The sequence below is a fragment of the Bradyrhizobium sp. KZN70725 genome (assembly GCF_055264925.1).
Genome location: NZ_JBUYWT010000032.1, coordinates 1 through 56,197, shown reverse-complemented (window position 1 = coordinate 56,197; position 56,197 = coordinate 1). Strand labels below are relative to the sequence as shown.

Genomic DNA, 56,197 nt, shown 5'->3' with positions numbered 1-56,197 from the left:
GATGCTCGCGCAGCCGCCCGGACGTTACGATATGAGCGTCGCGCAGCACCAACGGATCGAGCTTGTGTTCGGAGACGCATCGCACCCACGACTGATGGATGATTGCGTCACGCGCGCTGCTCTGGCCGTCCGCAACGCGAACCAGCTCGTCGATGTGCGCAGCCCGCTCCGTCGTCACGGCTGATGCTCCTGGATGTTTCCCCGCACGTTGTTGCGTCGAGTGTCACTCGGATTGTGCCGCCGATCAAGTTTGTTGCGTGCAACACCTGTTGCATGACGCAACAAGTGAGGCGGCCTGGCGCCGACAGCTAACGCGAGGAAATGCCGAGCGTTTTTCGAGATGCGCCGCAATGGCATGAGGCTTGCTGACATGGTGGTCGAGGCAAGATTCGACCTCGCTAACAAACGCGCCGGACCAACGACGCAAAGGCGATCGACGCCGGCATATGGGAGAATGAAACCATGCTCACGAAGGCCCCGGACGGAAAGACCACCGCGCTGCTCGACGAGTTCAACGTCGCATTGTCGTCGGGTGACATCGAACGCGCGATCGCGCTGTTCCAGACCGATTGCTACTGGCGCGATCTGGTCACCTTCACCTGGAACATCAAAACCATGGAAGGCAAGGATCAGATCCGCGACATGCTTCAAGCGCGGCTTGCGGATAGCAAACCGTCGGGATGGTGCATTGCCGATGGCGAAGCCGCGAGCGAGGCCGGCGGCATCATCGAGAGCTGGATCGAATTCGAGACCGATGTCGCGCGCGGCTATGGTCACCTGCGCATGAAGGATGGACGCATCTGGACCTTGCTCACCACCATGGCCGAGCTCAAGGGACATGAGGAAAAGTCCGGCTCCACCCGTCCGCTCGGCGCCAAGCACGGCCATTGCAAGGACCGTAAGAGCTGGCGCGAGGAACGTGACCAGGAAATCACCGAGCTGGGTCATGCAAAACAACCCTATGCGCTGATCATCGGCGGTGGCCAGGGCGGCATCGCGCTTGGCGCGCGGCTGCGGCAATTGAACGTGCCAACCATCATCATCGAGAAGAACGAACGCGCCGGCGATTCCTGGCGTAAGCGATACAAGTCGCTCTGCCTGCACGATCCGGTCTGGTACGACCATCTGCCCTATATCGACTTCCCGAAAAACTGGCCGGTGTTCGCGCCGAAGGACAAGATCGGCGACTGGCTGGAGATGTACACGAAGGTGATGGAGCTCAACTACTGGAGCTCGACCACGGCGAAGTCGGCCAAGTATGACGAGAAGGCCGGGGAATGGACCGTCGTGGTCGAGCGCGACGGCAAGGAGATCACGCTCAAGCCGAAGCAGCTCGTGCTGGCGACCGGCATGTCGGGCAAGGCGAACTGGCCCACCTACAAGGGGCAGGACATCTTCAAGGGTGAGCAGCAGCATTCCTCGACCCACCCGGGGCCGGAGAAATATCGCGGCAAGAAGGTGGTGGTGATCGGCTCCAACAACTCCGCCCACGATATTTGCGCGGCGCTATGGGAAGGTGGCGCCGACGTCACCATGGTGCAGCGCTCGTCCACGCATATCGTGAAATCCGACACGCTGATGGATATCGGGCTCGGCGCGCTCTATTCGGAGCAGGCGGTGGCGAGCGGGATGACCACGCGCAAGGCCGATTTGATCTTCGCCTCGTTGCCCTACAAGATCATGCACGAATTCCAGATCCCGCTCTACGAGCAGATGCGCGAGCGCGACAAGGATTTCTACGCCGCGCTGGAGAAAGTCGGCTTCATGCATGATTGGGGCGACGACGGCTCCGGCCTGTTCATGAAGTACCTGCGCCGCGGTTCGGGCTATTACATCGACGTCGGCGCCTGCGATCTCGTGATAGACGGTTCGATCAAGCTCAAGAGCGGCAAGGGCGCTGCGGTGCGGGAACTGACCGAAACCGGCGTCAGGTTCGTGGACGGCAGCGAACTCCCCGCCGATCTCGTCGTCTATGCCACCGGCTATGGCTCGATGAACGGTTGGGCCGCCGACCTGATCTCGAAGAACGTCGCCGACAAGGTCGGCAAGGTCTGGGGTCTTGGATCCGATACCACCAAGGACCCCGGCCCGTGGGAGGGCGAGCAGCGCAACATGTGGAAGCCGACCCAGCAGGAGGCACTTTGGTTCCACGGCGGCAATCTGCACCAGTCGCGGCATTACTCCCAGTATCTGGCGCTGCAACTGAAGGCGCGGATGGAAGGCATCCCAACCCCGGTCTACGGCTTGCAGAAGGTTCATCACCTCGGTTGATCGACCGGGCGATAACGAGATGTCGGGCGGATCGTCGTGCGATCCGCCCCTCGACAGATCGGATGGAGATCGAACTGTGCCGATCGCCGTCCAGCTTCGGGCCGATGCCTGCGAGACAGCCGGCACCGGTTGCCTTCCCGGTTGACCACGATACTGGCCGGTCTGCCAGCTTCCCGCAGACCGGCCTCGCCTCAATGATGAGCCGACACGCTCTTCATGCATTGGGACAAGAGATCGGCACCGGCAAAGTGGCCTACATCGCCCAGGCTGATCATGCCAACCATCCGCTTGCTCTTGTTGATCACAGGCAGTCTGCGAATCTTCAGCGTTTCCATGTGATGTATAGCTTTCGTCAGATCGTCGTCTTCCCGGCAGCAGTGGATGCCTTCGGTCATCACATCCCGCGCTGTGGTGCGCGCAGAGTTGAAGTCCTTGCTCGCGAGACCTTTGCAGACGAGGTCGCGATCCGTCACCATCCCGATCAGACGATCGTCTTGCCCGATCGGAATGCAGCCGATGTCGTGCCCTTGCATCAATTTCGCGATTTCGGTGATTGGCGTGTCGGGGCTCACCCAATCGACGCCCTTGTGCATCACGTCCTTGACTTTCATGGAGGACCTCCCGTCCAAGGCAGCACCCCCTCGCTCGCAATTATACAACAGAGCTGGCGCGACTGCATGCGTGCTGCGCCCTAAGGCACGATGAAACCGGGTCGAAGCGTTATCGCGCTCGAGCCCCTTGCTTGAGCATGATCTCCGCGCAAGCGCGTTCCTCCCTTGTCTCGGGGAAGAGCCGCTTCGCACCCCTCCGGATCATGCTCCAGTCGGGGCGCACAGCTAGATGGTCCCGCTGTCACGCCGCCTCAGTCATGCGCACTGAAGCTGCCATGCAGGGAACCGGCGGTCAGGCGTGCGAATTGCGCACGACCGAGATGAAGCAACGTCTCATGATCGCCGGCTTCGATATAGATCTCGGGCTGCATCCGGATGCTGTCATCAACGATAACGTCGAGCCCGTAGCAGCTACCGGCGGCGGGAACCGCCCCGTGCGCACAGTCCGTGAACAGCCGATCGATCTCGCCTTCAGCGGCCATGGCGATATCGTCACCGAATCTCGCCCTGAGATCCGCCAGCCTGAGGTGATGCGATGCCGGCAGCACGGCGAGCAGATACCCGTCGTTGCGGCGCAGCACAATGGCCTTGGCCAAGCGATCGCCCGAGACGTGACAAGCCTGGGCGGTAAGGGCTGACGACATCGTCAGTACGTGCGGGATTTCGTCGTACTCGATGTTTTCTGCAGCGAGATAATTGTGCAGTTTGGGAGAAATGGTCATGACGTCACCTCCGGTGCGACATGCAACCATCCACCGTGGTCCTGCCCGCCGCACGATGAGCGGCTGCGTGGTTCTCAAGACAGAACATAGGTCTTGTCGCAGGACACTGCAATTCGATCCCTAACGGGGGCGCCGCGCCAAGTTCAAGTTCCGGGCCTTGTCCAGATTGCGGGCCTCGGCCAGCGCCGCCGCGCTCGGCAACAGGGCCGACGCAAGGTCGGCCTCGGTGAAATCTGCGCCGGCGACATTGGCGTCGGATAGGTCGGCTCCCGCAAGGTCAGCTCTATGGAGGCTGCAGTTCGCCAAATTGGCATTCTGCAGTTGCGCAAATTCGAGATCGGCGCGCGAGAGATTGGCGCCGCTTAAATCCGCGTTCCGCAGATCGGCGGATTTGAGCACGCCACGCATCAGGCCCATCGATTGGTTGCGCATATCAGCGCTCAGATCGGCGCCCGCAAGCCTGGCCCCGATCAGGCTGGCACCGGAAAGATCGGCGGTTATCCGAGCGCCGCTCAAGTCGGCGCCGCCAAGCTTGGCGCGTTGCATCTGCGTGCCGAGCAGCGATGCCTTGACGAGGGACGCCCCCGTCAAGTCTGCGTCGATCAGCCAAGCCTGGTTCAAGATAGCCCGATCGAAGCGGGCGCCTTTCAGATTGGTCTGGTTGAGCTTTACGAGATGAAGGTTGCCGCCGGAGAAGTCGAGGCCCGAGAGATCGAGGTGCGACAGTCGCTTTCCATCCAAATCTGCACTGCGTCCGTCCCCTTGAGGGATCGATTTGAGGAGCGCATCGACCTCGGCGCGCGTCATCTCCGACGCCGTCATTTCCGGACTGTTGAGGTCGACACTCCGCAGCATGTCCTGCGACACGGCGTCAGTCGAATCAACCAGCAGCGCCGCTATTGACACAAAGGCAAATGCGAGACGAAACGACATCGCCGTCTCTCCGCCGCTCAGAAACCCGGTATTGTCTCTTGTATTCTCCGGGTTGGCCGCGCCGTCAGGTTAGCTGGCCGGCTCCGGCCTATGCCAGAGTATGAAACCGGATATCGATCCTGGCAATGCCAGTGACCGTCTCAGCCGGAGCAGGACGAGGCGAACCAAGCCAGGCGCGGAATATGGTCGGGCACCTTCATGCCGCCGGAGGAATGGCGCCGGCTCAACCCGAGGCCTTGTCCCGATTGACGGGACGTCACCAACACCTCGCGATGCACCACCGAGCCAGTTAACGCAGGATCAGCCGGCCGCGCTCGTCAACAAGCGCCGGAAAACGGGCCGCGAGAGTAGCGGTGAGCGGCGCATTCTGCTCGACCACTTGAAACGTCATTCTGCCGAGCCGGTAGCCCGCCCCGAAGGCGGCGGCGAGATTGTCGGACGAGACCACGACAACGGATTTAGGCTTGCTCGTGTCGGTGAACGTCACCAGCGTCGGATAGTCCTTCGGGCGCAGGACGCCGGATGGCTTGGCTTTGACAGCCGCGCTCATCGTTCTCGCGTTGTCGCCGGACGGAAGTGGCGGCGCCAGCTCGCGATAACCGAGAACCTGGACGACGATATGCGTCATGCTGCTCAGATAGCTGTAATTTCGATCGTAGTTCGTCGCGAACAGAACCTTTCCGTCGCCAAGATCCACAAATGGGGCTTCGCCGTGCACGGTGAAGCCACCACCCCAGTCGGAACCACCAGCGCCCGGCATCGGGATCAGGAATTCCCGCTCAAGGCGCAACTCCATGACTGAAGAGCCGGACCTCATTCCGCCGGGGGTTTCGACCTCGATGGTCATCCGGTAGCGCAAAGATGCCTGCGGCGTACTGCATCGGACCAACAGCCACGCCAATGCAATGGCCATGACGGCAAGAATGACAGGCCGTTTCAAAAGGACACCTTTGCGCAGCCAGCAATCGGATATTGGCCGTCTTTCGCTTCGCTGATCATTCGGCTGCCACCGGCAACCGCCTTTGCGGCGGATCTGTCAATTCGATACATCCACCCGCACATGTCTGAAGTCGTACCGTTCAAGATCGGAGCGGGAGATCGAGACGACGAGGTCGCTGACGTCGCCGCATCTGAAATGCGTGAGATTGTTGCTCGGAAATTGCAGCAGCATGACCGAGTTCGGCTTGTTTTCGATAAAGTCCGCGCACCAGCCGCGCGGGGCGCCGCCGATCTGGAGCGTGGCTTGCTCGGCGTCGAACGCCCAGTCGGTCTCAAGCGGATACCGGGCCGCCGGGATCACTGCATCGGGATCGTCGGCGTAAAGCTGCTTGGCGATTTCGGAGCGCAACACCCTGTACCCCGTCGACCAAAACTCCGGCAGCGCCTGATCGGCCGCACGCTCATCGAGCAGCCGATAGAGCGCGGTCCACTCGTCGGGCACGAACGCGGCCTCGCTCTGGCGATTGCGGATCCTGCGCATGACCGCTTCCAGCTCTGCGACGAGCGCCTCGGCCTTCTGCTGCCTGCTCCGTGCGATGGCGGGCCTCTGGCCCTCGCTTGCCTCGGCCGTTCCGAACCTGCGCAATTGCTCATGCGCCCAGTCGCGCTCGCTCTCCGCGCGCCCGCGGGCGTCTGCCCAGCTTTCGGGCGGCGGCAGCCCGCGACCATGCGCCATCGTCGTCTCGAGCGCCGCGGCGTTGTCGATCCAGAACGCGTAGTACAGTTTGCGAATCCCGCGAACCCGCGCCGCATAGGCTTCCCAGTCCTGCGGAAACTTCTCCCTGTATTCCAGCCAGCCGGCGAGATCGGCTGAAACGCCCCTGTCGGGCGACGGCATCCGTACGTCGGCCTGAATATCTCGTTCAAGGTCCTGAATGAGCCGAACCAGCCCGGCATATCTGCGCCCTTGCTCGGTATCGGGCGGAAACAGAGGCGCTTTCGATTTCACCCAGATCGGCGCCAGAAAACCCTCGCCATTGGCGAGCTCGATTTCCGACTTGTCGAGCGCCGCAACGAAGCTGCCGCCACGCTGCAAGGTGATCTCGTCGTGCAGCTCCTTGATGCGCAGGACTAGTTCGGCGTGGGACAGCCAGCTTTGCAACGAGAATGGCTGCTCCGCTTCGGAACGTGCCAACGCCTCGCGCAGCCATTCCGCTGTTTCAGCGAGTTGCTCGAACGCAGTCACCAGCTCCTTGCGCGGCGGCTTGAGCCGCGCTTCCTGCTGCCGCGCCGCGTCGGTCAGACGCGCCGCCCACGCCCTCGATTGGGCAAGCGCCTCCTGCACGAGCAGTTCGAGCGTTCTCCAATCGATCGGCTGAAGCTCCCACGATGCGATGGCGAAAACTGCATCGGCAGAAGGATTGCGCCGCAGCCGGTTTGGAGCGCAGCTTTCGCCGTCGATGGGATGCACGAAGTCGAGCGGCCATCTGGGCGGCGGTGCCAGCAGCCCGTCATACTTGTCATCGACCCAATACAGACCCGTGGCGCTCTTCTGCCAGGCGCGTTCGTTGCCGCGTTGCGGTCCGAGCGTCGGTTGATGGATCACCTTCACGTCGATACGGCCGACGGACACGGCTGCGAAAAATGCCAGCCACCCCGCCCTCGGACCGACGCCGCCCCACAGGCTGGGCGGCAAGGATGCGCAATTGATCTGGCAAAGAAACTGATACGGCTGGCCGTCCCTGCCGGGCCATTGGAAGGGATCGGGAAGCTTTGGATTGCCGCCGATCCAACCGATCTCGGCTGCCGCCGGACGAGCCGGAATCGCAGCGCGCAGCCATACTGCATTCCGGTCATGCGCGGCCGGGTCCTCATCCGAGGCCTTGGCAAGCATCTCCAGATTGTACGTTAGGAACTTGGCAATAAAGTCCTTCATCGCGCGCCGCTCCTCAACCTGGGCCAGAATATCGGCGTCGATTCAGGATTGCGCCATCCAAATTCCGTATCTTGGAAAGCGAGTTCTTAATTCCCGCGGACGGGCGCGCTTGATCAGGTAAAGGCCAGGACTGTGCTACGCGCCATTTCGCCGCACGTTGGGCGGCGCGGCGCGACCGCAGCGGCGCCGCTCACATCGACGATCGCACGAACGTCCGTCCAAAGTCGCCGAACGCGCCATCGACCGCTGACCTCTCGAGCCGATCGTCGCTCCAGCCGAGCCATTCCGCAAACACCTCGCTTGTGTGTTCGCCGAGCATCGGCGGCGGCGTGGACGGCGCCGGCGGTTCGTCGCCGAACCGCGTCGGCCTCGCGATGAACTTCACATCTCCCGCGGCCGGATGGCTGATGGTCTGGACCATTCCCCGCTGCGTGAGTTGAGGCGTTTCGCAGACCTCGCCGACCGACTTGATCGCGCCGCACGGAATGCCCGCCGCGCCGAGCGCCTGCAGCCAGTCGGCGCGACTTCGCCGGGCAAAAATCGGCGAAAGGATCGCGACGAGCTCGTTGCGGCTCGCCGCTCGCTTCGGAGCGGTTGCGAAGCGGATGTCCTCGCGCAGCTCCGGACGGCCGACGACGCCGCAAAACGCCGCCCAGAACTTGTCGTTCGCGACTCCGACATTGATCCAGCCGTCACTCGCCTCGAACGGTTCACACGGGCTGATGGTCGGATGGACATTGCCGCGGCGCTTCGGGCTTTGTCCCGAGGCGAAGTACATGCCGGCGTTGAACGTCAGCAGCGATGCCATGGCGTCGAGCATGGAGACGTCGACCCGGCCGCCCTCGCCGATGCGGCTCTTGCGCATCAGCGCGGCCAACACCGAATGCGACGCATAAAGGCCCGTGACGAGGTCCGCGATCGACGTGCCGACCTTGGTCGGCGGTCCGTCCGGATCGCCGGTGATGTCCATCACGCCGGATTCGCCCTGTAGGATCAGATCGTAGCCGGGGCGCGCGGCGTCGGCGCCGGTGCGACCGAATCCCGAGATGCTGCACAGGATGATGTCGGCCTTGCGGCCGCGCAACGCGTCGAAGCCGAGCCCCCATTTGTCCAGGGTACCGGGGCGAAAGTTCTCGATGACGACGTCTGCGACGGATGCAAGATCGAGCACCGTGTCGCGCCCGGCCGGCGACTTCAGATCGATGGCGCAACTTCGCTTGTTGCGGTTCACCGACAGGAAGTACGCACTCTCGCCGCCGATGAAGGGGGGTCCGTAACGGCGGCTTTCGTCGCCTTGACGCGGATCCTCGATCTTGACGATGTCGGCACCGAGATCGCCGAGCTGCATCGTGGCAAACGGGCCGGAGACCACCCGGCAGAGGTCGAGGACCCTGATGCCCGACAGCGGCTCGCGATCAGACGATCGCATCGGCGAGGTCCTTCATCGACGGCACCAGGATATCAGGCTGATGCGGCGTGATGCCAAACGGGCGGCTGCGCCGATCGATGAAGGCCGTCCGCATGCCGGCGGACTTGGCGCCGATGCAGTCGAAGGCATGATTGGCCACGAACAGCACCTGCGCCGGCTTCACGCCCATGATCTCGGCCGCTTTGGTGTAGGTCGCGACATGCGGCTTGAACGAATTGGCCTCCGCCACCGAGATCACGCGATCGAACGGGACCTTGTGGTATTGCTTCGCGGTCTCGAGCATGTCCGGATCGCCGTTCGAGAGCACGATGAGCTTGTACTTGCGTTGCAGCCGCGCGAGCGCGTCCGGCACCTCCGGAAACGGCACCAGCTTCTCGATCTCGCCCACGAGGTAACGCACATCGTCCATCGTGTAGTCGATCTTCGCGCGATCCATGACGTGGGCAACCGCGCGGTGCCCGATCTCGCGATAAGGCGTGTGCTCGCGATGCAGCAACGCATCGATCATCGAGTTCTCGAAATGCGTGCGACGCCACCACGTGACGAAGGAATCCGGATCGCCCCTCCAGCCCTTCTTCTCGAGGAACGGCGTCGCGATCCTGGTCAGGCCGCCCTGCATGTCGACGACCGTGCCGTACTGGTCGAACATGCAGATCTTCACGTCGCGCTTGATCGTCTCAAAGCTCATTGATGCCCTCCTTGGTCCTGATCGATTGATACGCCCTGCGCCATCATGGATGAAATGGATTTGTTATCTTTCGTCATTCACGATATGAATGATGGATGAACCTTCGATCCATCGACCTCAATCTGCTCGTCGCGCTGGACGCATTGCTGACCGAGCGTCACGTCACCAAGGCGGCGGATCGCGTCGGCCTCAGTCAACCGGCGATGAGCAATGCGCTCAACCGGTTGCGCGCGATGTTCAAGGACGAACTCCTGGTGCGGACCACGACCGGGATGAAGCCGACGCCCCGCGCCACCGAACTGGCGGAGCCGCTGCGCCAGGTCCTGCGCCAGGTCGAGCGCGTGATGGCGAGCGACGCCGGCTTCGATCCAGACCGGACCGAACGCACCTTCACGATCAGGATGTCGGACATTCTCGCGTGCCTGCTGCTGCCGCGACTCGCCGCAGCGCGGCCGCCGGAGGGGCGGATCTCCTACAACACGATCCATCTGCCGCCCGCCCTGACGATCGATGCGCTCGAGCGGGACGAGATCGACGTCGCGGTGAGCATGGGGCTCGAGCATTCCGCATCGATCCGTTCGGAAACGCTGCTGCGCGACCGCATGGTCTGCCTGATGCGACGCGGACACCAGATCAAGCGCGCACGGCTGACCTTCGACCACTTCATCGCGCAGGAGCACATGAAGGTCTCGATGAGCCCGACCGACCTTCGCTTCGTCGACGACGTGCTCGCCGAACGCGGCCATCGAAGACGCATCGCCCTGAACGTGCCGCACTGGCTGGTCGTGCCCCATGTCTTGAAGAAGACCGATCTGCTCGCGGTGATGCCGAGGCACCTCGCGACCGTGCTGATGGACGATGATCTGAGGATGGAGGAACTGCCGTTCGAATCCGCGCCGTTTGACTGGATGTTGTACTGGCACCGCAGATACGATCAGAGCAACGCGAACGGCTGGCTCCGCGACCGGATCAGGGCGGCCTGCTTCGACCTGAACTAGGCGCCGAGGTCCGCCGGCCTCCGCGCCATGGGCGATTGACGTGCTGCCTCGGCGTCCGTGACGGCCGATGCGTCCTCTAAAGAGCGCCCCTTGGTCTCGAAACCGAACACGAGGAAGACCACGGCCTGGAAGACGAGGATGCCGGCCAGGGTCGTCAGCACGCCGGTCAGCCCCTGCCAGGCGAAGATCGCAACCACGACGTATTGAACCAGCGCGGTCGCGATGCGTCCGGATGTGGCGCAGATCGCCGTGCCGCGAAGCCGATACCGCGTCGGAAACAGTTCGGGGACGTGCATCGCGAACCCGGTCGCCAGCATCACGTAGATCGCCGTGATCAGCAGGAAGCCCACACCCGCGAGCGCAACACCATCCGGCATGTATGGATAGGCGATACCGAGCGCCGCCGCCGCAATCGACGAACAGACGATCGACAGCCTGCGTCCGAGCCGGTCCGCCAGCACGAGCCCGATCAGCGATCCGACCGGGCCGCCCAGCGCCATCACCGTGGTGTAGCCCAGCGAGGAAACCACGCTGTGGCCGCCCTTGACCATGAAGGTCGGCAGCCAGCCGATGAACCCGTAGAGGCTAAAGCCGACGACGATGTGCAACAGGCTGCCGAGCAGCGTGCGCGCGAGATACGGCGGCTGGAACAGACGCCAGACCGCGCCGGGAGACTCCTGCACCGGCGCGCGGGCAGCGACGGCAGGCAGTGTCGCCTTGCGCGCGGCCTCGACTTCGATCGCCGACAGGATCTTCTCGGCTTCATCGGCGCGTCCGTTGGCGGCGAGCCAGCGCGGCGATTCCGGCATCGACTTGCGCAGAATCCAGACGACCATCGCAAGGCAACCGACAAGGCCGAACATGTAGCGCCATCCAAGCGTCGGGATCACCCACAGGCCGACCATCGACGAGACGAACAGCGAGAAATTGGTGATCACCGCCAGCAGCCCGATCCAGCGCCCACGCGAGGAAGCCGGCACGAATTCCGTCAACGTCGCGTAGCCGACCACGATCTCTGCGCCGAGGCCAATGCCGATGATGAAACGCAGGCCGATCAGGACGATCATGTTCGGCGCGAAGGCCGCGGCGATCGAGGCGAGGCCAAAGATCGCGAGGTTCATCTGATAGGAGAAGCGGCGGCCGAACCGATCGCCGAGGATGCCGGAGCACCACGCGCCGATCGTCATCCCGACGAAGGTCGCGGAGACGAATGCGGCGTTGAGCTCGAGCGTCGACCAGCCTTCCTTGAGCACGGCGCCCAGCACGCCGCCGGCCAGATAGATATCGAACGCGTCGAGGAACATGCCGGCGCCGATCAGGGCCATGATGCGCCAGTGGAATCCGCAGATCGGTAGCCTGTCGAGGCGCGCGCCCGCGTTGATGTCGATGTCGGCGGATCGCGCCATGCCAAACCTCCCTGCCCGGCCTTTGGCAGCCGGATGCTCCGGGCACCGATTGATGACGCGCAGGGGGTCGTCGTCCAATTCAAATCGAAAATTCGACTATTTGGCGCAGTGATGAAGCTGACGCGACCGCACCGTCGCGTTCCATCCTGACACCGAGCTGACTTGCATTCGCCGTCGTTAACGATCGCGCCGTCGCGCGATCTCGAAATCACGGTGTCAGCACAAACATTCACAACGGGTTCATGTCGCCGCCACTATTCGACTCCAACGCTGGGGGACGAAGATTGGAGTATGTGCCATGCGCCGCATCGCCGGACTGCCTTTCGCCCTGGCTCTCAGCCTCTGCTGTCTTTCACCGCCACACGCTGCGCGCGCGCAGCTTGCCATCGGCATCACCGTCAATGCGGCGCCGCCGCCATTGCCGGTTTATGTCCAGCCGCCGATCCCCGCGCCGGGCTACATCTGGACTCCGGGCTATTGGGCATGGAACGACGACACCGGTTACTACTGGGTGCCCGGCACATGGGTGCTTCCGCCTGCGCCCGAATTGCTGTGGACCCCCGGCTATTGGGGCTGGAGCGACGGCGCCTACGCCTTCCACGCCGGATATTGGGGCGCAACCGTCGGCTTCTACGGCGGCATCTCTTATGGCTTCGGCTACACCGGCGTCGGCTATGAGGGCGGCTACTGGCGCGGCGGCAGCTTCTTCTACAACAGCTCCGTCAACAACATCTCGAACGTCTCGGTCACCAACGTCTACAACAAGACCGTCGTCAACAACACGACCAACGTCAGCTACAACGGCGGCACCGGCGGCACCACGGTGAAGCCGACGCCGCAGCAGCTCGCGGCCCAGAGCGGGCACCACATGGCCGCGACCGGCGAGCAGACGCGACACGCGGAAGCGGCGATGAAGAATCCGGCGCTGACGCTCACCAACAACCATGGTCATCCGGCGGTCGCGGCGACCGCGCACGCAGCACGGTTCAGCGGCGCCGGCGTGGTGGCCGCGCGCCCGGGCAAGCCGATCGCGGCGCCGCCGCCCCGACATGCGCAACCCACGGCCGCACACGCCTTGCCAACGGGACATGCTCTCCCGACGGGGAATGCTCCGCCGCCAGGACATGCCCTGCCGACAGCAAATGCTTCGCCGGCCGGACACGCTCTACCGACGGGGAACGCTTTGCCGCCGGGACACGCCTTGCCGACTGCGCATGCTCTCCCCGGTGCCGGCGCACATCCCGCACCCGCGCCGCACGTCGCTCCGCCGGCGTCAAGACCGCAGCTCGTGCAGCATGCACCGCCGCAGCCACGCGCGGTCGCGCATCCACCGGCGCCGCGCGTCGCGCAAGCGGTTGTGCATCGGCCCGCGCCCCCGCATGCGTCACGACCGGCGCCGCGGCCTCATCCCGCTGCGAGGCCGCATCCGGCGGCACGCCAGCACTCATGATCGGGCTCATCGGCGTGCCTGCAAGGGCACGCCGATGTCGTATGAGACCCCATCGCGGGCACCACGGCCCGCGATGCGATCATCATCCCTGACTTTTGGGCGCGAAGCGCGCCGTCAAGCCAGCGCGTCGGCCGCACAGCTGATCCCGTCGTAGATCTCCTCGAGATCCGCCTCGGTGACGCAATAGGGCGGCATGACGTAGATCGTGTTGCCGAGCGGCCGCAGCAGCAGATTGCGGCGTTCGAAGAAGGCCTGAAGCTTTGGGCCGATGCCGGCGAGATAGCCCGCATCGCTCGCCTTCAGATCAAGTGCGGTGACGGTCCCGGTGCGGCGGACGTTCTCGAAGCGCGCGTCGGCACGGAACGCGGCGAGCAGACGCTCCTGCATCGCAGCCACCGCGGAGACGCGCGCGCCTGCACCGTGTTGCCAGAGCTCGAGGTTTGCTTTTGCAGCAGCGCAGGCGACCGGGTTTGCCGTGTAGGAGCTGGAATGGAAGAAGGTGCGCGAACGATCACTGGAATAATGTGCGTCGTAGATCTCGGCCCGGCAGAGCGTCACCGCGAGCGGCAGCGAACCGCCGGTGAGGCCCTTCGAATAGCAGGCGATATCGGGCCTGACGTCCGCCTGCTCGCAGGCGAACAAGGTGCCGGTGCGGCCCCAGCCGGTCATCACCTCGTCGGCGATGAACAACACGCCAGCGGCTGCGCAGATGCGTTTCATTTCCTTCAGCACCCAGGGCGGATACATCAGCATCCCGCCCGCACCCAGGATCAGCGGTTCGACAATGAACACTGCCGCGGATTCCTTCCTGCACGCGGCTTCGAGCGCGTCGAGCGTCGTCTGTTCATAGCCAGGCGCCGGAAACGGGATCGACGCGACGTCGAACAGCAGCGGCTCGTAAGCCCTGTTGAAGACGCCGCGCGCGCCGACCGACATCGTCCCGACCGTGTCGCCATGGTAGGAATTTTCCATCACGATGATCTGCGTGCGCGTCGCGCCGATATTGTGCCAGTAGCCGAGCGCCATCTTCAGCGCCACCTCGACGCTGGTCGAGCCAGAGTCGGAGAAGAACACGTAATCGAGCCCGTCGGGCGCCAGCTTCAACAGCTGCGCGGCGACCTGCTCGGCCGGATCGTGGGTATGGCCCGCGAAGATGATCTGGTTGAGCTGCTCCGCCTGGTCCTGGATCGCGCGCACGATGTGCGGATGGCAATGGCCGTGGGTCACGACCCACCAAGATGCGATCGCATCGATGATGCGGCGATCATCCGCGGTGTAGAGATAGGCGCCCTCCCCACGCACGATCCTCGTCATCTCGCCGTGCAGCGCGTGCTGGGTGAACGGGTGCCAGATCGGCGACTTCCGAGCGGATGTCATGGATTGAAATCTTCCCGCCGGAACGACGCCTTGAACGCTGCCTGCAGCGTGTCTGCCGCAAGCGGAGCAAGCCAGGGCAACCGGCCTAGCCGGCGCACCTGCCCGATCTCGCAGATCGCGCGCTCGCTCTCGGGATTGCTCTCGCCGATGAATGCGATCCCGTGAATGTCGATCCCGCGCGTGCGCAGCGCCTCGACCGACAACAGCGAGTGATTGATGGTGCCGAGCGCGGTGCGGGCGCACAGCACGACCGGAAGGCGCCATCGCGCGAAGATATCGATATAGAGCGTGTTGCCGTCGAGCGGCACCATCAGCCCGCCGGCGCCCTCGATCACCAGCGGACGGTCCCCGGCATCGGGCACGCCGAGCGCGGCAGCGTCGATGCGCACGCCGTCGAGCGCGGCGGACTGATGCGGCGAAGCCGGCGTTCGAAGCCGGTAACGCTCCTGCACGATGCGATCCGCCGGGAGCCCGCCAAGCCGTGCGACCAGTTGCGCATCGGTTTCCTCCTCGAGGCCGGCCTGAACCGGCTTCCAGTAGCGCGCGCCGAGGAGGCCGGCGAGGCCCGCGGAGAACACCGTCTTCCCGATCCCGGTATCGGTGCCGGCGATCACGATCCGGCTCGTCATCGCGACCAGCCTTTGGTCTCGTCGACCAGCGCGTCGAGCAGCGCGCGCACGTCGTCCTCGTCGACATTAAGGGTCAGCGCAATCCGCAACCGGGCAGAGCCTGCCGGCACGGTCGGCGGCCTGATGCCTCTGATATCGAAGCCGCGCGCCTGCAGCGCAGACGCCAGCTGCATCGCACGCGCATTGTCGCCGACGATATAGGGCACGATCTGCGAGCGCGACGGGCTGCGCCAACCGCGCAGGTCGAGCTCGCGATGCGTGAACGCGACCAGTTTTGCCAGGCGCTGCTGATGCACGGGCTCCTGCTGCAGGATCAGCAGCGCCTCGCGCACGGCGACGGCCACAAGTGGCGACGGTGCAGTGGCGAAGATGAACGGGCGGCAGCGATTGACCATGAAGTCGCGCAGCACGGTCGAAGCGGTGACCAGCGCGCCGGCGGCGCCCAGCGCCTTGCCGCAGGTATGAACGATCACGAGGTTCTCGCGCCCCTCATAGGACGCCGTCAGCCCACGCCCCTGCTCGCCATAGACGCCGGTGCCATGCGCCTCGTCCACCATCAGGAACGCGTCGTGCCGGTCCGCGATGCCGACGAGGTCGTCGAGCGGCGCGACGTCGCCATCCATGCTGTAGACGCTTTCGACCACGATCCAGGCCCGGCCCGTGCCGCCCTCGGCACGCCAGCCGCGAATGGTGTCTTCGACCGACTGGGGATCATTGTGCGCGCTGATCCGGAATTCGGCCCGGCCGGCCCGCGCGCCTTCATGGATGCTGGCGTGCACGAGAGAATCGAGCACCAGGAGATCGCCGCGCTGCGGCAGCGTCGTCAGCACGGCGAAATTGGCGACATAGCCGCCGCCGAAGAACAGCGCCGTCTCGGCTCCAAAGAACGCGGCGGCTTCGGCCTCTAGCCGTTCGTGCTCCTCGCAATTGCCGCGCAGCAGCCGCGACCCACCGGCGCCGATCGGTGTGCCGGCCTCGAGCGCGGCCGAGACCGCATTCTTGATGCGCGGCGCGTTCGCGAGCGCCAGATAGTCGTTCGAGACGAAATCGATGCCCGCGCGCGGCTTGAGACCGCGCAGCCGATCGTCCTTGCTCAGGGCGTGCAAGGCCGCGGCGTAATCAGCGACCTTGGCCGCATGGATTGCGCTCATGCTTCTCTCTCAGATTTGTAGTTGGTCGCGCGGCGAATCCCGCCGCGCGCGTGCCGGAGTTGCGCTCAGGCGAGGGCGGAGTTGATGCCGAGCCGGTCCAGCAAATCGGCGTCGCGATCGCGCTGCGGGTTCCTGGTGGTCAGCAGCACATCGCCGATGAAGATCGAATTCGCGCCGGCGAGGAAGCACATCGCCTGCAGCTCGTCGGTCATGTATTGCCGTCCGGCCGACAGCCGCACCACGCTCTTCGGCATCATGATCCGCGCAGTGGCAACCAGACGCACCAGCGCGATCGGATCGGGCCGTTCCGCGGTGTCGTTGACCGGAACGCCATTGACCTCGTTCCACAGATTGATCGGCACGCTCTCCGGATGGCTGGGGAGATTGGCAAGCAGCATCAGCATGCCGAGCCGGTCATCGACCTGTTCACCCATGCCGATAATGCCGCCGCAGCAGACCTTGATGCCGGCGTCGCGCACATGCGCGAGCGTATCGATGCGATCCTGCAGGGTGCGGGTGGTGATGATCTTGTCGTAGAACTCGGGCGAGGTGTCGACGTTGTGGTTGTAGAAATCGAGCCCGGCGTCAGAGAGACGCTCGGCCTGCTTTGGCGTCAGCATGCCGAGCGTGACGCAGGTTTCCATGCCGAGGCCCTTCACCGCGCTGACCATGTCGCAGACCTGATCGAGATCGCGGTCCTTCGGGCTGCGCCAGGCCGCAGCCATGCAGAAGCGGGTTGCGCCGGCGTCCTTGGCGCGTTGCGCGACCGCGACCACTTCGTCCCGCGGCATCAGGCGAGTGGCCTTCAGGCCGGTGTCGTAATGCGCGCTTTGCGAGCAGTAGCCGCAGTCTTCCGGGCAGCCGCCGGTCTTGATGCTGAGCAGGCTCGCGGTTTCGACATGGTTCGGATTGAAGTTGGCGCGATGCACGCCTTGCGCCTGAAACATCAAATCCGCGAACGGCAAATTGTAGAGTGCTTCAGCCTCGGTACGGTCCCAGGTCTTGCGGGGCGCTGCACTGGTGCCGCTGTCGGTCCGTTCGATTTCCACGACATCAACCATATGGCTTGCTTTCTCGTTTGCTGTGGACCATAGATAATCTGGTATATTATCTATGATCTGTGGACTTAGAACGATGCTAGCCGAGCCAGTACGCGCGCGCACCCGTTTTTACGATAGATAATCTATGACGAGCGAAGGCGAGAACACGACCACCGCGGGGCGCATCGCCGAAGCGATCGGCGAGCGCATCATCAACGGCGAATTGCTGCCGGACGCGCCGCTGCGGCAGGATCATATCGCGCGCGAATTCCATTCGAGCCACGTGCCGGTGCGCGAGGCCTTCAGGCAATTGGAGGCGCAGCATCTCGTTGTTGCGGTGCCGCGACGCGGGGTGCGGGTCGCGCCGCTCGACACCAGGTCGGTGAAGGAAATCGCCGAGATGCGCGCCGCGCTCGAGGTGGTCGCGTTGCGCAATGCCGCCCCCAGGCTCACATCGGCCCATCTGGCACGGATCGAACTCGCCATGATCCAAGGCGACAGTGCCGAGACGGTGCAGGATTTCGAGATGGCCAATCGCGCCTTTCACCATGCGCTGGTGGCGCCGTGCGCGATGCCGCGGCTGCTTGCCAGCCTCGACGGCCTGCAGCTTGCGAATTCGCGACTGGTGTTCGCGATGGCGCGCAACGCCGGCTGGCGGCCGCGGCCGAGCCAGGATCATCGCGTGATCCTGCAGGCGCTGCGCGCACGCAACATCGAACAGGCCTGCAGCCTGCTGGCGCGGCATATTCAGACTATCGAGCGGCTTGCCCTGCCGGCAGCGTGATCACTTTGCTCCGAATCGAGCGGCGGACTCCGGTTCACCTCGCCCCGCGTGCGGGGAGAGGTCGGAACGCATCGGCAGATGCGTTCCGGGTGAGAGGGGGGTCTCCGCGAGAGTATCTGTCTCCGCGTGTGCGGAGGCAGCCCCTCACCCCAAACCCTCTCCCCGTAAGAACGGGGCGAGGGGACGCGCCGCCTTTGCGACCGCCATTCAATCTAATCCCATCACTCTCTAAGCGATCGCGACGATCTCCAGCTCCTGATCGCCCGAGCCTGCGACGTCGCCCAGGGCTTTGCCCATCAGCGACCTCGCTACCGGCGAGACAAAGGAAATCGAGCCTGCCTTTGGGTCGGCTTCGTCCTCGCCGACAATGCGATAGGTCTGCACCCGCCCGTCGGCGCGGCTGAAAGTCACCGTGCTGCCGAAGGCAACAGTTTCGGTGGAAGCAGGGTCAGGCACGACCTGCGCGGTGCGGAGCCGCTCTGTGAGATAGCGCGCGTCGCGCAACGGAACCGCCGACTGCCGCCGCCGTTCGTTGACGTCGTCCAGCTGCTGCGCGGCCTCAAGGGCCTCGCGTGCCGCCTGGAGCTCACGCTCCAGCGCCTTGCGTCCTGCTTCGGTCACCAGGTTGGGATGCGGCGAAATGGGGCGGTCCGGCAACAGCGTTTCGGACGCGGTCTCGGCACTTTCTTCCTTGGTGAAGGCAACGCTCAATCCAGAACTCCATCGATGAGGCCAGCAGCATAGACCCGCCCCACGCGCCTCCCTAATGCGCGAAGGGATTAGGCAGGATCTAATGCGAGGCAGGCTGTTCCGCCTTGGTCCGTCTGCCGAAGCGGTTCTTTACACCCTCGCGCCAGCCCTGGAAGGTGACGAACAGCATCGGCACCAGGAAGATGCCGACCGAGCTTGCGGCGAGCATACCGCCGAACACCGCGGTGCCGACCGCACGGCGGCTGATTTCCGCGGCACCGGTCGCGACCACCAGCGGCACCAGGCCGAGGATGAAGGCAATTGATGTCATCATGACGGCGCGGAAGCGCATTTGCGCGCCCATCGTCGCGGCCTCCGCGATCGGCTTGCCGGCCTCGCGCTGCTCCTTGGCGAACTCGACGATCAGGATGCCGTTCTTGGCGGCGAGCGCGATCAGCACCACGAGGCCGATCTGACCGTAGAGATCGAGGTTGAGGCCCGCGAGCTTGATCGCAAGATAGGAACCGAACACGCCGACCGCGACCGATAGCAGCACGGGAATCGGGATCGTCCAGCTCTCATACAGCGCGACCAGGAACAGATAGGCAAACAGCACCGCGAGGCCGAGAATGATGCCGGTCTGGCCGGAGGCCGCCTGCTCCTGATAGGCCGTGCCGGTCCACTCGTAGGAATAGCCGGAAGGCAGCGTCGACTTGGAGAGCTCGGCCATCGTCGCGATCGCGGTGCCCGAGGACACGCCCGCCGCCGGGCTGCCGTTCACGGTGACCGAACGATAATTGTTGTAGCGCGTGATCACCTGCGGTCCGGTCACGATGCGCAGGCTTGCGATCGAACGGATCGGCACCATCTCGCCGCCGCTGTTGCGCACATAGATCTGCCAGATGTCGGGGATGTCGCGGCGGTTGGCCGCGTCGCCCTGTACATTGACCTGCCAGGTGCGGCCAAACAGGTTGAAATTGTTGACGTAGATGCCGCCGAGCGTGGCCTGCAGCGCGGTGAAGACGTCGGCCATGTTGAGGCCGAGCGCCTGCGCCTTGGCGCGATCGATGTCGAGATAGACCGACGGGTTGGTCGCGGTGAAGGTCGAGAACACGCGGGCCAGATTTGGATTGCGGTTCGCAGCACCGATCAGCCCGCCCATCACGCTGCTGAGCGAAGCCGGATCCTGCCCCTCCAGCGCCTCGAGCTGATATTCGAAACCGCCGGAGGTCGAAAGCCCGATGATCGGCGGCAGGTTGAACGGCAGCACCGAAGCCTGGCGAATCTGCGATCCCCCAACGAAGGTCTGCCCGATCGCAGCCTGCACCGAGTCGGTGACGGCCTTGCGATCGGCGAACGCCTTCATGCGTGCCACCATGAATGCCGAATTCGGCTCGCTGGCACCGTCGAGTAGCGAGAAGCCGATGATCGACAGCACATGGTCGATCGCCGGATTCTTCTTCAAGAGTGCCTCGACCTGCTTGGTGACCTCGCTGGTGCGTGCCACCGACGCGCCGTCGGGCAATTGCACCGCGATGAAGAAGGCGCCCTGATCCTCCTCAGGCAGGAAGCCGGTCGGCGTGATCTTCGACACGCCGAACACCGCGCCGGCAAACACCAGCACCGCAACCAGTGACAGCACCGCCACACGAACCAGCCGTTGCACCACGCCGGCGTAGCGGTCACGTACCCAGTCGATGCTGCCGAGCACCCGTCCCATGATGCCGCGGCGCGGCCCGCCATGACGCAGGAACACGGCGCACAGTGCCGGCGACAAGGTCAGCGCATTCAGCGCCGAGATCACCATCGCGGCGCTGATCGTCACCGCGAACTGGCGGAACAGCGTGCCGGAAATGCCCGGGATGAACGCGATCGGCACGAACACCGAGAGCAGCACCAGCGAGATCGCGATGATCGGCGCCGTGATCTGGGCCATCGCCTTCTTGGTGGCGTCGGCCGGCGACAGCTCCGGCTCCTCCTCCATGACGCGCTCGACGTTCTCGACCACGACGATGGCGTCGTCGACCACGATGCCGATCGCCAGCACCATCGCCAGCAGCGAGACCGTATTGGCGGAATAGCCGAGCGCCAGCAGCACCGCGAAGGCGCCGATCAGGCTGACCGGAACCGCGACCGCGGGGATCACCGTGGCGCGCAGATTGCCGAGGAATAGGAACACCACGATCACGACGAGCACGAAGGCCTCGCCGAGCGTCTTCATCACCTCCTTGATCGTATCGGAGACGAATGTGGTGGAATCGTACTGCACGAGATAGGTCAGCCCCGGCGGAAACCGCTCCGACAGCCGCGCAAGCGTGGCCTGCACCGCCTTGGCCGTGGTCACCGCATTGGCGCCGGGCGCGAGATAGATGCCCATCGGCACGCCGGGATTGCCGTCGATCCGCGACTCCGAATCCATGTTCTGCGCGCCGATCTCGACACGAGCAACGTCCCTGATCCGCAGCACCGAGCCATCCGGATTGGCCCGCAGCACGATGTCGCCGAACTGCTTGGATGTCGTCAGGCGGCCCTGCGTCTGCACATTGAACTGGAACTGCTGGTCATTGCTGATCGGACGCGCGCCGATGCGGCCGACCGGCGCCTGCACACTTTGCGCCCTGATCGCGGCGATCACGTCCGACGGCGCCAGGTTGAGGCTGGTCAGGCGCTGGGTGTCGAACCAGATCCGCATCGAGTAGTTCAGCTTCGCGAACAGCGAGGCCTGTCCGACACCAGGCGTGCGCGAGATCGCGTCCAGCACGTTGATGATGGCGTAGTTGGTGATGAACAGCGGATCCTGATCGCCGCTCTTGCTGTACAGCACGATGAATTGCAGCACCGCCGAGGATTTCTTCTGCACGGTCAGGCCCTGCGCCTGCACCTCGGTCGGCAATTGCGCGAGCGCGCTCTGCACGCGGTTGTTGACGTTGACGGTGTTGATATCGGGATCGGTGCCGAGCGCGAACGAGACCGTCAGCGTGTAGCTGCCGTCATTGCCGCTGGTCGACTTCATGTAGAGCATCTTGTCGACACCCACGACCTGCGCTTCCAGCGGCTGGGCGACGCTCGATTCGACCACTTCGGCCGATGCGCCGGGGAATACGGCGGAGACCGTGACCTGCGGCGGCACGATGTCCGGAAACTGCGCGACCGGAATCTGCATCAGCGCCAGCGCGCCCGCGATCGTGATCACGAACGCGATGACGATCGCAAGCCGCGGACGATCGACGAAGACGGCAGAAATCATGGGTTATTGCCCGTCGATTTCGGCGCGCTGCTCGCGCCGCCATCCGCCGAAACCTTCATGCTCGACTGGATCAGCGCGCTGACGGGCCCCGGCGCCACCACCTCGCCCGGCTTGACCTTCTGCAACCCCTCGACGACGACCTTGTCGCCGAGCGAGATGCCACCCGTCACCGCCGCAATCGTTGCGGTCGATTGCCCAAGCTGGATCCGCCTTTGCTCGGCCTTGTTGTCCGCGCCGACGACATAGACATATTCGCCTTGCTGGTCCGACAGCACCGCCGAACGCGGGATCGCGAGCACCTCGACCGGCTGCACGCCTTCGAGGAGAACGGTCACGAACTCATTGTCGGTGAGTTCGCGGAGCGAGCCGCCGGCCGCGACGGAGGTATATGTCGGCGGATTGGGGATGGTGCCGCGCAGGGAGATGGTATCGGTGTTCTGCGCGATCGTGTTGTTGACGAAATTCAGCTCGCCGGTCTTGTCGAAGAGCCGGCCGTCCGGCAACCGCAGGCGGATGACGACGGCCTTGAAGCCGCCGCGCGTCGCATAACGGTCGCGCAGATCGAGCGCCTCGCGCACCGGCACGGGAAAGGTGACATACATCGGGTCCTGGCTGACGATGGTCGTCAGGGTTCCCGAGCTCGGCGTCACGACGTTGCCCGCGGTGACCGCGGTGCGTCCGATCCTGCCGTCGATCGGCGAGTGGATCATGGTGTAGTCGAGATTGATCTGGGACAGGTCGACCTGCGCCTGCGCGGCCTGCACCTGTGCCTCGAGGCTCTGCTGGTTGGCGACCGCCGCATCAACATTGGATTGCTGGCCGGCCGGGCCGCCCATCAGGGCCTTGGCGCGATCGGTGGTCAGCTTGGCGTTGACCAGCGTCGCCTGCAATTGGGCGACCTGTGCCTTCTTCGATGCGAGATCGGCCTCGAACGGTCCGCGCTCGAGTTGATACAAGAGATCACCGGCCTTGACCTCGGAGCCCTCGACAAAGTTCCGCTTGTCCAGGAACGCGGTCACACGCGCCACCACGTTGACGCGGTTGGGGGCTTCGATGCGTCCGAGAAATTCATTGGTTTCGGTGATCGGCCGCTTCACCGCCTCGAACACGCCCACGGCAGGAGGCCCGGGCGGCCCAGCCTGGGCATGGGCCGCCGATACTCCCGCCGCCATTAGTCCCGCCGATACGAGAAACCCTGCCAAGCCACCGAGCATGCGTTCCGTACCACTCATGCAGTCCAACCCTTCGGCTACCAACAGACGCTACGAGACGGATATGACGTCGAGTTCCCTCAGACCCGAAGGTCAGGATGGGCAGGTGCGTTGCAGCAGATCATAACGCGGCCAATCCGACAATGCTGTAAGCTGATCGCGATCGTTGCGCCGATCCCGACGACAGCCAGCTTTGTGAAGCGCTGCGACGCCACCATGACACAGCCATTGCGGCCGCGCGGACCGGCTCAGTGCATGCCGCCGGCGCCGAAAGCTCCCGTCAATGTGATCCCACACGAGCGCACTCTCGGTACTCTCGAGGTCAGGCTGCGCTCACAACGCGATGGCGTTCTTCAAGCGAGAGGTGTCTTGATAGGCTGGCGACGCCAGACGTTCGGATAGCCACGGCCGCGCGCGCTTGCCGCTGACCTCGTGCACACCGTCGAAGATGTCCATGTCGATCAAATGCGAATGGCCTGACGATGCGTAGATCGACTGCATTTGTGAAAACTTTTCATCCCGCCCAAGTTCCAGCGCGTTTGCACCGTCACGGCTCCCGATCTCGACGAACAGCGGACACGGGCAGAGCAAGTACGCCAGCTCCGCGCCGGCGTACTTGGCGCGGCCGGCGCTGAAATGAATGTAAGCCGCAAGTTCGACGCCGAGATTCCTGGTGATCACGGATGACATCAGGAACCTCTTCTCGTCGCGCATATATCCGGACACGACAGTCGGCCGCATCTGCCCCGTCGCGGCTTCCAGATGCAGCGCGAGAAAGGCGCCCCAGGACACCCCGTAGACGCCGGCATTCAAACCCGACACGCCGGTGAGCTTCCTGCAAACGATTTCGCCGGCGTCGAGCGATGCGCATGACACGTTGTGGGCGGAGATGCCGTGAGATGCCAGCATCGCGGCGATGTTGTTCTGGCTCTCCTGATTTCCGATCTGGACGATGTAAGGACACCAGACGACGTAACCGTCCCGACATAGCCGTTTGCCGAGCGCGTTCATGTAGTCCTTGTCGGCATCGTCGAAGCAGCGCTCCGGCGTGCTCGCCATGCCGTGGCCGAGCAGGATCAACCCCTTGAATTCTCCATCGGGAATTCCAAGACATCCGCGCACCGGCACGCCGCATTCCAGATCGAACTCGACCTTCACGACCGAGAAGCCATCCGCCGGCGCGCGCCAGAGAACCCGGATCTCGTCACGCGACGGCCGATAAAGCCGCCGCGCGCGGAAGAGAGATCGCATCTCTCCGCGAATCTCCGAACCGGTTGCCACCGCGCGCAGCCTGCCGCTTGCCGCGATATCGAACAACGACCGGCAGAACTGATCGTAGCCAAGGGTCGGCAAGTCGACATTCGCGCATGATCCCTGGCAATGGCCCAGCACCAGCCTGTCGCTGCCGGCCCGCGACGAGGGGCCGACCAGCGTCATCAACAATCCGGAAAGCGCCCTGCGACTGATCATCGACTCTCCCCGAGCCGACGATGGCTCGTATGAATGTCAGAGGTGGCCGCTCAAAGCGCGATCAGACCCGGTTTGAATCGTCATCGCGCCTTAGGCCGCCCGTTAGGCATGATCCTTTTCGAAAAACCGCTTCGCACTTTTCCGGATCATGCCCTAGCTGGCGCCACGGATTGCGCGGATACAAATTAAAGGATGTTCATGCTCGAACGATCGCGTGCAACGTTGCAAATGTGTGACGCCGGCGGGCTTGGCGCAGCGCCAGTCATGCCAATCCGGTTTCGGGATGCTTCGGAATGTTTCCATCTGTCACGTAGCTTCGATTTTGCCGCGCGCGGCGATGATCGTCAGGCCCTGATTATCGAGTCTTCATCAAGTCTCTATCAAGTCATGGGGCCGCCCCGCCGACCTGGCATCGAGCTTCGCCTTCGTCGTCCGTGCGCCGGCGGCCGCGCGCCGGATCGCAGCCGAGCGAGCGAGACCCCGGCCGCCGCGCGAAAATCGCGAAGAAGAGGCGGCGAAAACGTCGGAATTCCCCCTGATGCGCGTGAACGCGCACCGGAATAACCCGGACTCGTGGCTCGGGCTGAATTGCTTTACGCAATATTTCCGAGGTCGCCGGGTTTATCTATTGGGCAACAACGGTTTTTGGGATGACCGATGGCGAACGACCTGCACGAGCATCTGATTGAACTGGCCTATGAGGCCGCGGTCGTCCCCGAATTGTGGCCGAGTGTCCTGCATCAGGTCGGTGCAATCGCGCGTGCGCGCGGTATCGTGCTGCTGACGGCGGCCCCACACGACGTCCGCTGGGTCGCGTCGCCCGACATGCACGACGACACGGTGGCCTATGTCGAGGGCGGCTGGCACGAGCGCAACGGGCGATTGCCGCGCCTGCTCGCGGCCAACCATGCCGGCTTCCTGCGCGACATCGACGTGTTCGATACGCCCGAGGAGGTGCAGCAGGACTTCCAGATCCGCGAATTCTTCCGCCCGCGCGGGCTCGGATGGGGCGCCGGTACTGCGATCCCGGTGCCGAGCGGCGACGTGCTGATCTACAGCGTCGAGCGTGAATACCAGCACGGACCGATCGAGCGGGAAGCAATCGAGCAGCTCGACGCGCTGCGGCCGCATCTGGCGCGTGCCGCGCTGCTGTCGGCACGGCTTGGGATGGAGCGCGCCAGGGCGGCGACCGAATCGCTGGCGATGCTCGGCCTGCCCGCGGCAGTGCTGCGGCGCGGCGGCCGCCTGATGGCAGCCAACACGCTGTTCGACCGCCTGGTGCCCGACGTGATGCAGGATCGCGGCGAGCGCCTGACGCTGGCGGCGACCACTGCCGATGCGCTGTTCGCACAGGCGCTAGCCGCGCTTGATCAGGGACTGATCAGCGTGGAGGTGCGCTCGGTGCCGATCGCGGCGCAGGAGGATCGGCCGCCGCTGATCGTGCATCTGGTCCCGATCCATGGCGCGGCGCGTGACCTGTTCGACCGCGCGGCGGCGATCGTGATCGTGACGCCGGTGGTGCCGGCCGAGGTGCCGACCGCGGAAGTGCTGCAGGGCCTGTTCGACCTGACGCCGGCGGAGGCGCGCGTTGCGCGCGGCATTGGCGAGGGACGCACCGTCGAGGCAATCGCCGGCGCATTCGGCATCTCCCGCGAAACGGTGCGCAACCAGCTCAAGGCGGTGCTGGCCAAGACCGGACTAGGCCGGCAGGTGGAGCTGGCCAGACTGCTCGCCGGCGCGAAGGTGCCGCCGGGGTCGTCAGGAGACTAGCGCACGCCGCGCAAGCCTCGGTGCAGGGGTCGATGCGATCCTCCGGGAATTCGCAAAACGATCGCATGTTCAAACGGTGCCGGTTACGCTAGGGGTAGCGTCCCTCCCTCCGTGCGCCCGCCCGGCGCATGTCCAGTCAATGAGTGCAACTGAATGGCCGAAGCCGACCTCGACGCCGTCATCCGGCAAACCGCAAAAGCGCAGACCAAGGCCGTGATGGCGGCTGCCAAGAAACGCCAGGCCGCCTGGGTCTCTCGCGCCGCCAAGGCCAAGGACAAGGAGACCAAGGCGCGCTTCCGCTTCCTGGCCAAGAGCACGATTCTGAACGCAACCGCAACCGCCAAGCGGTTGCAGAATTCGGCCGAGAACGCCGCCGACGCCTATGCGCGCGCCATGAAGAAGGCGATGGAAGAGCCGCCGCCGGCCAAGAAGCCCGCGAAGAAGAAAACCGACGGCTAGTCGATGCCGCGTTACGTCGCCCTGCTGCGCGCGGTCAATGTCGGCGGCACCGGCAAGCTACCAATGACCGAGTTGAAGGCAATGTGCGTCGACGAGGGATTTGCCGACGCGCAGACCTATATCGCCAGCGGCAATGTCGTGTTCTCCTCGAAGCTCGGCGCGGCCAAGGTCAAGGCCACGCTGGAGCGGCGGCTGCAGGCCTATGCCGGCAAGCCGGTCGGCGTCGCCGTCCGCAGCGCGGACGAGATCGCCGCGGTGCTGAAGGCCAATCCGTTTCCGAAAGCGCCGCCGAACTATACTGTCGCGATCTTCCTCGACGAGCCGCCGCCCAAGGACGCCTTGAAGGACATCAAGGGCCAGCAGGACGAAGAGGTGCGGCTCGGCAAGCGCGAGATCTATGTCGCCTATGGCAGCGGCATGGGCCGCTCGAAGCTGAAGATCCCCGCCGCCGCCAAGGGCACCGCGCGCAACATCAACACTATCGCGAAGCTCGCCGAGCTGGCGGCGGGGGACAACGAGGGTTAGTTCGCCCATTGAAATCCGTCATCCTGAGGAGCGCGCACTTGCGCGCGTCTCGAAGGATGCACGGCCCGGCTGGTGGCCGATTCATCCTTCGAGGCTCGCTCCGCTCGCGCCTCAGGATGACGGTCAAGCAGTCTGACAGCTAACTCTCCCGCACCGCGAATCCTTCGGCGCTGAGCCTTGCCAGCACCTCCTCCAGATGGGCGCGGTCGCGGGTTTCGATCACGAGCTCGAGCAGCGTCGCCTTCGCCGGAAGATCGGAGAAGGTGCGCTGATGCGAGACCTCGATGATGTTGGCGCCGGCATCGGCAAGCAGGATCGACACCGCCGCGAGCTGTCCGGGCCGGTCGACGATGTCGAGCGCCAGTTGCGTCAGTCGTCCCTCGCGCGCGAGCTCGCGGGTCAGGACCGAGGCAATCAGCCTGGTGTCGATATTGCCGCCGGTCAGCACCAGGCCGACTGAGCTGCCCGCAAAGCGCTCGGGAGCTGCGAGCACCGCCGCGAGACCGGCGGCGCCGGCGCCTTCGACCACCGTCTTTTCGATCGAGATCAGGGTCGCGACCGCGCGCTCGATCTGGTCCTCGCTGACCAGGATGATGTCGTCAACGAGCTCGCGCACGATTTTCGTGGTGATCTGCCCGGGCGCCTTGACCGCAATGCCCTCGGCGAGGGTGTCGCCGCGCATCGGCAGCTGCTCGCCTTTGACCGCATTGTACATTGACGGATAGAGCTGGGCCTGCACGCCGACGACCTGGATCGACGGCTTCAGCGCCTTTGCGGCCGTGGCGATGCCCGAGATCAGCCCGCCGCCGCCGATCGGCACCACCAGGATATCGAGGTCCGGCACCGCCGCGAGCATTTCAAGTCCGATCGTGCCTTGTCCTGCAATGATCAGCGGATCGTCATAGGGGTGGATCAGGATCAGGCCCTTCTGCGCGGCATGCGAGCCGACGAACGCGAAGCATTCTTCCAGCGTCTGCCCGGTGATGATGACCTCGGCGCCGTGCCGCCTGGTGTTCTCGATCTTCACCATTGGCGTGCCGATCGGCATCACGATGGTGGCGGGGATGCCGAGCCGCTTGGCGTGATAGGCCACGCCCTGGGCGTGATTGCCGGCCGACATCGCGATCACGCCGCGCTTCCGTTCCGCGGGCGAAAGCGCCTGCAGACGATTCAGCGCGCCGCGCTCCTTGAAGGTCGCTGTGAATTGCAGGTTCTCGAATTTGAGGAACAGGCGGCAGCCGCAGATCTCGCCCAGCGTGCGGCTCTCGTTGCAGGCCGTGACCATGACCGCATCCCGGATCACATCCGCGGCACGGCGTATGTCGGCAAGGGTGATGGCGGCGGTGTCGGAAGGCTGCGGCATCGGGTTTCGCTTTGGTCCGTTTCGTCGGACGGAACCTAGCGGGTTTCGGCGCCGAACACGACCGCGTTAGCGTGCGGCTAACACCCGTTCCTCCGCCCTCGCCGGCCCGGCCGGCTGAACTTCATCGCATTTCGGGCATACCAGCGCGGTGCGGAAATGCTTGTCGAGCACAATGGTTCGCGTCCTGCCGCACTGGCAGCGCATCGGCTTATCCATGGAAAACCGGCCCGGGTTCGAGATGCAAGGAGAGCGTGCGCCTGGCTACCCCAGTCCGGTTAACCCAATATGACTTGCCGCCGGATAATTTGTCGCGGCTAAAAGAGACCGGCGCTGAGATCGAGGCCGTAGCCTGCCCTGAGCGCCGCGACGAGCAGGACCGCCAAGGCGAACAGCAGGAGATGCCGGACGATGCTGCTCCGAAGCGAATTGGCCGGAAACGCGCGTGCGATCGATTGAGCCAAAGCAGTCATTTGCGACCTCCAGAGCCACGTCCCGAAGGTAGGTCGCGTGCAGCGCAGTGAGGTTCAATGCGGCTCGCGGATCGGCCGGCGGCGCGCCAATGTGCTCTGTTCGGGATCACTCGGTGCCCGCACCCGATTCTTGAAGCGGTGACCGACCACGATCAGCCTGCCCTCGGCGCGGATTACGGTATCGGCCGATGGCGCGGACGGCAGATTGTCTTGCGTGACCGCTTCCAGTGCACGCAGGAACTCGCGACCGGCCGATGTGATCTCCCAGCCTTCGACGTCACGGAGCACATAGCCATGGCTAAAGATGTCGAGTTCGGGGACCCGCGACGCCAGACGTTTGATCCGCGCATGCCAATCGTCGCCGCTCGATGAGAGCACGGCGAGATCGTGCTTAAGTGAATTGATTGTGGCTTTGCCGCGGACGTGACTGGCCAATATTTTTAAGATCGCAACCTGTATGCTCAACTCGACGCCTCGACCGCCACGGTTCTTTTTGTTCTGCGCAGCCGACCTGGAAATTATCGCGCTGATGACTGAGGCGTCCAGTCATCAGCGTCAGATATCCAGAACCCGACAAGACGGTATCGACTTACGCCGCGCGTGATGGGCCGACGCGGCGCTCGGGCCGGTGCGACAACATCGATTCCTCCTCCATATCCTGCGGCGCGCCCCAAAATTCCTGCACGGTGGGCCCGTTCTTTAACCTCTTGTCGCGCAGGAAGCCGAGGATTTCGTGCGGCCAGACCCGGCGGCCCATCTGCGTGTACCAGCGCATCGCGTGACGAAGTCCGGCGTCGCGGTGGAGCAGCACGCGGAGCAGCGCCTTCGGGCGGCACTGCAGCACCATCTCGGTGAACTTGAACCAGAGCAGCACGCGCCATGGCGGCATGTGCCGGGTCGCCAGCACCTGATGCTTGTAGTCCCAGAGCCTGCGATCGGTCTGGATGACGCGCCGCTCCGCCGCGAGACGGAAATACGGCGTCCAGCGATGCGGCGTGACGTAGAGCATCTGGATCTGGTCGGGATCATAGGACAACAGCTGCCTGAGACCACGCCAATGATCGCGATCGGTCTCCTCCTCGAAGCCGACCACCCACGTCGCCATCGACAGGATGCCGTGCTGGCGCATCAAACGGATGGCTTCGCGATCGATCGTGGTGGTCGCGCCCTTGCGGATCAGCTCCAGCGTCTTCTCGTCGGTGTTCTCCATGCCGAGCAGGAAGCGCTGCCACCCCGCTTTCTTGTAGAGATGCAGGATATCGGCGTCGCGCACGATGTCGTCGGCGCGGGTCGAGCCGACCAGGATCAGATCGACATCCTCCGCGATCAGGGCCTCGAGAAAGGCCCGCCACGCCTTCTTCGAGACGGTCGGATTCTCGTCGGCGAAATTGATCACCTTGACGCCGTGCTCGCGATGGAGCCGCGCCAGCTCCTTCGCAAGGCGCACGGGATCGCGGTGCCGCCACCGCGTCCAGAAGCCGCGCTGGCCGCAGTAATTGCACAGATGCGGACAGCCGCGCGAGAACTGCACGACGACGGCGCACAGGCCGCCCCAATAGCTGTAGCGCGCGTGATCGATCAATTCCCAGCCGACGCGATAGGCATCGAGATCACGGATGACAGGCGCAGGCGGCATCACGCGCGGCCCGTAATCGTCGCGAAATGCGATGCCGTTGATGATGCGGAGATCCTCGCCGGCCTCCAGCGCCCGCATCAGACGCCGCGCCGTCTCTTCGCCCTCGCCGCGCACGATCGCGGTGACGTAGCGCTCCTCGCGCAGGATGTCGCGCCAGTGATAGGTCGGAAACACGCCGCCATAGACGATCCGCACACCGGGCACGGCCTTGACGATCGCCTGCGCCACCTCGGCGATGACCGGATGGCCCGACGTCGAGCCGGAATGGCCGAACAGCACCGCATCCGGTGCAAATCTCGATGCCTCCGCCACGATGGCTTGGACCGGCATCGGCCCGAACTCGGCATCGATAAGACCGACGTCGTGGCCGTCATCGATCAGGGGGCCGCCGATCGACAACAGGCCAAGTGGCGGCAGATGGTCGTCGGGGATCCGGCTGCCGATCGCCGGGTGCGGCACGTTGATGAGAAGAATGCGCATGGATGATCGCTCCCGCTTTGGTTGGCGTGATCGTTCGTCCCCGCATCTTGTGAGAGAAAGCCCAACCCCCCGGCCGGGCTTTAGGAAGAGAGCAGTTGGCGCGGCTTGACGCGTTAGAGGTTCGGCACCTCCGCCGGCGCGATCGCGGTCAGTCCGCCGAAGCGGCGCTCGCGGCGATGGAAGGAGCCGAGTGCGTCGGCGAGATCGTCGGCATCGAATTCGGGCCACATCCGCTCGGTGAAATGCAGCTCGGCATAAGCGCCCTCCCAGAGCAGGAAGTCCGACAGCCGCTTCTCGCCCGAGGTGCGGATGATCAGGTCGACGTCGCGCAGCCCGGCCTCGCCGGTAATGAGATCGGAGAACGTCTCGCGGCTGAGCTCGCCGGCGCCGGCCGCGCGCGCGGCGGCGTTCAGGATGGCGTCGCGCGCCGAATAATCGATCGCGATGCGCAGATGCAGCGTGGTGCCGCCGGCGGTCTCGGCCTCGGCGCGCGTGATCGCGGCGGCGATTCCGTCGGGCAGCCGGTCGCGGCGGCCGATCACGGTGAGGCGAACGCCGTTGCGCACGAGCGCAGCGATCTCGTTGGCGAGATAGAAGCGCAGCAGGCCCATCAGTGCCGCGACCTCGGCCTTCGGACGGCGCCAATTATCGCTCGAGAAGGCGTAGAGCGTCAGCGTGCCGACGCCCTGGTCCGGCGCGGCCTCGACGATGCGGCGGATCGCCTCGACGCCGGCCTCGTGTCCGCGCAGCCGTGACAGGCCGCGCCGCGTTGCCCAGCGGCCATTGCCATCCATGATGATGCCGACATGGAGCCTGAAGGCGGCTTCCGGCTTGAGCGCGACGTTACTTTGCATCACAAAGTCTCCGGACAAAATGAGATGGTTCAAACCGGCTGGATACCGAGGCGGCCAGCTGCGCGGTCGTCCTTGCCGGCGGCCTTTTCTGCCGTGCCGGCGGCCCTCTCGGCCGTGCCGGCGGCCTTGGCCGCGTCACGCACCAGCTGCTCGAGCACGGCGAGATAGTCGAGGAAGCGGCGACGACCGCTCTTGGTCAGGCGGCAGGTGGTGTGCGGACGATTGCCTTCATAGCCCTTGATGACGTCGACGAGACCGGCCTCCTGCAGCACCTGGAGGTGCCGGCTGAGGTTGCCGTCGGTCAGGCCGCAGAGCTGCTTGAGATCGGCAAAGGCGAGCCCCTTCGGATGCGCCATCAGCGAGGTCAGCAGGCCGAGCCGCGCCTTCTCGTGGATGACGCGGTCGAGGCCGTCATAGGCGAACGGCGCGGTGGTCAGGTCAGTCTTCGGCATCATGGCCTCCGGAAGCGAAATAGAGCAGCGCTGCGAGCAGCAACTGGCCGATCGCGAATGGCAGTCCCATGGTCCAGGGCGACAGCGCGTGGCTCTGGCTTGCGATCAAGAGCACCGTGAAGCCCGACAGGAAATACCAGGCGCCGCCGAGCGCGATCGTGCGCGGCAGCAGGCGGACCGAAGCGAACACGCCAAGGCTGACCAGCACCTGCCACAGGCCGGGCAGCATCCACAACGTCTCGGGCGCGAACTTCCATTGCAGGATCGCGAGCAGCACGCCGGCGATCGCCGCGGGAACGAACTGCTCGATCGCCTGCTGGACCATCGCGTCCGCAAGGCCGGAATGATGCCGCCGCGAGCGCGCCTGCATCTCGATCCAGATCAGCACGGCGGAGACCAACGCGGCCGCCGCCCAGCCTGCGAGGAACGCGATCGGATGAGCGGTGGGATCGGCGAGCCAGAGATATTGCGCAAGCGCCGTGACCAGCGCGATGCCGCTGGTGGCGGCGACGGTTGCCGGACCGTAGCCGCGGAACGCCGTTCCGGCCGCAATCTGGCTGCGGATGGCGAGGATATCGGCCAACGCCTTGTCGAGGTCACGCATGATTCGCCCGAACTTTGTATTGCAAAGTATACGGGATCACCAAGTAAACGCAAGCGGCATCGCGCGGCTTGCCGAGCGTGATGTTTAACAGCTGGTTACTGCGCGGATTGCGGCGAAACCGTGCCGCGTCAGACCTTCACCAGGCTGGCGAAGCCGCCATAGATCATCCGCTTGCCGTCGAACGGCACGTCACCCATGCTCATCGATGCCAGGCGCGGATCGGCCATCACCTTGGCGTTGATCCGGTCGCGCTGGGCGCGCGACTTGTAGGTGATCCAGGCAAACACGACGGTTTCGCCGGCCTTCAGTTTCACGCTCTGCGGAAACGAGGTCAGCTTGCCCGGCTTGACGTCGTCGGCGACCCATTCGCGATAATCCAACGCGCCATACTCGCGCCAGACCTTGCCGGCCTTCTTCGAGAGTTGCGCATAGGCTTTGAGTTTCTTCTTCGGCACGGCGACGATGAATCCATCGACGTAAGGCATTGGGCGGTTTCCTGCTGTTTGGGCTCCCTGTCATTGCGAGCGCCAGCGAAGCAATCCATCTCTCCAAACGCTGAAGATGGATTGCTTCGTCGCTTCCACGCAAAATTGCCCTGCAATTTTGTCGCGAGCCCCTCGCAATGACGATCAGCTGTGACAGCAGGATGCCTGAACCGGCGCCGGTTGGTACTGGTCACGTAGCCGCACCCAATCCATCGGATAGGGCAATCCTTCCTCGTGGCGGCCGAGTGGCGTCAGGTCGAGATAGTGATAGGCGGCATTCATCATGTCGAGGCCGCGCGCGAAGGTCGAGTAAGTGTGGAACACGCTCCCTGTCTCATCGCGGAAGAACACGCTGATGCCGGGCAGTTCGGGACCATAGAGCGGCGTCGTTCCATAATTGTATTTCGCGTTCCCCGCATCGATCTGCGCTTGCGTGAACGACACGCCGTAATCGTAGTTGAAGTCGCTCTCTCCCGAGGAGACCCAGTCGAAGGTCCAGCCCATCCGCGCCTTGAATGCGTCGAGCTTGACGAGCGGCGCCCGCGAGATCGCGATCATCGTGGTGTCGCGCGCGGCGAGATGCGGAACCATGCGCTCGAAACCGTCGGCCCAGAACGAGCAGTTCTTGCACGCCGCGTCCCACTCCGGCGCGAACATCACATGCTGCACCACGAGTTGCGGCCTGCCCATGAAGAGATCGCCGAGCGTCATTTTGCCGCCCGGCCCGTCGAACACATAGTCCTTGTCGACCTTGACCCAGGGCAGTTCGCGGCGCTGCCGGCTGAGCGCTTCGCGGGCCTGGGTCAGTTCCTTCTCACCGGCCATCAGCGCCTTGCGGGCTGCGATCCATTCTTCACGCGAGACGATCATGTGCTGTTGCATGGGATGCTCCTTTGCAGGTCAGGCGTCGACGAAGCTTTCCAGATTGCCGAGGAATGCGGTCCAGCCGCGCTGGTGGTTGTCGCGGGCGGTCTCATCGACGAACTGCGCGTGATGGAAGGTGAGCAACGTACCGCCGGCATCGGGCTTGATCGATATCGTTACCTCGGATTCGCGTTCGGGCGTCGAATGCCAGGCCCAGCTGAACACCAGCTTCTCGTTCGGCACCACCTCACGATAGACGCCGCCGACCTCGTGATATTCGCCGTTGGTGCCGATGAATCCGATGCGATAGCGTCCGCCGACGCGGACATCGAGCTCCGCACGCGTCGTGGCCGGCTTGACCCCACCCGGTCCGAACCACTGCGCTAGATTTTCCGGCTCGGTCCACGCGGCGTAGACTTTTTCCGGCCGCGCGCGGAGGCGCCGCGTGAGGGTGAGGCTTGGGCGCGCGGCGAGGCCGGCGTCGGCGGCGACTGCGGATTGGTTTGCCATGGTTCTTCCTCCACAAAGGCTGCAAGGCGGTCGAGATTGTCGGACCAGAATTGCGCATAGCGATTGAGCCAGTTCATCGCCTGCTCCATCGGCCGTGCGGTGAGCCGGCACGCCACCGTGCGGCCGGTCTTTTCGCGCGCGACGAGACCCGCATCGGTGAGCACGTCGAGATGCTTCATGATCGCCGGCAGCGACATCGCGAATGGCTGCGCCAGCTCGCTCACCGACAGGCTTTCCTGGTCGCCGAGCCGCGCCAGCAGCGCGCGACGGGTGGGATCGGAAAGCGCCGCAAAGGTGCGGTCCAGCGTCTCATCCTGATACTTAACCATTTGGTTTAGTATAGGCGCAAACGGCGTGACGTCAAGTGCGCGGCTTCACGATCACGTCAGCATGGACCCGACGCGAGGGACGAACGTCAGGAACAGTGGCGACAGACTGCCTTGCGGTGATGCCGCAACGCTAGTCGGGATAAACGGTCCGGTGCCGACGCTGATAGCGGCCCAGTAGTGGCGGCGGCGGTTCGCTGAACAGGAAGCGCGGATTCTCGCCGCAATAGAGATAGCGGCCGGACACGCTCGCGAGGCATTGCTGGTAGGTCCGGTAAGCGCATTCGCCGGGATAACCCAGGCTCGGGCCCTGCGCGCACCATGGGTAGTCATAAGGATCGGCGGAAGCGGGCGTGATACTCGCCGCGCCTGCGAGCGTCATCGTTCCCAGAACAAGCATTGCCAATCCCGATGCGCGCATGATCCGGCTCCTCGGACGCCGCAGTTAGCCAGGTGCGGCATCTTTGATAAGGTTCCTGAAGGTCATTTTATTCCGCGTCAAGGCCGACGAAACCGGCTTCGGCCAGGGACCGGCTGTACCACGCGGGCCACGTTTGTCCCGCGCGATCCAGCATCGCGCCTCTTGCGAGGCCTACTCGACCTTGAGGCCGGCAAACTCGACCACCTTCTTCCACTTGTCGGTCTCGGCCTTGATGTCGTTGCCGAAGGCTTCCGGCGTCTGGATCAGCGGATCGCCGCCGAGCTCGACCAGGCGCTTCTTCATGTCGGGTTCGGCGAGCACGGCGTTGATCTCGGTGTTGAGCCTGGCGATAACTTCCTTCGGCATGTTCTTCGGCGCGCCCATGCCGAACAGCGCACTCGCCTCGTAGCCCTTTACGGTTTCGGCAACCGACGGAACATCGGGCAGTTGCGAGGATCGCTCCGTTGACGTCACAGCCAGCGCGCGCAGCGCGCCGGAGCGGATGTGCTGGATGATCGAGGGCATGTTGTCGAAGATCACCTGCACCTGGCCGCCGAGCATGTCGGTGATCGCGGGCGCGGCGCCGCGATACGGCACATGCTGCATCTTGCAGCCGGTCATCGCCATGAACATCTCGCCGGAGAGATGCACCGAGGTGCCGTTGCCGGAAGAGGCCATGTTCACCTTGCCGGGATTGGCCTTCACATATTCGATGAACTCGGCGACGGTCTTGGCCGGTACGTCCTTGTTGACGGTCATCACGTTCGGCACGCGATTGAAGGAAGCAACCGGCGCGACGTCGCGCACGAAGTTGAACTTCAGATTGGCGTAAAGCGAGGCGTTGATGTAATTGGCCGGATTGACCAGCAGCACGGTGTAGCCGTCCGGCTCGGCATTGATCGCCGCCTCGGTGCCGATATTGTTGCCGGCGCCCGGCTTGTTCTCGATCACGAATTGCTGCCCGAGCCTCTCCGACAGCCGCTGCCCGACCAGGCGCGCGATGATGTCGGTGGCGCCGCCCGGCGGATAACCCACGATCCAGCGCACCGGCCGCGCCGGATAGTCGGCAGCGGAAGCGCGGCCGATCGCGAATGTCGAAATCCCCGACCCGATCAGGCCCAGCGCGGTACGGCGTGAAATCATGAAGTTTCTCCCAATCTAGCAGGGTTTGGCGCCCTGCCCGTTTCTGTTGCGTTGCGTGCGGCGCGGTTTTAACAAACAATGCCTGAAGCGACCAGTGCGACACGTGCGCCGCCGACCGCGACGAAAGACTAAGCTTCGGCTCTGATCGCACCAGAACCGGCGACCACATCGCTCGAAAGCACTCTGGACCGAAGAGGATCGATCATGTCCGTCAAGGTGAATGGGCTCGACCATCTCGTGATCAACGTCACCGATGTCGTGCGCTCGGTTGCCTGGTACAGCAGGATCCTCGGCATGGAGGTGAAGGTGTTCGACCCCGGCAAGGGCAAGACACCGCGCACCTCGCTGGTGTTCGGCAACCAGAAGATCAATGTGCGGCCGCGCGATGCCGACAAGGTGGACTGGTTCACCGCCGATCACGAGGCGGCCGGCAGCGACGATCTCTGCTTCCTCACTTCGAGCACGCCCGAGGAAGTGGTCGCACATCTGAAGGCCAATGGCGTCAGGATCGAGGAAGGCCCGGTGGCGAAGCAGGGCGCGCGCGGCACGCTGCGCTCGGTCTATTGCCGCGACCCCGACGGCAGCCTGATCGAGATCTCGTCGTACGAGAAGAACGCGACCTAGCTTTCGTTCGTCCTTGCGAGCCGGCGCGGCGTGCGAAGGCGCGCCCGATAACGGATGCTGCGAATAAATTGATCTCTTCCGTGCGGCGGAACAGATTGCTTCAGCGCAAAACCGCTTTGCAAATCCCGATTTGCTCTCGGCGCACGCCGATGGCAGAACTGCTCCCAACCAAGACCAAGGGCGGCCGACAAGGCTGCGCGGGAGGACATATGGCCAACTCGAATCCAGCACCAGGCATCGTGGGACCGTTTGCGGGGCTCGACGTACCATGGCTGCTGCGGATGCGCGCCGAGGTGCGCCGCGACCATCCATTCCTGATCTGGGCGCCGTTCGACACGCCGGCACGGCGCTGGAGCTACGGCGAATTCCATGAGCGGGTCGGCGCGCTGGCTGCGGGCCTTGCGAAGCGCGGCATCCGGCAAGGCGACTACGTCCTGATCCATCTCGACAATTGCGTCGAGGCGATCATGTCGTGGTTCGCCTGCGTCGAACTCGGCGCCATCGCGGTCACCACCAACACCCGTTCCGCCGCCGCCGAGATCGAATATTTTGCCGGCCATTGCGGCGCGGTCGCCGCGATCACGCAGCCGGCCTATGCAGAACTGATCGCCGCCAACTGCAGGAGCCTGCGCTGGATCGCGGTGACCTCGCACGACGCCGGGCAAGCGCCGGCACAGTCGCTTGCGCGCGGCGACAGCTTCGACGCGCTGTTTGCCGACAGCGCCGACCGGCCGCGTCGCCCGACCGATCCGCTCGCCCCCTGCAGCGTGCAATATACCTCCGGCACCACGTCGCGGCCGAAGGCGGTGCTGTGGACCCACGCTAACGCGCTGTGGGGCGCCAAGATCAACGCCGCGCATCAGGACCTGCACGCCTTTGACGTGCACCAGACCTATCTGCCGCTGTTTCACACCAACGCGCTGGCCTATTCGATGCTGGCGAGCCTGTGGGTCGGGGGCACCTGCGTGATCCAGCCGCGCTTCTCGGCGAGCCGCTTCTGGCCGGTGGCGATCGAGCATGGCTCGACCTGGACCTCGACGATCCCGTTCTGCATGAAGGCGCTACTGGAGCACGAGGTGCCGAAGGATCACAGGTTCCGGCTCTGGGGCACCGCCGTGAACGAGCCGCCGGCGTTCAGCGTGTTCGGCATCAAGATCATCGGCTGGTGGGGCATGACGGAGACCATCACCCACGGCATCATCGGCGAGGTCGATCAGCCCAACACGCCGATGTCGATCGGCCGCGCCGCTCCCGAATACGAAATCCGCATCGTCAATGACGACGGCGCGCCGACCGGGGTCGGCGAGACCGGCAACCTCCTGATCAAGGGAATCCCCGGCCTGTCGCTGTTCGCCGAATATCTGCACAACGAAAAGGCCACGCGCGAGAGCTTCGACGAGCACGGCTATTTCATCACCGGCGACCGCGTCACGATGCTGGAGCGCGGCTACATCAAGTTCGGCGACCGCTCCAAGGACATGCTGAAGGTCGGCGGCGAGAATGTCGCGGCCTCCGAGATCGAACAGGTGATCGCGGTGGTGCCGGGCGTACGCGAAGCCGCCGTGGTGGCGAAGAAGCATCCGATGCTGGACGAGGTCCCGGTCGTCTTCATCATCCCGCAGGCTGGCGTCGCCAAGCTGCCCGTCGACCTCCACGACAACGTCATGGCCGCTTGCCGTGCAGGCCTCGCCGACTTCAAGCTGCCGCGCGAAATCCGCTTTGTCGAGGAGATGCCGCGCTCGACGCTGGAGAAGGTCGCGAAGGCGGAGCTCAGGAAGATGCTGGAGTGAGGCGGACTTGATCGCGTCATTCCGGGGCGATGCGTTAGCATCGAACCCGGAATCTCGAGATTCCGGGCCTGGTCCTTCGGACCATCCCGGAATGACAAGTACTCAATTCACCTCGAACCGGATCGGCAGCTTCTTCGGGCCATTGACGAAATAGGCTTGGGTCATCTTCACCTCGCCGTCGAGCGACAGCGACTTCAGGTGGGGAAGCAGCTCCTCGAACAGGATGCGCATCTCGAGCTTGGCGAGGTACTGACCGAGACAGAGATGCGCGCCATAGCCGAACGCGACATGGCGGTTGGGCTTGCGGTCGCTGCGGAAGCGATCGGGGTCCTCGAACACCTCCTCGTCGCGATTGCCCGAGGCGTAGCACAGCATCAGCCAGTCGCCCTTGGCGATCTTGCGGCCGCCGAGCTCGGTATCCGCGGTGGCCGAGCGCATGAAATGCTTGACCGGCGTCATCCAGCGGATCGACTCGTCGACCAGGCCCGGAATCAGGTCCGGATTGGCCTTCACCTTGGCGAATTCCGCGGGGTCCCTGGCCAGCGCCCAGATCGCGCCGGCGGTCGAGGATGAGGTGGTGTCGTGGCCCGCCGTCGCGACGATCATGTAATAGCTGGTCTGATCGTGCTCCGGCATGTACTCGCCGCCGATCTTCGCGTTGGCGATGACGGTGGCGAGATCGTCGCGCGGGTGCTGGCGGCGATCCTCGGTGATCTTGCGGAAGTAGGCGGAGAAGTCGGCGATGATCGCCTGCAACATCGCGGAGACCTGCTCCGCGCTCAGCGCGTCGCGGACGCGCGCGGTGTCGGGATCCTGCGGCCCGAACAGTTCCTGGGTCAGCTTGAGCATGCGCGGCTCGTCCGCCTCGGGCACGCCGAGGATCTCCATGATGACGTGCAGCGGATAGCCGAGCGCGACATCCTCGACGAAGTCGCAGGCGCCGCCCCTCGCGAGCATGCGTTGCACCGTGGCGCGCGCGATCTCGCGGACGCGGGCCTCGAACTTGCCGAGATTGGCCGGCATGAACCAGCCTTGCGTCAGCGCGCGATATTTCGGGTGGTCTGGCGCGTCCATCTGCACCAGCGAGCGCACCAAATTGGGCCCGCCGGTGATCTTGCGAACGCGCTCCTCGAGCGCCTGCGTCGTCAGGGTGGTCGGCCGATCGGCGTTGTGGAACAGCTCGTTCTGCCGGCTGATCGCCTGGATATGCGCGTGCTTGGTCACCACCCAGAACGGGTCGAACTTCTCGGGCCGCGCGATGCCGAGCGGGTTGTTGGCGCGCAGCCAGCGATAGCTGTCGTGGATGCGGTCGTCCGCATAGGCGACGGGATCGACGAGGGTTGCCGCGACGTCGGCGGGGATGTCGAAATCCCCGGTCGTTGCCGTATCCATGATCGTCCTCACCCGTCGGAGCATCGGTCTTGCCGATGATCACCGGAATCTAGGCGGAGGTAAGGAGCACGACTTGCGTTGATTGGCTAGAGCCGTCGCCTCAGCCGGCATTGCGACGACGAAGCGACGTAGCAATGACGGGGTTGAGGACTCAATAGTGCCCGAACGCCACCGGGCGGAACGCCTGCAGCAATTGCTGGTCGAGCTTGCCGCCCATCTCCTCCATCATGGAGAACGCCTTGGCGTGGGTGAACTGCAGCCGGTAGGCGCGCTTCTCGACCAAAGCGGCATAGACGTCGACGATCGTGGTGACGCGGACGATGTCGCTGATTTGGTTGCCGCTGAGGCCGTTCGGATAGCCGGTGCCGTCGAGGAATTCGTGGTGATGCAGGATCACGTCGAGCATTTCCGGCGGGAAGCCGCCCTGCGCGGACAGCGCCTCGTAGCCGCGGCGCGGATGCTCGCGCATCTCGGCCATTTCCTCCACCGTCAAGGCGCCGGGCTTGTCGAGCAGCGCGACCGGGACGAAGGCCTTGCCGACGTCGTGCAGCAGCGCGGCGCGGGCGAGCCGGCGCTGATCGTCCTCACGCATGCCGAGGTGCTGCGCGAACGCAACCGCAAAACCGGTCACGAACAGGCAATGGCGATAGGTCTCCTGGTGATGGCAGCCGACCGTGGTCAGCCATTCGCGCAGCGAGTTGTGCTTGATCGCCTTGAGGATCTTATTCTCGGCGGCGACGATGTCCTCGAACTTGAGCGGCTCCCCGGCGCGCATCCGCTCGAACATCTTGACCATCACGCCGTGCGCGGCTTCGACGCCGCGGTTGAGCGCCTTGCCGCGATCGGTCTCGTCATAGCCGCTGTCGTCGGGGAATGCGGCGCGGATGCGCTGCAGGATGCCGCGCGCATCGAACGGCCGCGAGATCGTGTCGGTGGCGCCGAGCGCCCAGGCCTGCATCGAGGCGTGATGCAAGGCGTCCGCCAGCACGAACAGCCGCGGCATCTCGCGATAGGCGTCGGCCTGCAGCTTGGCGCGGACGAGTTGCACGGCTTCGGGCGAGCGCAGATTGATGTCGACGACGATGCCGGAGAGATCGCGGGCCGGCTGCTCGGGAATGTCAGAGGTCGGAACGGTATCGACCTCGCCCACCGAGCGCAGGATGTTGGCGAGCTCATTGCTCTGATCGCTTCGATCTGACGCCAGCAGGAGGCGGCGCTTCGAAGTCTGGTTGTTGGCTAAGGCAGTCATGGCATCCCCGTCGCGGTAACGACCGACGCCGGACGCTACCTGACGATGCGTTCCCTCCGGCTTAATGGGGATGCTGAACGGCGCTTAAGCGCAATGGATACAATTTGAGGGATCGCCGAATCCGCCAGCAAAATCAGGCCGGCCGGAAATCGATGCAGTTGCGCAGATCGGCGGTGAATCATGAATTTCTGCGGCGTCGAAGTTGATGCCGTCACTGCCCGGCCGACGCGCGGAGCAAAGAAAAACGCCGGAGAGCTCGTGCTCTCCGGCGTTCTTGTTCGTTCAGGCCGTTACGCCTTCATCGCAGCCTTGACGGCTTCCGCGGTGATCGGCAGGCCGCGAACGCGGGCACCGACCGCGTTGAAGACGGCGTTGCCGATCGCCGGCGCCACCACCGTCACCGCGGGCTCGCCGACGCCGGTCGCCTTCTCGCCATTGGCGATGACGTTGACCGCGACTTCCGGCAGCTGGCTCATCCGAAGCGGCGTGTAGCTGTCGAAGTTGGTCTGCTCGATGCCGCCGTCCTTCAACGTCGCCTTCTCGAACAGCGCCAGCGACATGCCCCACAGCGCCGCGCCCTCGACCTGGGCGCGGATGCCGTCGGGATTCACCTGCGTACCAACGTCGGTCGCAACCGTCAGCTTCTTCACCGTCACCTCGCCCGACGGGGCGACCGCGACATGGGCGACGCAGGCGGTCCAGCTCGCCGTGGCGCGCTCCTGCGACGACACGCAGGCCACCCCCATGCCTTCGCCCTTGGGCAGCTGCTTGGTGCCGTAGCCGGCAAGGCCCATCGCAGCAAGCAAGGTGTTGCGGAGACGCTGCGCGCCGCCGTCATTCTTGCCCTTGCCGTCGAGCAACGAGATGCGCAGCTGCGCCGGGTCCTTGCCGGTCGCATGCGCAATCTCGTCGATCATGCTTTCGACCGCCCAGAACGTCCAGCCCGGCGCCACCGAGCGGAGCTGACCAGACGGGGTGGCGTTGTGCGCCATCTCGTTCTTGATCGCCCGCACATAGTGGTTGGGCACGGTGTAGAAGAAGTCCGCTCCGTTCACGGTGAAGGAGTCGAGCGGACCCTTCTTGTCGACCGACGGTGTGAGGAAATCGGGGATTCCCCAACGCGCGGTCGGCCAGGCCGAGACCACGTCGTGGCTCATCGCGACGATCTTGCCGTCGCCGTCCATGCCGGCCTTCACCTTCTGGTAGGTCAGCGGACGCGAGAAATCCATCGTCATGTCGTTTTCGCGCGTGTAGATGACCTTGACCGGCTTGCCGACGGCCTTCGCCGCCTGCACCGCGGGCACCATCATGTCGGCGTCGAGACGCCGGCCGAAACCGCCGCCCAGCCACATCTGGTGCATCACCACGAACTTCGGATCGATCCCGGCGGCGCCGGCCGCAATCGCGCCGGAGCGCGTCGCGAACTGGTTGCCGGAATAGATGTGCAGGATGTCGCCCTTGAACTCCGCGGTGGCGTTCATCGGCTCCATCGGCGCGTGGATGTTGATGTTGGTGGTGTATTCCGCCTCCAGCACCTTGGCCGCCGATCCGAAGGCCGCCTTGGGATCACCGTCCTTGACGAAGAACTGGCCGGAATCGTCCAGTCCCTGAAGCCGCTTGGCCTCGGCGAGCAGCGATTCGCTCGACAGCTTCGCGTTCGGACCGCCGTCATAGCTGATCTTCAGCGCCGCCGCGGCCTTCTTCGCCTGCGCATAGGTGTTGGCGACCGCGACGACCCAGCCGGTCGTGGTTGTGGTCTTGTCGTCGAGGGTGACGGCCTTGATGAAGCCGGGCAGCTTCTTGGCCGCGCTATCGTCGACCGACTTCACGGTGGCGCCGTAACGCACCGGTGGGGTAACCAGCGCGCCGTAGACCATGCCCGGCACCATCACGTCGATGCCGTACTTGGCCGTGCCGTTGGTCTTCGACGGGATGTCGAGTTGCGGCACCGAGACGCCGATCATCGTGTACTGGTCGGGCGTCTTGAGCTTGATCGCCTTCAGATCATCCGCCGTGAAGGTCTTGGTCGCCTTGCCGCTCTTCACCACTTCGGCGAACGACATCGACTTCTTCGACTTCGCATGGCTGATCCTGGAGTCACGTACCACCAGCTCGCCGGCCGGCACGCCCATGGAGGCCGCCGCCGCCTCGGTCAATGCAATGCGGCCGGCTGCGCCGGCGCGGCTCATCGCGTCGAAGTTCATCATCGTCGACCAGCTGCCGCCGGTGATCTGCGCGCCCAGCACGGGATCGTTGAACTTCGGATCGTTGGAGGCGAGTTGAACCCGCATGTCCTTCCAGTTCGCGCCGAGCTCTTCGGCCACGATCTGCGCCATGGTCGAGGCGACGTGCTGGCCCATGTCGGCCTTGCCGCAGGTCACGGTGACGAGACCGTCGGGCGCGATCGAATACCAGACGCTCGGCTCGAAGTTGGCGGGCGCGGGTGCCGCGAGCGCCTGATCGATGCCGGACCCGGCGTAGCCGAGCACGAGGCCGGTTGCAGCGGTGCCGACCAGGAAGGAACGGCGGCTGAGATCGGTCGTCTCTGGCGCGAGGTTTTTCACGTGCTTGTTCATGTGGCCCTCCGCTCGGATCCGGTGGCCGATGCGGTGCGCATGTCGGACGCAGCGCGCATGATCGCCTTCTGGATTCGTGAATAGGTCATGCAACGGCAGAGGTTGCCGTCCATATGCGCGACCACTTCTTCCTTGGTCGGGTTGGTGTTCTTCGACAGCAGTGCCGCCGCCTGCATGATCTGGCCGGACTGGCAGTAGCCGCATTGCGGCACCTGCTCGGCGACCCAGGCCTTCTGCAAGGGATGATCGCCCTTGGCGGAGAGGCCTTCGATGGTAGTGATCTTCTTGCCGACGGCGTCGGCGACCGAGGTCTGGCAGGACCGCACCGCTTCGCCGTTGACGTGAACCGTGCAGGCGCCACACAGACCGGCGCCGCAACCGAATTTGGTGCCCGTCATCTGCAATTGCTCGCGGATGACCCAAAGCAGCGGCGTGTCATTGGCCGCCTCGACGGACATATTCCGTCCGTTGATATTGAGATTTGGCATCTCTCTCCCCTTCCGGTGTAGGAAGCCGCTTACGGCGGCAACTCACTGTTGGGTCTTGGCCGGCGCCCACCGGGTAAGCGACAGTTGCCGAAACAATGATCCGGTTCCCGGCTGGAGGCAATCCAATTTGGAATTGCTCGAAAAGAATAAATTTCCGAAGATGCCTGTTGTGCGATGCGGCAACGGCATGACGCTTTTTGGAATGCCAGCGTTCGTGTCTAATCGCCAGGCGCTTGCTCAAAGCGTCGGCAGCAAGCACCGGCAACGCCGTCCGATGACAGCGGCAAGAGAAACACCGAGAAAAACACAAGGAGCCCGTCAATGGCCAAGCTCAACCGCAACGGCGTCGAGATCTACTACGAGGTTCACGGCAATGGCCCGCCGCTGATCCTGACCCACGGCTATTCCTCGACCTCGGCGATGTGGCAGGGCCAGATCGAGGCGCTGTCGCAACGGCACAAGCTGATCCTGTGGGACATGCGCGGGCACGGCCAGTCCGACTATCCCGACGATTCCGATGCCTATAGCGAAGCGCTGACGGTCGGCGACATCGCCGCTCTGCTCGACGCCGCCGGCGCCGACAAGGCGATCGTCGGCGGGCTGTCGCTCGGCGGCTACATGTCGCTCGCCTTTCATCGCGCCCATCCGGAGCGGGTGCGGGCGCTGCTGATCATCGACACCGGTCCGGGCTTCAAGAAGGACGACGCCCGTGAGGTCTGGAACAAGCGCGCCCGCGAGACCGGCGACCGCTTCGACCGCGAAGGGCTCGAGGTGCTTAGATCGTTGAGCGCCGAGCGCGCGTCGGTCACCCATCGCAACGCCAGGGGCCTCGCGCTCGCCGCGCGCGGCATGCTGGCACAGCGCGATGCACGGGTGATCGAATCGCTGCCCGGGATCCAGGTGCCAGCACTGGTTGTGGTCGGCGCCGACGACACGCCGTTCCTGGCGGCGTCCGACTACATGGCGGCAAAAATCCCCGGGGCGCGGAAGGCGGTGATTCCGAACGCCGGCCATGCCGTCAACATCGACCAGCCGCAGGCCTTCATCGCCGCGGTGCTGCCGTTCCTGGATGGCCTTGAAGCCGGCGCGCCGGGAAAGCCCGCGCCATGAAGACAATCGCCGTTGCCTTGTTGCTGACTGCGGCGACGACAGGGGCGAGCGCGCAGAAGCTGCCGTTCGTCACAGCCCCGTCCACTTTCACTGCGACGTTGTCGAACACCACGCCGCTGGTGTTCGGCATGGGCGTTGCGGACGCGCAGCGCGCGCTCGGCACGCCTTTCACCTATGTCAGCGGACGGCCCGGCAACGAGATCTTCCTGACCTTCCGCGACCTCGGCGGCAGCGGGCTGTTTCCGCACCACGACCGCCTCTTCCTGCAATTCCGCAAACACCGGCTGACCGGCTGGAAGGCCGACTGGGGCGAGAACTGGATGTGGCGCTAGAGCATGGTCCGGAAAAGTGCGAAGCGGTTTTCCGAAACGGCCATGTTCAAACGAAGAGCCAAAGCGCGACGACGATGTCATCGCGCCTCATCATCGAGAGCTTCATGCACCCCCCAAACTGACAAGGATGGACCATGGGACAAGACATCAAACTCAAAGCTTCGGACGGATTTGAACTCGGCGCCTACCGCGCCGATCCTGCCGGCGCGCCGAAGGGCGCGGTCGTCGTGATCCAGGAGATTTTTGGCGTCAATCACCACATCCGCTCGGTCTGCGACCGGCTGGCGAAGGAAGGCTATGTCGCGGTTGCACCTTCGATCTTCGACCGCATCACGCCGAACTTCCAGAGCGGCTATTCCCCCGACGAGATCGCCGAGGCGCGGAAGTTCGTCGCCAATCCGGACTGGGCCGCGATGCTGCGCGACAGCCAGGCGGCGATCGACGCGGCGAAGCCGGCCGGTCCGGTCGGCATCATCGGCTTCTGCCTCGGCGGCAGCGTCGCCTATGCTGCCGCCACCAAGCTGGCCGGGCTGTCAGCCGCGGTCGGCTATTACGGCGGCGCCGTCGTGCGCTTCGCCGACGACAAGCCGGCGGTACCGACGCAGCTGCATTTTGGCGAGAAGGATGCCGGCATTCCCTTGGGCGATGTCGAGACCATCAAGTCGAAGCGGCCCGAGGTCGAGGTCTTCATCTATCCCGGCGCGCAGCACGGCTTCCATTGCGACGAGCGCGCCAGCTACGACAAGGCAAGCGCCGACATCGCCTGGCCGCGCAGCATGGAGTTTTTCGCAAAGCATCTGAAGAAGTGACGCTGCAAGCGTCATTCCGGGGCGATGCGCAGTATCGAACCACAGATGCGCAATTGCGCATCGGGGAATCTCGAGGTTCCGGGTCTGGTGCTAACGCACCATCCCGGAATGAAGAAGGACACTATCCTTCTTCAGAACCAGCGCTCGCCGACGAATACCGTATCGCCCGGGCTCATCGGCGTGCCCAGCGGCACCACAAAGCGCCCGGAGCCGGACGCATCGGTGTGGGTCAGCGTCACGCTGTCGCGGCGGGCACGCGGCGAGAAGCCGCCGGCAATCGCGACCGCGCTCTCGACCGTCATGTTCGGCACGTAGGGATATTGGCCGGGGGCCTGGACTTCGCCGAGGATGAAGAACGGACGATAGGACTCGATCTCGACCGCCACCGAAGGCTCGCGGATATAGCCGTTGCGCAGCCGTGCCGAGATTTCGCCGGCAAGCCCGGCCGGCGTGCGGCCGCGCGCCGGCACCGAGCCGATCAGCGGCATGGTGATCGCGCCCGCGGCGTCGATCGCATAGGAATTGGTCAGGCCTTCCTGGCCGTAGACCACCACGCGAAGCTTGTCGCCGGGGCCAAGGTGATAGCCGTTGTCGTAACCGGCGGGGGGTCCACCCGGGGAGGCGGCGGCATAGACGACCGGGGCGGCGGCCGGTGCGGCATAGCCATAACCAGGGGACGTGCTGGCGAAGGCGGAACGCAATGCGCTGATCGCACCGCCGCCGCCTGCATCGGCAACCGGAGCGGGTGCGTAGGCCGGGCCGTAGGTGACGGCATCGACGCCTTGCGGGCCGACGGCGACGGGACCGGACGTGCTCATGCAACCAGACAGCGCGAGCGCAGCCACAACGGCAGTGATCGGCAATCGTAACGCGCGTGCAACCGGCACCGGACCTATCCCTCAACGGCGAGACAGGCCCAGTCTTGCACCACTTATGGTTAACAAAGGGTTTTCGAGGATCGAGCGGGAGGCCGGAACAGCCGGCCTCCCATTGGCTTGGAGCCGTGCCCGGGAAGAGCGCAAACCGGCTTTCCAGAGCGAGCTCTTTCTCAACAAGACGATCAGGCGGTGACGCCGACGCCGATCGGGCAGGACACGCCGGTGCCGCCGAGCCCGCAATAGCCCGCCGGATTCTTGGCGAGGTATTGCTGGTGATAGTCCTCGGCGAAGTAGAATTCACCGGCTGGCGCGACCTCGGTGGTGATGGCGCCGAGGCCCTTGGCGGCAAGCGCCTTCTGATACATCGCCTGCGACTCATCGGCGGCTTTGCGCTGCGCGTCGCTGAACGTGTAGATCGCGGAGCGATATTGCGTGCCGATGTCGTTGCCCTGGCGCATGCCCTGCGTCGGGTTGTGGTTCTCCCAGAACGTCTTCAGCAGCCTCTCGTAGGAGATCTTCTTCGGGTCGAACACGACCAGCACCACTTCGGTGTGGCCGGTGCGCCCCGAGCATACTTCCTCATAGGTCGGGTTCGGCGTGTGGCCGCCGGCATAGCCGACCGCGGTGGTGTAGATCCCCTCGCCGAGTTCCCAGAACTTGCGCTCCGCGCCCCAGAAGCAGCCGAGCCCGAACACCGCCTGCTCGAGGCCTTGCGGATAAGGCGGCTGCAACTTGCTGCCATTGACGAAATGGGTGATCGCGGTCGGGATCGGCGGCGCGCGGCCCGGCAACGCCTCGGCGGCGCTTGGCAACGCAGTGGTCTTGCGCATGAACAACATGGACACCTCCAGGCGGGACATCGGCCGACGCGGCAACGGCCTGCGGGCCGGCTGTCACCTATATATGTCCTTACGCGGATGATGGCAGCCCCGTTACGGGGCGGTGCAGCCAAGGAGGGCTGCCGACAAGTCAGTCGCGCGCGTAGCCGATCAGGGGCTTACGCGGCCGGAACAGGATCATCAGCAGGATGCCGGCAATGCCGAGCACCGCGAATACCGGCTGCTCCAGAAGCAGGCGGATCACGTCATTCCAGAGCCAGGGCGCGAAGCGATCCACCCAGGCATGGAATGCCTGCTGGCTCGACTGGTGGATGTCGTTCCAGAACTGGCCGAATTGGGTGAACCGCAGGCTCTGGTCGGCGACGTAGCGGGCCCCGTCATAGACCATGAAGATGAAGCTGCCGGCCAGCAGCAGAAGGCCGATCAGACGGAAAAAGCCGCGGATCATGCGTCACCCTAACTCCCAGTCGCGCCCACGCGTCGTCAGGCCTTACCGGGCGCCCCCCGGAAATTCAACCTCTTCAGCGGCTTATCCGGCCCCCGCAGGGACGATTTCGGGCCCTTTTGGGGTCCCGAAAGCGTTGACGCTTAAGCCCGCGCCATCTATAAGACCGACCGATGGCGGCGGGCGCAATCCTGCCGCCGCTGTTCTTTGGACAGTGTCGCATGCGGAGGCAGCATTTTGCGCTCTTCGCATGGCCGCCTCAAGGACACCCAAGAAAACCACCTTGGACAAATACATCAGAGTTGAGATTTGAACCGGCCGGTGCGCGCAAGCCCGACCACCGAGCGATCACCGCCGAAGGACAGTTAGAGAACCATGGCCAACACCACCTCCGCCAAGAAGGCGACCCGCAAGATTGCCCGCCGCACCATCGTCAACAAGTCGCGCCGCACGCAGATGCGTGGCGCGGTACGCACCGTCGAGGAAGCGATCAAGAGCGGCGACCGCGAGGCGGCACTGAAGGCGATGAGCCGCGCTGAGCCCGAGCTGATGAAGGCAGCACAGCGCAACATCATTCACAAGAACCTCGCGAGCCGTAAGGTGTCGCGCCTCACGCAGAGCATCGCCAAGCTCGCGAAGTAACGGCTTGCCACCAGAGCTGACTGGAAAACACATTTGTCACGAAGCCCGGCTCGCGCCGGGCTTTTTGTTTTTGTCTCGACTTTTGTCGTGGAAGTTTCATAGCGCGAGAACACTTCGCGTTGCCGCGCAACGAACTGCGTGTCATGTTTCGTCGCGTCCGTAGTTCTACCGGCTCGACATGCTTAACGCGCCGCACTCGCCCACAGATTGTTCTTCGCTAAGCTAGATAGATGGAATAGCGCGCGAGCATTTCGCGGACGAAACTTGCGAAGCGGGGTTACCCTGCAAAAGTAATCGAGAAAAATGACGTCTCGCGAATTACTTATGCACATAGCGCCGAACAGCGATTGGAAAAATGACCGGCGCGAGACCAAATGTAAATTTTCTATGAAAAATTTTTGGTATTGCACCGTCGTTTGTGACACGCGTGAATCTGTGCGCTGATTCAAAAACTTGCTTTCGCAACTCAGCATCGGCAACGCCGCAACAGTCGCGAAGAGTCTCGATCCCCGTCGAATCCACGGATTGTCAGAAAATCAGCTTGGTGTATTTATTTCTTGTTCGCGACGCCCACGGCTCTCCAGATCAGCGCGGTTTGAGACCCAGGGGCGGACGCACAAATCGGCGGCGGTGTGTGCGTTAGCGACGCTTTCCAAGCGAAGCTGAATTGACGGCTCATAGCGATATGAGGACGGTCGACCTGTGTCAAAATTTCTCCGGCGGTGTCCCCGGCAATTTGAGGGATCGAACAAGAGAGACCAGGACGTCAGTCGGAATTTGGCAGCGGGAACGCGGAGCGAGTGAACGGGTTGACGACGACACGGCGGCGGCGAAGCGCCGGGCATTTCGGTGTTCGGTAGCAGCAGTTCGAATTTGAAGACACGAGCAAGCTGACAACTTGCCGCGATACGTCGCGGCGGGAGGGGGAGGTCATATGGCTTACGGTATCATCACTGCAGTCGAACCAACGACAGCCGAAGCGCAAATTTCCAGTGGTGCCGTAATCAACCCCTCGGACGTCAGCTCCCACCCGAAGCGTCCGTCGAGTACGCGCTGACCTCGCGGGGCGCATCTTCTCCAAACAGCTGATCTGTCGGGTGGCGCATGGACGCCACACGGGAGAGCTTTGTCCGGAGCAGACCGCGCTCGCTAGAGGTCGCGCCGCGGCAGGAAACCTGCACGGCGCTTTCGCAACGATTATCTCTCAGACTTGGAAGTACGAAGGCAATGACGAACACGGAACAGGATCGCTGGTCGCGGGTGAAGGGACGTTTGCGGACGAGCGTTGGCGAGGACGTCTACACGAGCTGGTTCGCTCGGATGGATCTGGAGAGCGTGCACGACGAGAGCGTGCACCTGTCGGTTCCGACCCGGTTCCTCAAGAGCTGGATCCAGGCGCACTATGCCGAACGCGTGCTCTCCTGCTGGCAGGCCGAGATGCCCGAAGTGCATCGCATCGACCTCACCGTGCGCTCGGCAATCCGCGCGACGGCTCCGGTGAAGGAAACGGTTGCGCCCGTCGAAGTGCGCCGCATCGAGCGCACTGACGGCCGGCTCGTGCCTGAACTGCGCTCGGTTGCGACCGCGCCGGTGTCCGCGAGCCACGACGCGCTCGGCGGCTCGCCGCTCGATCCGCGCCTGACCTTCGCCAGCTTCGTCGTCGGCAGGTCCAACACGCTGGCTCATGCGGCGGCCCGCCAGGTCGCGGAAGGTCGCCGCGGCGATCCCGTGATGTTCAACCCGCTCTACATTCATGCCGGCGTCGGCCTCGGCAAGACGCATCTGCTGCAGGCGGTGACCTGGGCCGGCAATTCCGGCGGCGAGCGCAAGGTGCTGTATCTCACCGCCGAGAAGTTCATGTACGGCTTCGTCGCGGCGCTGAAGACGCAGACGGCGCTGGCCTTCAAGGAGGCGCTGCGCGGCATCGACGTGCTGGTCATCGACGATCTGCAGTTCCTGCAGGGCAAGTCGACGCAGGCCGAGTTCTGCCACACGCTGAACGCGCTGATCGATGCCGGCCGCCAGGTTGTGATCGCAGCCGACCGTCCGCCGTCGGATCTGGAAAGCCTCGACGACCGCGTGCGCTCGCGGCTCGCCGGTGGCCTCGTGGTCGAGATGGGCTCGCTCGGCGAGGAACTGCGGCTCGGCATCCTGAAGTCGCGCGTCGCCGCCGCCCGCGCCCACCATGCGAGCTTCGATGTACCGGAGGAAGTGCTCGACTATCTGGCGCGCACCATCACCCATAACGGCCGCGACCTTGAAGGCGCGATCAATCGCCTGCTGGCGCACTCCAAGCTCAACAACCAGCCGGTGACGCTGGAGATGGCCGAGCGCGAGGTGCGCGACCTGATCCGCCCACAGGAGCCGAAGCGGATCAAGATCGAGGACATCCAGCGCGTGGTCGCCCGGCAGTACAATGTCAGCCGCTCCGACTTGCTGTCGTCCCGCCGTACCGCCAATGTGGTACGCCCGCGCCAGGTCGCGATGTATCTGGCGAAGACGCTGACCTTGCGCTCGCTGCCGGAGATCGGCCGGCGCTTCGGCGGCCGCGACCACACCACGGTGTTGCACGCCGTGCGCAAGATTGAGGCACTGGTCGCCAAGGACACGGCGCTGTCGGAGGAAGTCGAATCGCTGAAGCGCCAGCTGCAGGAATAGGGCCGCTTCATCCGGCCGAATCGTTCCATAGCCCTCCCCTCGCCAAAGGGGAGGGCTAAACTTTTTTCCGACCCAAAACGTGGGGAACGGGGCTCGTTTCGCGCCCGTATCGCTTGCACCGGCCGCCCATCCGCGCCACCTTGCGGTCCCCCCGTGGGTTTGATCAAATCCGGTATTGATCCGGCTTTTCGGGTTTCCAATGCCGCGGCGCTGCCCTGAACGGCCGCCCGGCTTTTCCATCTGAGGGATCTGGCGGGTATTGCAATGAAGGTCACCGTCGAGCGCGCGCAACTCCTGAAATCGCTGGGTCACGTTCACCGCGTGGTCGAGCGCCGCAACACCATCCCGATCCTCGGCAACGTGTTGATCCGCGCCGAGGGCGCCAAATTGTCGCTGAAGGCGACCGACCTCGACCTCGAGGTGACGGAGACCTTGGCCGCCGAGACCGGAACCGCCGGATCGACCACGGTGCCCGCGCACATGTTCTACGACATCGTCCGCAAGCTGCCCGACGGCTCGCAGATCGTGCTGGAAGCCGACGGCGACCGCTCGGTGCTGGCCGTGCGTGCCGGCCGCTCGCGCTTCACGCTGCAGACGCTGCCCGAGAGCGACTTCCCGGGCCTTGCCGCCGGCGACATGACGCATTCGTTCTCACTGCCGGCGTCCGACATCAAGCGCCTGATCGACCGCACGCAGTTCGCGATCTCGACCGAAGAGACCCGCTACTACCTCAACGGCATCTATCTGCACGCGGCCGGCAGCGCCAAGGCGGCGACCCTGCGCGGCGTTGCGACCGACGGTCACCGGCTGGCGCAGATCGACCTCGCGCTGCCCAAGGGCGCAACCGGCATGCCCGGCGTGATCGTCCCGCGCAAGACGGTCGGCGAGGTGCAGCGGCTGATCGAGGGCGACGACGCCGAGATCTCGATCGAGCTGTCGGACGGCAAGATCCGCTTTACGCTCGGCAATGTGGTGCTGACCTCGAAGCTGATCGACGGCACCTTCCCGGACTACGGCCGCGTCATTCCGCAGAACAACGATAAGGAACTCGTCGTCGACAAGAAGGATTTCGAGGCCGCCGTCGACCGCGTCTCGACGATTTCCAGCGAACGCGGCCGCGCGGTGAAGCTCGCACTGTCCCCGGGCAAGCTGGTGCTCTCGGTCACCAACCCGGATTCCGGCAGCGCCACCGAGGAGCTCGAGGTCGAGTACGCCTCCGACGCGCTCGATATCGGCTTCAACTCGCGCTATCTACTCGACATCGCCGCCCAGATCGAGGGTGAGGTCGCAGTGCTGAAGCTCGCCGATCCCGGCTCGCCGACCCTTGTGCAGGACCGCGACAGCAAGGGCGCGCTCTACGTGCTGATGCCGATGCGGGTGTGATTCCTCCTTCTCGTCATGGCCGGGCTTGACCCGGCCATCCATCGAGCAAGAGATGACCTATTGGGTGTACATCCTCGCCAGCAAGCCCGGTGGAACCCTTTACGTCGGTGTAACCAATAATCTGGTCCAGCGCGTCTACGAGCATCGCGAAGGTCTGGCCGAGGGCTTTACCAAGAAGTACGGCATCAAGACGCTCGTCTATTTTGAGGCACACGAGACGATTGCCGCCGCACTTCAGCGCGAGAAGAATATCAAGCACTGGTCGCGTGAGTGGAAGATCGATCTGATCGTTGCCGGCAATCCCGACTGGAGAGACTTATATGATGAAATTGTCCGCTGACGCGGACGATGGATTGCCGGGTCAAGCCCGGCAATGACAAGGTAACATGACCCCGTCCCGCATTCACCGCCTGTCGCTGACGCATTTCCGCAATTACCGGACGGCGACGCTGCAGGTCGCCGGCGACATGGTGGTGCTGGTGGGGCCGAACGGCGCCGGCAAGACCAATTGCATGGAAGCGGTCTCGTTCCTGTCGCCGGGCCGCGGCCTGCGCCGCGCGACGCTGGAGGACATCGCCGACAACCAGGGCGACGGCTCCTGGGCGGTCTCCGCCGAAGTCGAGGGCGCGCTCGGCCTTGCGACGCTCGGCACCGGTATCGATCCGCCGACCGGCGACGCCGGCAGCGCGAGGCGCTGCCGCATCGACCGCGAACCGGTGGGGTCCGCAACCGCGTTCGGCGATCATCTGCGCATCGTGTGGCTGACGCCGGCGATGGACGGCCTGTTCATGGGCGCCGCCTCGGAACGGCGGCGCTTCTTCGACCGCCTGGTGCTGGCGATCGATTCCGAGCATTCCAGCCGCGTCTCCGCGCTGGAGCGATCGCTGCGCTCGCGCAACCGGCTGCTCGAGGTGCGCAACTATGACGACCATTGGTGTGATGCGATCGAGCGCGAGACCGCCGAGCTTGCGGTCGCGGTCGCCGCATCACGCGGCCAGACCGCCGCCAAGCTCGCCGCGATGCTGCGCGAGCGCGGCGCGGCCTCGGCCTTCCCCTCCGCCGAGATCATGCTCGACGGCTGGATGGAGAATGCGCTGCTGCAGGAGCCTGCAACGGCGGTGGAGGACCGCTACCGCGAGATCCTGCGCGCCAGCCGGCCGCGCGATGCCGCCGCCGGGCGCACGCTCGACGGCCCGCATCTGACCGATCTGCAGGTGGTCTACGCGCCGAAGAACATGCCGGCGCGTGACGCCTCGACCGGCGAGCAGAAGGCGCTCTTGATCGGGCTGGTGCTGGCGCACGCCACGATGGTCGCGGAGATGACCGGCATCGTGCCGCTGCTGCTGCTCGACGAGGTCGTCGCCCATCTCGATCCGAACCGCCGCAAGGCGCTGTTCGACGAGCTCGCCAAGCTCGGCGCGCAGGTCTGGATGACCGGCGCCGATCCCGCGGCGTTCGTCGATATCGGCCCGCGAGGAGAGATTTTCGACGTCGAATCCGGCCGCGCCACGCGGCGCGGCTGATTGGCTAGAGCCTGTCCTCAGTTGAGCAAGATGAAAGCTGAGGCCAAGTGGATGCCGGCGAGAAAGTTTCTGGCGAGTTTGTCGTAGCGGGTCGCGATAGCGCGAAAGTGCTTGA

Annotated in this window: 53 protein-coding genes and 2 pseudogenes (1 of these 55 cut by a window edge); 17 read left to right on the top strand and 38 right to left on the bottom strand. The window is 64.5% G+C overall.

The features are described 5' to 3' along the window. On the bottom strand, positions 1-178 hold the beginning of the coding sequence (locus ACZBJS_RS26695; RefSeq protein WP_463439476.1) for a sigma-54-dependent Fis family transcriptional regulator. 1,766 nt of this gene lie to the left of the window's left edge; the window shows 178 of its 1,944 coding nt (coding positions 1-178); the start codon lies at positions 176-178; the stop codon falls past the left edge of the window. A 284-nt stretch (positions 179-462) separates the two neighbouring features. Here ACZBJS_RS26695 and ACZBJS_RS26690 point away from each other — a divergent pair, with 284 nt between their 5' ends. Beyond that, positions 463-2,271: an NAD(P)-binding domain-containing protein gene (locus ACZBJS_RS26690; RefSeq protein WP_463439475.1), complete on the top strand. Its 1,809-nt coding sequence runs from the start codon at positions 463-465 to the stop codon at positions 2,269-2,271. A 191-nt stretch (positions 2,272-2,462) separates the two neighbouring features. Here ACZBJS_RS26690 and ACZBJS_RS26685 read toward each other — a convergent pair whose 3' ends face one another. The 7 genes from ACZBJS_RS26685 to ACZBJS_RS26655 all read right to left on the bottom strand — a co-directional run bounded on the left by ACZBJS_RS26685 (position 2,463) and on the right by ACZBJS_RS26655 (position 9,529). After that, positions 2,463-2,882 carry a CBS domain-containing protein gene (locus ACZBJS_RS26685; RefSeq protein ID WP_057015376.1) on the bottom strand — a complete coding sequence of 140 codons (420 nt, stop codon included), beginning with the start codon at positions 2,880-2,882 and terminating at the stop codon, positions 2,463-2,465. 251 nt (positions 2,883-3,133) lie between these two features. Then, entirely contained in the window at positions 3,134-3,604 is a 471-nt protein-coding gene (locus tag ACZBJS_RS26680; protein ID WP_176937234.1) for an aminoacyl-tRNA deacylase, read from the bottom strand. 120 nt (positions 3,605-3,724) lie between these two features. Continuing rightward, the gene (locus ACZBJS_RS26675) at positions 3,725-4,537 is read right to left on the bottom strand and encodes a pentapeptide repeat-containing protein (RefSeq protein ID WP_463439474.1); all 813 of its coding nucleotides are present in this window, start codon (positions 4,535-4,537) and stop codon (positions 3,725-3,727) included. Between the two features lie 289 nt (positions 4,538-4,826). After that, positions 4,827-5,384 carry a hypothetical protein gene (locus ACZBJS_RS26670; protein WP_463439473.1) on the bottom strand — a complete coding sequence of 186 codons (558 nt, stop codon included), beginning with the start codon at positions 5,382-5,384 and terminating at the stop codon, positions 4,827-4,829. 189 nt (positions 5,385-5,573) lie between these two features. Beyond that, on the bottom strand, positions 5,574-7,412 hold the full coding sequence (locus ACZBJS_RS26665; protein WP_463439472.1) for a DUF1963 domain-containing protein: 1,839 nt from the start codon (positions 7,410-7,412) through the stop codon (positions 5,574-5,576). Positions 7,413-7,602: 190 nt separating this feature from the next. Next, entirely contained in the window at positions 7,603-8,841 is a 1,239-nt protein-coding gene (locus tag ACZBJS_RS26660; protein ID WP_463439471.1) for a CaiB/BaiF CoA transferase family protein, read from the bottom strand. After that, entirely contained in the window at positions 8,828-9,529 is a 702-nt protein-coding gene (locus ACZBJS_RS26655; RefSeq protein WP_456783185.1) for a haloacid dehalogenase type II, read from the bottom strand. Before ACZBJS_RS26655 ends, ACZBJS_RS26660 begins: the two co-directional genes overlap by 14 nt. Positions 9,530-9,624: 95 nt before the next feature. On the opposite strand from ACZBJS_RS26655, the gene ACZBJS_RS26650 reads away from it, so the two are divergent. After that, positions 9,625-10,527, top strand: coding sequence for a LysR family transcriptional regulator (locus tag ACZBJS_RS26650; protein WP_229191655.1), 903 nt, complete (start codon positions 9,625-9,627; stop codon positions 10,525-10,527). Here ACZBJS_RS26650 and ACZBJS_RS26645 read toward each other — a convergent pair. Further along, entirely contained in the window at positions 10,524-11,933 is a 1,410-nt protein-coding gene (locus tag ACZBJS_RS26645) for an MFS transporter (RefSeq protein WP_253588313.1), read from the bottom strand. The genes ACZBJS_RS26650 and ACZBJS_RS26645 overlap by 4 nt on opposite strands. Before the next feature lie 298 nt (positions 11,934-12,231). Between ACZBJS_RS26645 and ACZBJS_RS26640 the strand changes: the two genes are divergently transcribed. Further along, entirely contained in the window at positions 12,232-13,383 is a 1,152-nt protein-coding gene (locus tag ACZBJS_RS26640; RefSeq protein WP_463439470.1) for a YXWGXW repeat-containing protein, read from the top strand. Between the two features lie 114 nt (positions 13,384-13,497). On the opposite strand, the gene ACZBJS_RS26635 is transcribed toward ACZBJS_RS26640, so the two are convergent. The 4 genes from ACZBJS_RS26635 to bioB all read right to left on the bottom strand — a co-directional run bounded on the left by ACZBJS_RS26635 (position 13,498) and on the right by bioB (position 17,601). Further along, positions 13,498-14,760 (bottom strand): adenosylmethionine--8-amino-7-oxononanoate transaminase, encoded by a 1,263-nt coding sequence (locus tag ACZBJS_RS26635; RefSeq protein WP_057015366.1) that lies wholly within the window; start codon positions 14,758-14,760, stop codon positions 13,498-13,500. After that, positions 14,757-15,389 carry a dethiobiotin synthase gene (gene bioD / locus ACZBJS_RS26630; protein WP_316395154.1) on the bottom strand — a complete coding sequence of 211 codons (633 nt, stop codon included), beginning with the start codon at positions 15,387-15,389 and terminating at the stop codon, positions 14,757-14,759. The genes ACZBJS_RS26635 and bioD overlap by 4 nt, the downstream gene beginning before the upstream one ends. After that, complete coding sequence (locus ACZBJS_RS26625; RefSeq protein WP_316395152.1) at positions 15,386-16,540, bottom strand: 8-amino-7-oxononanoate synthase; 1,155 nt, start codon at positions 16,538-16,540, stop codon at positions 15,386-15,388. The genes bioD and ACZBJS_RS26625 overlap by 4 nt, the downstream gene beginning before the upstream one ends. A 65-nt stretch (positions 16,541-16,605) precedes the next feature. Beyond that, on the bottom strand, positions 16,606-17,601 hold the full coding sequence (bioB, locus tag ACZBJS_RS26620) for a biotin synthase BioB (protein WP_316395150.1): 996 nt from the start codon (positions 17,599-17,601) through the stop codon (positions 16,606-16,608). A 124-nt stretch (positions 17,602-17,725) separates the two neighbouring features. On the opposite strand from bioB, the gene ACZBJS_RS26615 reads away from it, so the two are divergent. After that, positions 17,726-18,364 carry a GntR family transcriptional regulator gene (locus ACZBJS_RS26615; protein ID WP_463439469.1) on the top strand — a complete coding sequence of 213 codons (639 nt, stop codon included), beginning with the start codon at positions 17,726-17,728 and terminating at the stop codon, positions 18,362-18,364. 228 nt (positions 18,365-18,592) lie between these two features. On the opposite strand, the gene greA is transcribed toward ACZBJS_RS26615, so the two are convergent. The 4 genes from greA to ACZBJS_RS26595 form a co-directional block, all read right to left on the bottom strand. After that, on the bottom strand, positions 18,593-19,075 hold the full coding sequence (gene greA, locus ACZBJS_RS26610; RefSeq protein ID WP_076824576.1) for a transcription elongation factor GreA: 483 nt from the start codon (positions 19,073-19,075) through the stop codon (positions 18,593-18,595). 79 nt (positions 19,076-19,154) lie between these two features. Further along, on the bottom strand, positions 19,155-22,301 hold the full coding sequence (locus tag ACZBJS_RS26605; protein WP_316395145.1) for an efflux RND transporter permease subunit: 3,147 nt from the start codon (positions 22,299-22,301) through the stop codon (positions 19,155-19,157). Next, complete coding sequence (locus tag ACZBJS_RS26600; protein WP_463439468.1) at positions 22,298-23,533, bottom strand: efflux RND transporter periplasmic adaptor subunit; 1,236 nt, start codon at positions 23,531-23,533, stop codon at positions 22,298-22,300. Before ACZBJS_RS26600 ends, ACZBJS_RS26605 begins: the two co-directional genes overlap by 4 nt. 312 nt (positions 23,534-23,845) lie before the next feature. Continuing rightward, positions 23,846-24,982 (bottom strand): hypothetical protein, encoded by a 1,137-nt coding sequence (locus ACZBJS_RS26595; protein ID WP_463439467.1) that lies wholly within the window; start codon positions 24,980-24,982, stop codon positions 23,846-23,848. A gap of 657 nt (positions 24,983-25,639) precedes the next feature. On the opposite strand from ACZBJS_RS26595, the gene ACZBJS_RS26590 reads away from it, so the two are divergent. The 3 genes from ACZBJS_RS26590 to ACZBJS_RS26580 all read left to right on the top strand — a co-directional run bounded on the left by ACZBJS_RS26590 (position 25,640) and on the right by ACZBJS_RS26580 (position 27,736). Beyond that, positions 25,640-26,752: a helix-turn-helix transcriptional regulator gene (locus ACZBJS_RS26590; protein WP_316395141.1), complete on the top strand. Its 1,113-nt coding sequence runs from the start codon at positions 25,640-25,642 to the stop codon at positions 26,750-26,752. 153 nt (positions 26,753-26,905) lie between these two features. Next, complete coding sequence (locus ACZBJS_RS26585; protein ID WP_316395140.1) at positions 26,906-27,211, top strand: hypothetical protein; 306 nt, start codon at positions 26,906-26,908, stop codon at positions 27,209-27,211. Between the two features lie 3 nt (positions 27,212-27,214). Beyond that, positions 27,215-27,736, top strand: coding sequence for a DUF1697 domain-containing protein (locus tag ACZBJS_RS26580; RefSeq protein WP_316395139.1), 522 nt, complete (start codon positions 27,215-27,217; stop codon positions 27,734-27,736). A gap of 139 nt (positions 27,737-27,875) precedes the next feature. On the opposite strand, the gene ACZBJS_RS26575 is transcribed toward ACZBJS_RS26580, so the two are convergent. From ACZBJS_RS26575 to ACZBJS_RS26515, 13 genes and pseudogenes are all read right to left on the bottom strand, one after another. Next, entirely contained in the window at positions 27,876-29,099 is a 1,224-nt protein-coding gene (locus tag ACZBJS_RS26575) for a threonine ammonia-lyase (RefSeq protein WP_316395138.1), read from the bottom strand. A 314-nt stretch (positions 29,100-29,413) separates the two neighbouring features. Then, positions 29,414-29,569 carry a response regulator gene (locus ACZBJS_RS26570; protein WP_316395137.1) on the bottom strand — a complete coding sequence of 52 codons (156 nt, stop codon included), beginning with the start codon at positions 29,567-29,569 and terminating at the stop codon, positions 29,414-29,416. 54 nt (positions 29,570-29,623) lie between these two features. Further along, positions 29,624-29,947 carry an aminoacyl-tRNA deacylase gene (locus ACZBJS_RS26565; protein WP_225646649.1) on the bottom strand — a complete coding sequence of 108 codons (324 nt, stop codon included), beginning with the start codon at positions 29,945-29,947 and terminating at the stop codon, positions 29,624-29,626. Between the two features lie 211 nt (positions 29,948-30,158). Next, positions 30,159-31,685, bottom strand: coding sequence for a magnesium-protoporphyrin IX monomethyl ester anaerobic oxidative cyclase (gene bchE / locus ACZBJS_RS26560; RefSeq protein WP_463439466.1), 1,527 nt, complete (start codon positions 31,683-31,685; stop codon positions 30,159-30,161). 113 nt (positions 31,686-31,798) lie between these two features. Continuing rightward, on the bottom strand, positions 31,799-32,539 hold the full coding sequence (locus ACZBJS_RS26555; RefSeq protein WP_057015350.1) for a di-trans,poly-cis-decaprenylcistransferase: 741 nt from the start codon (positions 32,537-32,539) through the stop codon (positions 31,799-31,801). A 29-nt stretch (positions 32,540-32,568) separates the two neighbouring features. Then, positions 32,569-32,991 carry a transcriptional regulator gene (locus ACZBJS_RS26550; RefSeq protein WP_057015410.1) on the bottom strand — a complete coding sequence of 141 codons (423 nt, stop codon included), beginning with the start codon at positions 32,989-32,991 and terminating at the stop codon, positions 32,569-32,571. After that, complete coding sequence (locus tag ACZBJS_RS26545; RefSeq protein WP_057015349.1) at positions 32,978-33,595, bottom strand: hypothetical protein; 618 nt, start codon at positions 33,593-33,595, stop codon at positions 32,978-32,980. The genes ACZBJS_RS26550 and ACZBJS_RS26545 overlap by 14 nt, the downstream gene beginning before the upstream one ends. Positions 33,596-33,723: 128 nt before the next feature. Then, positions 33,724-34,080, bottom strand: coding sequence for a DUF1428 domain-containing protein (locus tag ACZBJS_RS26540; RefSeq protein WP_028335567.1), 357 nt, complete (start codon positions 34,078-34,080; stop codon positions 33,724-33,726). 144 nt (positions 34,081-34,224) lie between these two features. Then, positions 34,225-34,962, bottom strand: coding sequence for a DUF899 domain-containing protein (locus ACZBJS_RS26535; RefSeq protein WP_076824560.1), 738 nt, complete (start codon positions 34,960-34,962; stop codon positions 34,225-34,227). A gap of 18 nt (positions 34,963-34,980) precedes the next feature. Then, positions 34,981-35,343: pseudogene (locus ACZBJS_RS26530) on the bottom strand (SRPBCC family protein); the annotation flags it as partial. Continuing rightward, complete coding sequence (locus tag ACZBJS_RS26525; protein ID WP_225162100.1) at positions 35,328-35,783, bottom strand: ArsR/SmtB family transcription factor; 456 nt, start codon at positions 35,781-35,783, stop codon at positions 35,328-35,330. The gene ACZBJS_RS26525 and the pseudogene ACZBJS_RS26530, both read right to left, overlap by 16 nt. Positions 35,784-35,913: 130 nt before the next feature. After that, on the bottom strand, positions 35,914-36,201 hold the full coding sequence (locus ACZBJS_RS26520; RefSeq protein WP_463439465.1) for a DUF3551 domain-containing protein: 288 nt from the start codon (positions 36,199-36,201) through the stop codon (positions 35,914-35,916). 171 nt (positions 36,202-36,372) lie between these two features. After that, entirely contained in the window at positions 36,373-37,344 is a 972-nt protein-coding gene (locus ACZBJS_RS26515; protein WP_057015345.1) for a Bug family tripartite tricarboxylate transporter substrate binding protein, read from the bottom strand. 204 nt (positions 37,345-37,548) lie between these two features. Between ACZBJS_RS26515 and ACZBJS_RS26510 the strand changes: the two genes are divergently transcribed. Both ACZBJS_RS26510 and ACZBJS_RS26505 read left to right on the top strand, forming a co-directional pair. Beyond that, entirely contained in the window at positions 37,549-37,968 is a 420-nt protein-coding gene (locus tag ACZBJS_RS26510; protein ID WP_057015344.1) for a VOC family protein, read from the top strand. A 209-nt stretch (positions 37,969-38,177) separates the two neighbouring features. Then, complete coding sequence (locus ACZBJS_RS26505; RefSeq protein ID WP_316395127.1) at positions 38,178-39,758, top strand: AMP-binding protein; 1,581 nt, start codon at positions 38,178-38,180, stop codon at positions 39,756-39,758. A gap of 102 nt (positions 39,759-39,860) precedes the next feature. On the opposite strand, the gene ACZBJS_RS26500 is transcribed toward ACZBJS_RS26505, so the two are convergent. From ACZBJS_RS26500 to ACZBJS_RS26485, 4 genes are all read right to left on the bottom strand, one after another. Continuing rightward, a complete protein-coding gene (locus ACZBJS_RS26500) occupies positions 39,861-41,150 on the bottom strand; it encodes a cytochrome P450 (protein ID WP_463439464.1) in 1,290 nt (429 codons plus the stop codon). A gap of 151 nt (positions 41,151-41,301) precedes the next feature. Next, positions 41,302-42,399 carry an HD-GYP domain-containing protein gene (locus ACZBJS_RS26495; RefSeq protein ID WP_076824550.1) on the bottom strand — a complete coding sequence of 366 codons (1,098 nt, stop codon included), beginning with the start codon at positions 42,397-42,399 and terminating at the stop codon, positions 41,302-41,304. 290 nt (positions 42,400-42,689) lie between these two features. Then, a complete protein-coding gene (locus ACZBJS_RS26490; RefSeq protein WP_168856618.1) occupies positions 42,690-44,975 on the bottom strand; it encodes a xanthine dehydrogenase family protein molybdopterin-binding subunit in 2,286 nt (761 codons plus the stop codon). After that, a complete protein-coding gene (locus tag ACZBJS_RS26485; RefSeq protein ID WP_026192016.1) occupies positions 44,972-45,463 on the bottom strand; it encodes a (2Fe-2S)-binding protein in 492 nt (163 codons plus the stop codon). Before ACZBJS_RS26485 ends, ACZBJS_RS26490 begins: the two co-directional genes overlap by 4 nt. 321 nt (positions 45,464-45,784) lie before the next feature. Here ACZBJS_RS26485 and ACZBJS_RS26480 point away from each other — a divergent pair, with 321 nt between their 5' ends. The 3 genes from ACZBJS_RS26480 (at position 45,785) to ACZBJS_RS26470 (ending at position 47,714) form a co-directional block, all read left to right on the top strand. After that, entirely contained in the window at positions 45,785-46,573 is a 789-nt protein-coding gene (locus ACZBJS_RS26480; protein ID WP_057015340.1) for an alpha/beta fold hydrolase, read from the top strand. Next, the gene (locus ACZBJS_RS26475) at positions 46,570-46,905 is read left to right on the top strand and encodes a hypothetical protein (RefSeq protein ID WP_057015339.1); all 336 of its coding nucleotides are present in this window, start codon (positions 46,570-46,572) and stop codon (positions 46,903-46,905) included. The genes ACZBJS_RS26480 and ACZBJS_RS26475 overlap by 4 nt, the downstream gene beginning before the upstream one ends. A 134-nt stretch (positions 46,906-47,039) precedes the next feature. After that, positions 47,040-47,714, top strand: coding sequence for a dienelactone hydrolase family protein (locus ACZBJS_RS26470; RefSeq protein ID WP_057015338.1), 675 nt, complete (start codon positions 47,040-47,042; stop codon positions 47,712-47,714). Positions 47,715-47,845: 131 nt separating this feature from the next. Here ACZBJS_RS26470 and ACZBJS_RS26465 read toward each other — a convergent pair whose 3' ends face one another. The 3 genes from ACZBJS_RS26465 to ACZBJS_RS26455 all read right to left on the bottom strand — a co-directional run bounded on the left by ACZBJS_RS26465 (position 47,846) and on the right by ACZBJS_RS26455 (position 49,879). Further along, entirely contained in the window at positions 47,846-48,601 is a 756-nt protein-coding gene (locus tag ACZBJS_RS26465) for a polysaccharide biosynthesis/export family protein (protein ID WP_168856621.1), read from the bottom strand. A gap of 173 nt (positions 48,602-48,774) precedes the next feature. Next, positions 48,775-49,431: a peptide-methionine (S)-S-oxide reductase MsrA gene (msrA, locus tag ACZBJS_RS26460; protein WP_316395115.1), complete on the bottom strand. Its 657-nt coding sequence runs from the start codon at positions 49,429-49,431 to the stop codon at positions 48,775-48,777. 130 nt (positions 49,432-49,561) lie between these two features. Beyond that, positions 49,562-49,879 carry a hypothetical protein gene (locus ACZBJS_RS26455; protein ID WP_016842666.1) on the bottom strand — a complete coding sequence of 106 codons (318 nt, stop codon included), beginning with the start codon at positions 49,877-49,879 and terminating at the stop codon, positions 49,562-49,564. Between the two features lie 372 nt (positions 49,880-50,251). Between ACZBJS_RS26455 and rpsT the strand changes: the two genes are divergently transcribed. The 5 genes from rpsT (at position 50,252) to recF (ending at position 56,082) form a co-directional block, all read left to right on the top strand. Next, positions 50,252-50,518, top strand: a complete 267-nt coding sequence (rpsT, locus tag ACZBJS_RS26450; protein ID WP_057015335.1) for a 30S ribosomal protein S20 — start codon at positions 50,252-50,254, stop codon at positions 50,516-50,518. A 1,227-nt stretch (positions 50,519-51,745) separates the two neighbouring features. Next, the gene (gene dnaA / locus ACZBJS_RS26445) at positions 51,746-53,176 is read left to right on the top strand and encodes a chromosomal replication initiator protein DnaA (protein WP_057015334.1); all 1,431 of its coding nucleotides are present in this window, start codon (positions 51,746-51,748) and stop codon (positions 53,174-53,176) included. Positions 53,177-53,440: 264 nt separating this feature from the next. Further along, on the top strand, positions 53,441-54,559 hold the full coding sequence (gene dnaN, locus ACZBJS_RS26440) for a DNA polymerase III subunit beta (RefSeq protein ID WP_176534718.1): 1,119 nt from the start codon (positions 53,441-53,443) through the stop codon (positions 54,557-54,559). A gap of 52 nt (positions 54,560-54,611) precedes the next feature. Further along, positions 54,612-54,899 (top strand): GIY-YIG nuclease family protein, encoded by a 288-nt coding sequence (locus ACZBJS_RS26435; protein ID WP_057015332.1) that lies wholly within the window; start codon positions 54,612-54,614, stop codon positions 54,897-54,899. A gap of 46 nt (positions 54,900-54,945) precedes the next feature. Next, the gene (gene recF, locus ACZBJS_RS26430) at positions 54,946-56,082 is read left to right on the top strand and encodes a DNA replication/repair protein RecF (RefSeq protein WP_463439463.1); all 1,137 of its coding nucleotides are present in this window, start codon (positions 54,946-54,948) and stop codon (positions 56,080-56,082) included. 17 nt (positions 56,083-56,099) lie between these two features. On the opposite strand, the pseudogene ACZBJS_RS26425 reads toward recF, so the two are convergent. Then, positions 56,100-56,197: pseudogene (locus tag ACZBJS_RS26425) on the bottom strand (IS5/IS1182 family transposase); the annotation flags it as partial.

Excerpts from the sequence above, each read along its gene's own strand:
- ACZBJS_RS26520 (WP_463439465.1), bottom strand. The coding sequence starts at position 36,201 with ATGCGCGCATCGGGATTGGCAATGCTTGTTCTGGGAACGATGACGCTC.
- ACZBJS_RS26595 (WP_463439467.1), bottom strand. The coding sequence starts at position 24,982 with ATGATCAGTCGCAGGGCGCTTTCCGGATTGTTGATGACGCTGGTCGGC.
- bioD (WP_316395154.1), bottom strand. The coding sequence starts at position 15,389 with ATGACGAGCCGGATCGTGATCGCCGGCACCGATACCGGGATCGGGAAG.
- ACZBJS_RS26495 (WP_076824550.1), bottom strand. The coding sequence starts at position 42,399 with ATGACTGCCTTAGCCAACAACCAGACTTCGAAGCGCCGCCTCCTGCTG.
- ACZBJS_RS26510 (WP_057015344.1), top strand. The coding sequence starts at position 37,549 with ATGTCCGTCAAGGTGAATGGGCTCGACCATCTCGTGATCAACGTCACC.
- ACZBJS_RS26650 (WP_229191655.1), top strand. The coding sequence starts at position 9,625 with ATGAACCTTCGATCCATCGACCTCAATCTGCTCGTCGCGCTGGACGCA.
- ACZBJS_RS26550 (WP_057015410.1), bottom strand. The coding sequence starts at position 32,991 with ATGCCGAAGACTGACCTGACCACCGCGCCGTTCGCCTATGACGGCCTC.
- ACZBJS_RS26685 (WP_057015376.1), bottom strand. The coding sequence starts at position 2,882 with ATGAAAGTCAAGGACGTGATGCACAAGGGCGTCGATTGGGTGAGCCCC.
- ACZBJS_RS26475 (WP_057015339.1), top strand. The coding sequence starts at position 46,570 with ATGAAGACAATCGCCGTTGCCTTGTTGCTGACTGCGGCGACGACAGGG.
- ACZBJS_RS26500 (WP_463439464.1), bottom strand. The coding sequence starts at position 41,150 with ATGGATACGGCAACGACCGGGGATTTCGACATCCCCGCCGACGTCGCG.
- ACZBJS_RS26690 (WP_463439475.1), top strand. The coding sequence starts at position 463 with ATGCTCACGAAGGCCCCGGACGGAAAGACCACCGCGCTGCTCGACGAG.
- ACZBJS_RS26615 (WP_463439469.1), top strand. The coding sequence starts at position 17,726 with ATGACGAGCGAAGGCGAGAACACGACCACCGCGGGGCGCATCGCCGAA.
- ACZBJS_RS26645 (WP_253588313.1), bottom strand. The coding sequence starts at position 11,933 with ATGGCGCGATCCGCCGACATCGACATCAACGCGGGCGCGCGCCTCGAC.
- ACZBJS_RS26455 (WP_016842666.1), bottom strand. The coding sequence starts at position 49,879 with ATGATCCGCGGCTTTTTCCGTCTGATCGGCCTTCTGCTGCTGGCCGGC.
- ACZBJS_RS26675 (WP_463439474.1), bottom strand. The coding sequence starts at position 4,537 with ATGTCGTTTCGTCTCGCATTTGCCTTTGTGTCAATAGCGGCGCTGCTG.
- ACZBJS_RS26590 (WP_316395141.1), top strand. The coding sequence starts at position 25,640 with ATGGCGAACGACCTGCACGAGCATCTGATTGAACTGGCCTATGAGGCC.
- dnaN (WP_176534718.1), top strand. The coding sequence starts at position 53,441 with ATGAAGGTCACCGTCGAGCGCGCGCAACTCCTGAAATCGCTGGGTCAC.
- ACZBJS_RS26570 (WP_316395137.1), bottom strand. The coding sequence starts at position 29,569 with ATGACTGCTTTGGCTCAATCGATCGCACGCGCGTTTCCGGCCAATTCG.
- ACZBJS_RS26545 (WP_057015349.1), bottom strand. The coding sequence starts at position 33,595 with ATGCGTGACCTCGACAAGGCGTTGGCCGATATCCTCGCCATCCGCAGC.
- ACZBJS_RS26485 (WP_026192016.1), bottom strand. The coding sequence starts at position 45,463 with ATGCCAAATCTCAATATCAACGGACGGAATATGTCCGTCGAGGCGGCC.
- ACZBJS_RS26680 (WP_176937234.1), bottom strand. The coding sequence starts at position 3,604 with ATGACCATTTCTCCCAAACTGCACAATTATCTCGCTGCAGAAAACATC.
- ACZBJS_RS26535 (WP_076824560.1), bottom strand. The coding sequence starts at position 34,962 with ATGCAACAGCACATGATCGTCTCGCGTGAAGAATGGATCGCAGCCCGC.
- ACZBJS_RS26540 (WP_028335567.1), bottom strand. The coding sequence starts at position 34,080 with ATGCCTTACGTCGATGGATTCATCGTCGCCGTGCCGAAGAAGAAACTC.
- ACZBJS_RS26435 (WP_057015332.1), top strand. The coding sequence starts at position 54,612 with ATGACCTATTGGGTGTACATCCTCGCCAGCAAGCCCGGTGGAACCCTT.
- ACZBJS_RS26575 (WP_316395138.1), bottom strand. The coding sequence starts at position 29,099 with ATGCCGCAGCCTTCCGACACCGCCGCCATCACCCTTGCCGACATACGC.
- ACZBJS_RS26665 (WP_463439472.1), bottom strand. The coding sequence starts at position 7,412 with ATGAAGGACTTTATTGCCAAGTTCCTAACGTACAATCTGGAGATGCTT.
- ACZBJS_RS26490 (WP_168856618.1), bottom strand. The coding sequence starts at position 44,975 with ATGAACAAGCACGTGAAAAACCTCGCGCCAGAGACGACCGATCTCAGC.
- ACZBJS_RS26515 (WP_057015345.1), bottom strand. The coding sequence starts at position 37,344 with ATGATTTCACGCCGTACCGCGCTGGGCCTGATCGGGTCGGGGATTTCG.
- ACZBJS_RS26555 (WP_057015350.1), bottom strand. The coding sequence starts at position 32,539 with ATGCAAAGTAACGTCGCGCTCAAGCCGGAAGCCGCCTTCAGGCTCCAT.
- dnaA (WP_057015334.1), top strand. The coding sequence starts at position 51,746 with ATGACGAACACGGAACAGGATCGCTGGTCGCGGGTGAAGGGACGTTTG.
- ACZBJS_RS26600 (WP_463439468.1), bottom strand. The coding sequence starts at position 23,533 with ATGAGTGGTACGGAACGCATGCTCGGTGGCTTGGCAGGGTTTCTCGTA.
- bchE (WP_463439466.1), bottom strand. The coding sequence starts at position 31,685 with ATGCGCATTCTTCTCATCAACGTGCCGCACCCGGCGATCGGCAGCCGG.
- ACZBJS_RS26660 (WP_463439471.1), bottom strand. The coding sequence starts at position 8,841 with ATGCGATCGTCTGATCGCGAGCCGCTGTCGGGCATCAGGGTCCTCGAC.
- ACZBJS_RS26525 (WP_225162100.1), bottom strand. The coding sequence starts at position 35,783 with ATGGTTAAGTATCAGGATGAGACGCTGGACCGCACCTTTGCGGCGCTT.
- recF (WP_463439463.1), top strand. The coding sequence starts at position 54,946 with ATGACCCCGTCCCGCATTCACCGCCTGTCGCTGACGCATTTCCGCAAT.
- ACZBJS_RS26585 (WP_316395140.1), top strand. The coding sequence starts at position 26,906 with ATGGCCGAAGCCGACCTCGACGCCGTCATCCGGCAAACCGCAAAAGCG.
- msrA (WP_316395115.1), bottom strand. The coding sequence starts at position 49,431 with ATGTTGTTCATGCGCAAGACCACTGCGTTGCCAAGCGCCGCCGAGGCG.
- ACZBJS_RS26580 (WP_316395139.1), top strand. The coding sequence starts at position 27,215 with ATGCCGCGTTACGTCGCCCTGCTGCGCGCGGTCAATGTCGGCGGCACC.
- ACZBJS_RS26655 (WP_456783185.1), bottom strand. The coding sequence starts at position 9,529 with ATGAGCTTTGAGACGATCAAGCGCGACGTGAAGATCTGCATGTTCGAC.
- ACZBJS_RS26635 (WP_057015366.1), bottom strand. The coding sequence starts at position 14,760 with ATGACATCCGCTCGGAAGTCGCCGATCTGGCACCCGTTCACCCAGCAC.
- ACZBJS_RS26470 (WP_057015338.1), top strand. The coding sequence starts at position 47,040 with ATGGGACAAGACATCAAACTCAAAGCTTCGGACGGATTTGAACTCGGC.
- rpsT (WP_057015335.1), top strand. The coding sequence starts at position 50,252 with ATGGCCAACACCACCTCCGCCAAGAAGGCGACCCGCAAGATTGCCCGC.
- ACZBJS_RS26670 (WP_463439473.1), bottom strand. The coding sequence starts at position 5,384 with ATGACCATCGAGGTCGAAACCCCCGGCGGAATGAGGTCCGGCTCTTCA.
- ACZBJS_RS26480 (WP_057015340.1), top strand. The coding sequence starts at position 45,785 with ATGGCCAAGCTCAACCGCAACGGCGTCGAGATCTACTACGAGGTTCAC.
- ACZBJS_RS26625 (WP_316395152.1), bottom strand. The coding sequence starts at position 16,540 with ATGAGCGCAATCCATGCGGCCAAGGTCGCTGATTACGCCGCGGCCTTG.
- ACZBJS_RS26640 (WP_463439470.1), top strand. The coding sequence starts at position 12,232 with ATGCGCCGCATCGCCGGACTGCCTTTCGCCCTGGCTCTCAGCCTCTGC.
- bioB (WP_316395150.1), bottom strand. The coding sequence starts at position 17,601 with ATGGTTGATGTCGTGGAAATCGAACGGACCGACAGCGGCACCAGTGCA.
- ACZBJS_RS26505 (WP_316395127.1), top strand. The coding sequence starts at position 38,178 with ATGGCCAACTCGAATCCAGCACCAGGCATCGTGGGACCGTTTGCGGGG.
- ACZBJS_RS26605 (WP_316395145.1), bottom strand. The coding sequence starts at position 22,301 with ATGATTTCTGCCGTCTTCGTCGATCGTCCGCGGCTTGCGATCGTCATC.